Source organism: Micromonospora sp. NPDC049275 (assembly GCF_043197115.1).
Lineage (GTDB): Bacteria > Actinomycetota > Actinomycetes > Mycobacteriales > Micromonosporaceae > Micromonospora.
In genome coordinates this window covers 659461-713505 of the sequence record NZ_JBICSN010000001.1, presented here as the reverse complement: position 1 = coordinate 713505, position 54045 = coordinate 659461, and the positions used below count along the sequence as shown (strand labels likewise).

Sequence of the window (54045 nt, the reverse complement as noted above, 5' to 3'; positions counted from 1 at the left end):
ACCTGGCCGGCGAGGCGTCCGGCCGACGTGCGGTGACGCTCAACTCGACCGGCAGCTACGTCGAGTTCACCACCCGGGCCAGCACCAACACGCTCGTCACCCGCTTCTCCATCCCCGACGCGTCGGGCGGCGGCGGGATCAACTCGACGCTGAACATCTACGTCAACGGCACGTTCCACAAGGCCATCGACCTGACGTCCCGCTACGCCTGGCTGTACGGCAACGAGACGAGCCCGGGCAACACGCCGAGCGCTGGCGGCCCGCGGCACATCTACGACGAAGCCAACGTCATGCTCAACTCGACGGTGCCGGCCGGCAGCAAGATCCGCCTCCAGAAGGACGCGGCCAACACCACCAACTACGCGATCGACTTCATCAACACCGAGCAGGTCTCGCCGATCGCGAACCCGGACTCGGCCCGCTACGCGACGCCGGCCGGTTTCACTCACCAGGACGTGCAGAACGCCCTGGACCGGGTGCGGATGGACACCACAGGCAACCTGATCGGGGTGTACCTGCCCGCCGGCAACTACTCCACCTCGTCGAAGTTCCAGGTGTACGGCAAGGCGGTAAAGGTGACCGGCGCCGGGCCCTGGTACACCCGGTTCAACGCCCCCTCCGGCCAGGAGAACACCGACATCGGCTTCCGGGCCGAGAACTCGGCGGCCGGATCGTCGTTCGCGAACTTCGCCTACTTCGGCAACTACACCTCGCGCATCGACGGGCCGGGCAAGGTGTTCGACTTCGCCAACGTGTCGAACATCGTGATCGACAACATCTGGGCCGAGCACCAGGTCTGCCTCTACTGGGGCGCCAACACCGACTACATGACGATCAAGAACTCGCGGATCCGCAACCTGTTCGCCGACGGCGTCAACATGACCAACGGCAGCACCAACAACCTGGTCAGCAACAACGACGCCCGGGCCACCGGCGATGACAGCTTCGCGCTGTTCTCGGCGATCGACGCGGGCGGCGCGGACATGCGGGACAACATTTACGAGAACCTGTCCTCGACCCTGACCTGGCGGGCCGCCGGTGTGGCCGTCTACGGCGGCTACGGCAACACGTTCCGCAACATCTACATCGCGGACACGCTCGTCTACTCCGGCATCACCATCAGCTCGCTCGACTTCGGCTACCCGATGAACGGCTTCGGCGCGAGCCCGCCGACCCGTTTCGAGAACATCTCGATCGTGCGGGCCGGTGGGCACTTCTGGGGTGGGCAGACCTTCCCGGCGATCTGGGTCTTCTCCGCCTCGAAGGTGTTCCAGGGCATCCGGGTCAGCGACGTGGACATCGTCGACCCGACCTACAGCGGCATCATGTTCCAGACCAACTACGTCGGTGGGCAGCCGCAGTTCCCGGTCACCGACACGGTCTTCACCAACATTTCGATCAGCGGCGCCCGCAAGAGCGGTGACGCCTACGACGCCAAGTCCGGCTTCGGCATCTGGGTCAACGAGATGCCCGAGTCCGGGCAGGGGCCGGCCGTCGGGTCGGTGACCTTCAACAACCTCCAGTTGAGCAACAACGCGGTGGACATCAGGAACACCACCTCGACCTTCACCATCAACCGCAACTGACCCAGGCCGTACCGGATGCCGCCGGGAGGTTCACCCTCCCGGCGGCATCGCGCCGTGCCGGCCCTCGCCGGCGGCGAACCGGGCCGCCCCGGCAGCCGCGTCGGTGGCCAGCGAATCCATCCCGTACGCCAACTCGGTCACCAGTGCCTCCGCCTCGGGTCGCCCGGCGCCGGCCAGCACGGCCGCCCGGTCGTTGCGCAGGCAGGTCTGCGGATGCCGGGCGATCTCCGCCGCCAGTTCCTCGGCCGCCGCCCGCGCCTGGCCCGGCGGCACCACCCGGTTGACCAACCCCATGGCGTACGCCTCGTCGGCGTGCACCGCCCGCCCGGTGAGGATCAGGTCCAGGGCGCGGCTCTCACCGATCAGCCGGGGCAGCCGGACCGTGCCCCCGTCGACGAGCGGCACTCCCCAGCGTCGGCAGAACACCCCGAGCGTGGCGTCGGACTCGGCGACCCGCAGGTCGCACCAGAGTGCCAGCTCGAGGCCGCCGGCCACCGCGTACCCGGAGATCGCCGCGATCACCGGCTTGCTCAGCGCCATCCGGGTCGGACCCATCGGGCCGTCGCCCTCCGGCTCGACGCGGTTGCCGCTCGGCGTGCCGATCGCCTTGAGGTCGGCACCTGCGCAGAACGTGCCACCGGCTCCCCAGAGCACGGCCACCGCCGCCTCTGGATCGGCGTCGAACGAGCGGAAGGCGTCCGCCAGCGCCCGCGCGGTCGGCCCATCCACGGCGTTGCGCGCGGCCGCCCGGTCGAGCACCACTGTGGCGACCGCACCGACCCGCTCCACCCGCACACCCATCGAACCAGCATGCCCGTCCGACCCCACCCCCACAATCCCCGCCGATCTTGCACTTCCGGTTGCCGGTTCGCGGCTTGTGTCACGGATTCTCGGAGCAGAACGGGCGCGATCGGCGGCGTGGGCGGCGCGGCAGATTTGTCGCCGCCGACCGGTTTGCGACGGCGATCGCCGGGAAGTCGGTACTCGTGCGAGCACTTTTGACGAAAGTCGAGCAGGACTCCCGGCTGGACCGCGCGGGTGACCGGTTGCAGAAGGTGGTCCTCGGCACGCTGCGTCCGCGGCGGCTGCGGGACCTGCTGCACGGGGTGACCCTCGGGCATCCGCTGCATCCGGCGATGGTGCAGGTGCCGGTCGGCGCCTGGATCAGCGCCGCCGTGCTGGACCTGATGCCTGGTCAGCGCCGGCCGGCCACCGTGCTTGTCGGCCTGGGCACCGTCAGCGCGCTGCCGGCGGCGGTCGCCGGCCTGAACGACTGGGCGGCGCTCTCCCGGGACCAGCGCCGGGTCGGCCTGGTGCACGCCGCCGCGAACACCGTCGGCGTCGGCCTCTACGCCGGCTCGCTGGCGGCGCGGCTCTCCGGGCGGCAGGGCGTCGGGCGGGCGCTCGGCTTCCTCGGCCTCTCCGCAGTCAGCCTCGGCGCGTACATCGGTGGACACCTGGCGTACAAGCAGGGCGCCCAGGTCAACCAGAGCGTGTCCGAGCTGCACCGGATGTCCGACGGCTGGCACTCGCTGGCCGACATGGCCACCCTGCCGCAGCGCACACTGATCACCCGGGAGGTCGACGACGACATCTCGGTGATCCTCTACCGCCACGGTGACGAGGTCACCGTGATGCTGGAGCGCTGCCCGCACCAGAGCGGGCCGCTCGGCGAGGGCGAGGTCCAGGAGATCGACGGCCACGCCTGTGTGGTCTGCCCGTGGCACGGCAGCGCGTTCCGACTCAACGGCGGCGAGGTCATGCAGGGGCCGTCCGGCAACGACCAGCAGATCCTGCCCACCCGCATTCAGAACGGCGTCCTCCAGACCCGCCTGCCCTGACACGCTCTGCCGAGCACGACCGGGCGGCGCGGGTGTGCCCGGCCGTCGGTCTGGTGCCGCCCTGATCGCGGTGTCGGTGTTCCGGACAGATCAGCCGCGTCGGTGCCGACCGGTCGACGGCTCGTCCGGCGCGGCATCCCAGCCGGGCCCGCCGGCGGCCAGTCCGCGCTTGTCACCGCCGGTCCAGCCATCCTCGCCGGTCCAGCCCTCGTCGCGGGCCCAGCCTTCGTCGCCGGTCGAGGCCGGCACGCCGCGGAGGTTTGGGCCGCCGGTCGGCGGCGCCGTGCTCGCGGTGGCGGCTGCCGCACGGCTGGCGGCCCACGCGGCGCCGCTGCTCCGACGACCGGTGCGGGCGCTGCCGCTGCTTCGACCCACGCCGCCTCGGGGCGCGCGGGTGGTCGTCGTCAACCGAGGTGCCGCACCGGCGGTGGCCGGGCGGCGGCGCAGCCCGAGAACCGCGCCGATCTGCGCGCCGACGATGCTGGCCACGGCCAGCACGGCGGACACCGCCAGTGGCCGGTTCACCCGGTCGGTGGTTCCGGCACGTGCCGCGCCGACGGTCATCGTGGGTGCCTGACCCGTCGACTCCGTACCGCCGGGGGGTGCCTGCTCGGCCCGTTCCGGGGCGGCCGGCTGCGGTGACGGTCGTGGGGCCGGCGGCTTGGGCGCGGCGGGCCGGCCCACGAGTTTGCCTGTGGCGTGCGGGCGAGCGCCCTGGTCGGTGGCCTCCGCCGGCAGCCGGAGCAGTTGGCCGGGACGAATCCGATCCGGGTCGTCCAGCCGGTTCAGCTTGGCGAGCTGTCGATAGTCGCCGAACTCGTCGAGGTACCGCTCGGCCACCTCGCCGAGGTAGTCGCCCCGCGCCACCCGATACACCGGAGCGGCCTTGTCACCGGCGCTCGGCCCAGGTGGCGCGACCAGTCCGAGCGGGCCGCTGCCGGTCGTCGCGATCGGCCTGCTCCCGGCCACCCCGAGCGGCCCACTTCCGGGCAGTCGGGCGGCGCTTGTCGACGTGCTCGGCTGGGCGTACGCCGGACCGCTGTAGACCGCGGCGGCGCTGGCGGCGGCCGGACTGGCCGCGAGGATCAGCGCGACCGAACCGACAAGCGCGGCGGCGGCCTTCTGCTGGCGGCTCATCCCCGGCAGCTTCGGCGCCGGTCGGCGCAGGGTCTGCGCACCCAACTCGACCACGACGGAGAAGGCGAACGTGGCCCAGCCGAACCAGCCGGCCAGCGCCAGGGCCCGCAGGAAGAGCTGCCCGTCGTCGCGGCTGGTCAGAGCGGTGCCCACCTCGGCGAGGGTGGGCAGATGGTCGGGCAGGGGATTGCCCGCGAAGGCGAGCAGCGCGACCGGCGCGCCAAGCACCAGAGCGCAGAGCACGACGAGCGCGCCGACGCCGGTGAGGACGCGTCCGGTCCGCCGTACGACGGACCGACCCGATGCGGACATGGCGGCCTTCCTTCCTACGGTCCTGCGGTGATGGCCCGCGCGGTCGCCTCGCCGGTGACGGTGACCTGGTCGGCCAAGCCGAACAGCCCGAGCATCGAGCGGCGGTAGGTGATCGTGACGCGTACCTGGACGACGGTCTCCCCGGCGATCTGCGGGAAGGTGACGGTGTGGCCTGTGGTGGCGCCGGCGGCGGTGAGGTAGTCGGCGACGGCGACGCGGGCCTGTGGCTGGTTGATCCGCGTCGGCCCACCCTCGATCGCGGTGGCCCGGTCGATTGCCTGCCCGCCCGCGCGGGCCGCCTCGGCGGCCAGGTTGTCGGCGCGTTGCAGCGTGCGCAGCTGCCCGGCCCCGTCGAAGGAGAGCCCGACGATGGCGAGTACGCCTACCATCGCCACCGCCAGGAAGATGCTGATCCGCCCGTGGTCGCCGGACAGCGGACGGGCGTTCATCCCCGGCTCCGGTAGCGGTCCAGTGGCGAGGTGAACCGCGCCACGATCCGGTTCTCGCTGGGCATTCCGGGCACGGCGGCGAGCCGCAGGTCGCGGAGGGACACCCGACAGGCGATCTCGACGGTGACCGTCGCGTTCTGCCCGACCGCGCTGCGGTAGGCGTTGTCGAAGCTGGTATTCCTGCCGCCAACCGAGCCGGTGAACCGCAGCGTCGGAGCGTCGGTGCAGGCCAGACCCCGCCAGTCCAACTGTTGACGCGCCGCGTCCCGGGCCGCCTTCCGGGCATCGCCCGCCGTCCGGGAGATCGAGGCGGCGCGGGCCGCGTCGTGCGCGGCGGTGTCGAGCGCCTCGGCCGCCACCGCGCTGCGTCCGGCCACCCCGGCCAGCACCATCAGCGCGATGAACGCGGGTGCGAGCACCGCCACCTCGATGGAGACCGAGCCCCGCTCGGCGGCCCGGGTCACGGGGGCGTCACCGGGGTCACCCGCTCCACCGGCCCGTGCGCGGTCTGCCGGATCGCGAAGTCCACACCGGGCACCACCGACAGGGACCGGCCGGTCACCGTGCAGGTCACGTCGACGTCGGTGGTCACGCAGGTCGGGCCCGTCGTCTCCCAGCCCACCAGCCAGCCGCCGGTGGCCTTCAGGAACCGGGTGGCGCTGGCCTTCCCGGAACCGTCGGACGCGTCGTACAGCCGCTGGGCGTTGACCCCGTTCTGCGCGGCGTGCAACGCGGTGGAACGGGCGAGGAAGACGGCCGCAATCTGGATCGAGGCGAAGAGCAGCACCAGGATCAGCGGCATCACCACGGCCAACTCCACCGGGTTGGCACCCCGCTGCGGGTCGACGGCCGCGAGGCGGCGCCGGGCGGCGTTGACCGCCCGGCGCAACCTCGACAGCACGACTCGACACATCCCGGCTACGGGCCGGGCTTCGTGTAGCTCGGGATGCCGTTCATCCAGTTGTTGGCCTTGGTCAGGGCCAGAGCGGTGACGGCCATGGCGACGACGACCAGGCCGGCGATGATCACCGCGGTGGGCACCGGGCTGTCGCCGCGCTCACCGTCCCGGCGCAGGTCGGCCAGGCGCGTCGTCAGCACGACGTGCAGGTAGCTGAGTATGGACATGAGGTACTCCTCCGGGGGACGGGGTCAGACGCGGGAGATGAACGGATAGAGAACGAAGCCGAGCAGCACGAAGACGAGTAGCGCGCCCGGGATGTCGAGCTTGCTGGTTACCCCCTCCGCCCGGGCGAGGTTGTCGGTGCGGATCTGGTCGCGCAGCGAGTCGGCCCGGCTGCGCAGCGTCTCGTGCACCTGCGCGCCCTCGCTGCCGGAGGAGCGCATGATCGCGCCGACGTCGCCAAGCTCCGGGATACCGATCTTGTCGGCGAGGTCACGCAGTTCCTCCCACGGCGCGTGCATCTGCATCTGGGCGATCCGCAGCGACTCCTGAAGCCTGTCGAACACCCAGCCGTCGCAGACCGCGGCGGCCCGCTCCAAGGACTGCACCGGCCCGTGCGCCGCCGAGAGCTGCAACGCCACCAGGTCGAGATAGGTGCAGACCGCCTGGCGGAACTCGTCGCGGGCGGTGGCGGCCTTGGTCAGCACGGCGCGGTGCGCCAGCAGGCCGCCCAGCAGCGCCAGGCCGAGGCTGCCGAGCACCGGCACGACAAGCGGAAACGGGACGCCGAGCAGCCACAGCGCCGCCCCGAGCAGAGTCGGCGTGGCCAACCCGATCAGGGCGGAGAGCAGCACCGACAGCGCGTACTGCTCGGAGGTCTGACCGATCAGGGCGAGCTGCATCTGCGGCGGCCGCAACCAGCGGGACATCCCGGTCAGCCAGTCGAGTCGCCGGGACGCGGGCGTGGCCACCCGGCCGGTGCCCGGCGGCTGATGCAGTCGGCGCAGCGCCGGCCCGAGCGCCGGTGTCGCCGGCACCAGCTCTCGTATCACCAGGAACAGGCCCAACCCGATCGTCGCCCCGCCACAGACCGCGACGGCGAGGTGCCAGTTGAGGATCAGCACGACCGCCTCCTCGGGCCGCGCCGCGCCACGCTGTCCGCGCTCACGCGATCACCTCGCGGGGGTCGGGCGCCGGCAGGAACCGGGCCGGCCGCTGCGGCTGGCTCATCGAGCGCACCCAGGCCAGCAGGCCGATGAAGGCGGCGCCGAGCGCGGCCATCACCACCTGACCCGTCGGTGTGCCGTACGGCTTGATGTATTCGGTGTTGACCAGCCCGTACGCAAGCGTCGCCAGCGTCATGCCGGTCAGGAAGCGGACCGCGAACCGGGGCTGCGTGCGCTTGGCCTCGATCTCCCGGCGGGTCGCCACCTCCGCGGCCGCCGCGCCGGCGATCGAGCCCAGCACGTCGCCCAGCCGTTCGCCCCGGTCGGCGAGGTGCAGGATCAGCGCCGCCACCACCTGGTCGCAGACCGGGTCGCCGATCTCGTCGGCGAACGCCAGCAGCGCGGAACGGGCCAGCCAGCCGGCCTGCAAGCGGGCGGCGAGCAGCCGTACCTCGTCCTCGATGCCGGGTGGCACGCTGCCGATCGTGCTGATGATCGCCTGTTGGAGGCCCTGACCCGTGCCGGAGACGTCCTTGAGTCGGCGGGTCCAATCGCCAACCGCTTCGATCCGGGCGATCGCCCGCTGCTCGGCCTTACCCACCGCGAACAGCCACGGAGCGCCGGGCACCGCCACCGCCACCAGCAGGCCCACCACCGGCAGCCCGGTCAGCAGGAAGGCCAACGCCCCGGCGACCACCGCGGTGAGCAGCAGCATCTGGTAGGCCCGCCGCTCGGCGGGAGTGGCGCCGGAGCCGCGCCAGAGGCGGCTCAGGCCGGGCCCCGCTCCCGGGCCGGACTTGGCAGGGCGGCGGGTGCCCACCAGCGCGACGACCGCCAGCAGCAACCCGGCCACACAGGCGGCCCCGGAGATCACCGCGATCAACTCAAGGCTGTTTCCCATCAGGTCACCGCCGAGCCAGTCGGGTTTGTCGGGGTCGCCGCCAGGCACCCGTGCCGGCCTCGATCCAGCGGGTCAGCAGTCGGACGTCGTACCCCACCCGCAGCAACTGGTCGCGGACCCGTTCGGGCAGGTGCCGGGGGACCGCGCGACCGTCCGGGCCGGGACCGAAGACGGTGGTGGTGGTGATCCGTCCGGCCTCACCGGCCCCGATCACCTCCTCCACGTGCGAGACGAACCGGTGCTTACGGCCGCCGATCGCGCTCTCGTCCTCGACTGTGACGTAGACGATCAGGTCGAGGGCGTTGCCGGCCATCCGGCGGGCCTGGTCGACTGTCATCTCCCGGCCGTGCGCCAGCGCCAGCTCGACGATCCGCTCACCCACCCCGGCCGCCGTACGGGCGTGGATGGTGCACATCGAGCCCCGGCTGGTGGTCATCGCCTGGAGCATCGGCACGATCTCCCGGGACCGCACCTCACCCACGATGATCCGCAGCACGCCCATGCGCAGCGAGAGCGGAATCAGGTCCGCAATCGTCACCTCGCCCGCCGGCCGGCCGTCGAAGCCGCGCTCGCCGTGCCCCTCCCGCGACTCGAAGCTCATCACCGCCCGGTGCCGATCGCGGCGGCGCGCCGGCAACAGTTCCCGGCTCTCCTCCAGCAGCACGTACGGCTCGTCGGGCGGGATCTCGTTCATCAACGCCCGGATGATCGTGGTCTTTCCGGCCCCGGCCAGCCCGGCGACCATGATGTTCAACCCGGCGCGCATCGCCGCACGCAGGAAGTCGCGCAGCAGCGGGTCGATCATCTCGTCCAGGTCGGCCCGGGCACCGGCCACGTCGTCGAGGCTCACGTCCAGGGTGTTGTGCTTGCGGATCACCGCGTACGGACGGTGGCTGACCAGGAACACCGCGGCCAGTCGGCTGCCGTCGGGCAGTTGCAGGTCCAGGGTGGGCTTCACGGTGGACAGGGACCGCTCGGTCGCGCCGGCCCGACGCGCCGCCGCCTGGAGGATCTCCACCAGCTCGGCGTCGCTGTCGGCGATCGGCTCGGCCCAGTCCACCCCGCCGCCGTGCCGGGTGATCCGCACCACGTCGCAGCCGAGAATGTGCACTTCCTCGATGGTGTCGTCGACAAGCAGGGTCTGCAGCCGGCCCAGACCGACCAGCTCGGCTGTCACCTGGTCGAGCAGCAGGCGCTCCTCGCCGGCGGCCATCGGTGTCCCGGCGCGACGGACCGCGTCCGCGTACTCGGCGACCACCGTGACGGCCAGTCGGGCCCGCTCGGTGTCCTCCTCGTCGACTGTGAACTCCCGCCCGCGCTGCCACAGGGTGAGCCGTTCGGTGAGTTCCCGGCGCAGCTCCCGGACCAGCTGGAAATCGATCCGGGGTCGCGGCGCCACCTCCGGCGGAGGCGGGGCCGTGGGCGCCGGCTGCGGTGTCGCCGCCGACTGGTGGTGCCGGCCGTTCGGCGGGGTCAGCGGGGGCGCGGTGGACGTCGCGTTCGGCGGCTGCCGACGCGGGTCGGTGGAGACGGGCTCAAACCGCATCCGGCACCCCCTGCTGCACCGGCCAGGCCAGCCGTGCCCGCCGGCGTTCCAGCAGCGCACCGACCGGTACCTCCAACGCGGCGGCCGCGCGCAGCAGCGGCCGTCCGGACCGGACGGTTCCACCGAGGGCGAGCACCCCTGCGGTACGCGGGTCGTGCGGCAGCCGGGCGATCACCGGCAGTTTCAGCCCTCGACTGATCTCCGCGCGCCCGTGCCCGTCGCCGACCAGCAGCAGCCGCAGGGTGCCCGGCGGCACCCGGTGTTCGGCGAAGTCCCGCTCGATCGTGGTGACCACCGCCCGCGTGCCGGACAGGTCGGGCAGGTGGGCCCGGGTCACCAGCAGCACCACCGAGGCGGCCCGCAGCAGTGGCCACGGTGGGCCTGTGACGTGCAGCCGGCCACAGTCGACGAGCACGTCGTAGCCGGGGCTGCCCCGGTCCAGCGCGTTGAAGTAGTCGGCGAAGCGCTGCCAGAGCGGGGTGACGCTGCCGGCCTGGGCCGGGTCGACCAACCCGGGTAGCAGCAGCCGTTCCCGGCGCGGCGCGTCCAGGTCGACCAGCTGGGACCAGAAGGCGCTCTCCAGGTTGCCGTCGCGCAGCTCCCCGACGGCCAGCTCCCCGATGCCGCGCGGCCCGTCCAGCTGACCGCCCAGGTAGCCGGCGAGGATCGACCCGCCGGCCGGGTCGCACTCCGCGAGGACCAGTCGGCGGTGCCAGGTCAACGCGCAGGCCAGCGCCGAGGTGGTCACACCGGGTGAACCCTTTGCCGACACCAACGCGATGATCGCCATGCTCAGGCCGCCTCGGTCAGTACGACGGCGATCCGCTCCTGGGCGGACAGTGCCACCACGGCGGGTACGTCCCGGACGAGCAGCGCCAGGTACAGCACCCTCTCGTCGTCCGTCGGGCTGACCATGTCGATGACGGTGGCCGTGAACCGGGTGCCCGCACCGGCGGCCCCCCCGGTGGCGTTGTCGTCGGGGGTGCTGACCAGCAGCACCTTGTCTCCGGGGTGCAGCGCACGGGCCGGTACCTGGGCGGTCTTCAGGCCGAGCGCGATCTGCTGCTGACCCGGGCCGAGCAGCGGGTCGTCGGTGACCTGCCCGAGGGTGAGCAGGGTGCCGGGCACCAGCGCGACCGCTGCCCGCTTGCCGACCACCTCGTCCAGCCGACCCGCGGGCACCGGGCGCAACCCCCGGCCCCCGGCGACCTGCACGGTGATCAGATCGGAGGCGCTGACCTCCCGACCCACCTCCACCGGCCGGGCCACCGCGAGGTAGCTGCCGGTGGCGCGGACCGAGGTGACCGCGAACGCGGCCCCCAGCCCACCAAGGGCGATCAGGAGTACGGCGAGACCCAGCAGCCCGGGGCGGACGCGGCGTTGCCGGACCACCTTGGGCGGACTGACCGGCGCGTCCACCGGCCCGGTCGCGTTGCGCGTAGCCAGACTCACCGTTCGATCTCCATTCCCGACTGTGGGGCTCGCAGAACCGGCTCGCTCACCTGGTCACCACCTGGAGTTCCTTGATCACGACCGGCACGGTGCCGCTGGTCCGGGTCTGCGCGATCGGGTCACCCTCGTCGCCGTCGCCGGTCCACCAGCGCACCGTCCAGTACGTGGTGGCGCCCACCCGGTAGGTGCCGGCCTTCGGGTAGCCGCTGTCGTAGCCGCAGTCCGGGGAGGTCCTGCCGGCACGCTTGCCCTTCGCGTCGTACGGGGTGCCGGCCTTGGTGCAGGTGACCGTGTCGCCGTTGCCCATGCTCCAGACGATCCGGTCGACAGTCGCCTCGATGGAGACGGTCAGCCCACGGTCGCTCGCGGAGGCGCGCAGTGGCCCGAAGTAGCTGGCGCTCGGGGTGGCCCACATCCAGACCGGCAGGCCGACCAGGCCGGGGCCGATGTCCTTGCGGGGCGCCACCTTGAGCCGGGCCGGCAGCAGCTTGATCGACGCGAGGGCCCGGCGGGCCAGCTCCTCCGGGTCCGGCGGAGCGCCGAAGCCGGCCGGCGGCCCGTCGAGCAGCACCGTGTTCTGGGCGCCGAGGTCGCCGCCGTTGCAGGTCTGCACGTACCACTGCTGGCCCTCGGCTGCCGGCGGCTGCGGCACGGCGAGCTTGTAGTAGCACCCGTCACCGTTGTTGAACCAGCCCAGCACGTCGTCGTAGCAGGGGATCGTCCGCCCGCCCCACTGGCAGACACCGCCGCCGCCTCCACCGCCGCCGGAGTCGCCACCGCCGTTGTCGCCGCCGCCGCCGGGCGTGCCCGGCTCGTCGTCCCAGACGTTGCAGTCCGGTTGGCCGGGCGGGCATTCGACCCCCGGGTCGGCCCGTCGGGCGGCGGCGGCCGGCAGGGTCGCGCCGACCACCAGCAGCAACGCCAGACCGACTCCGCCGAGCATCCGTCGGGCCACGCCGGTACGGGCTCTCCGCCCCCGGGTCAGCACGGCTGGTCCGGGTGCGCCGAGCCGGAGCTGATCAGCCAGCGACCGTCGGGATAGCGGGTGGCGGTGGCGGTGGCCAGGTGTTTGCCGCCACCGCTGCCCGCGACGACCCGTTGGTCCTTGGCGTAGACCAGCCGGTAGCCGGTCGCGTCCAGGCAGTCCTGGATCTCCACGCTGGCCGGGTCCGTGTCCAGGCTGACGGCGGTCACGCTGGGATCGGACGCCAGTGTCCCGGTACGCACAGCACCGTGCTCCTTTGCGTCGCGAATGGACAATTGCACGCGAGTCAGCAGCGGATCAGCGAGAAAACGGGACAGTTCCGGCGCGTGTGGATCACTGCGTCGACTCGCCGTTCGCGAGGCCGCGAGATAACCGGAGTACGCCTCGAGCGCCGCCTTTTCGGCCGCTTCCCGTGCGGCGCTGGAATCCGCCCGCACTCCTTCGTCCCGCGTCGTCGCCGGCCGATCCACCGCCTCCTGCCCGCTGCCGCAGGCGGTGACCGGCGCCGCCGCCGCGATCACCAGCAGGCAGATCGCCGCTCGCCTGAGCTGCCGTCCGCGCACCGTCGAGCCCTCCTTGTGATCGCCCGACGTGGCGACGAAGCGCCGCCGCCGGGCATGCGGAAGCGCGCCCGGATCAGTGTCTCCGGAGCTGTTCATTGCGCTTCTGCATTCACCGTTACGGATCTTCTACAAATGCAGGTCCCGTATCTTCCGGTTGTTGCTGTGAGGCTTGCGTCACACCCAAGGGGCGAGCATAGGCTGACGGTCGCCGATGCAACAGAGGCAAGTCAAGTGAACACTCTCAGTGATGATGGGTGGTGGTGGCGGGTGCCCGTGCCGCACTCCGGACGGCGACTGGTCGAGGGGTCGTCGACGGCCTGGCCTCGTTGGCGCGGGTTGATCCGCCGTGACCCCTGGGCCCCTTGCGGAAGCGGGACATCCCGCCCGCATCCCGGCATCCAACCCGCAACTCGGGCCACGCCGCGACGCGTGTCGACTGGTCCGATCCGAGGGGTGAGCCACCGGTGGCGGACGTCCCTTTCCGCGCTATCCGCTACACCCGAGCGAACGTTCAGTCACGATCCGTGTTCACCATTCGAGTCGGTCGCCCGACGTTCGGCGGGCTCGACGTGGCGCTGACGGCCAAACCAACCAACCAACCGTCCGAGTCGGCCGGCTCCCCGGCCACCGCCGCAGGTGCTGGCCGTCTCCGGCTCGCCGCCGTGTGGCCAGGTCTGCTCGTCACCCCCCTGCTGCGACTGGCCGTCGTGCGTCACGCCGTACCCCCGGGTGCTCCCAGTCGGACCGGCTGCGACGCCTGCGGGGGCGTGATCAGCCTGACCAGGCCGTGGCCCGCGCTCGGCCCGGCGGGCCGGTGCGGCGGGTGCCGCGCCCGGATCGGGCCGCCGCCTGGCACGATCGAGGTGGCCGCGCTCGCGGCCGTGGCGCTGCTCGTGCTCGTCGGCCCGCCACTCGGAGCGCTGCCGGCGCTGGCCTGGTGGCTGGGCTGGACGCTGCCGGCGGTCGTCGTCGACCTTGCCGTGCACCGGCTGCCCGACCGACTCACCCTGCCCGCCGCGGGCGGGACCTGGCTGCTGCTGGGGGCGGCGGCGCTCGCCGGTGCCGGGGCAGGTCCGTGGCTGCGAGCCGTCGCCGCCGGTACGGGACTGGCGCTGTTCTTCGCGGCCAGCACGCTACTGCTCGGCCGCCGGGGCTTCGGGCTGGGCGATGCCAAGCTGGCGTTGGGCGTGGGCGGGCTGCTCGGCTGGTACGGCTGGCCCGTCCTCGTGCTCGGGCTACTGCTCACGTTCGGCTTGTCCGCGCTGGTGAGCCTGGGACTGCTGGCCGCCCGACGGGTCCGGTGGAGCACCCACCTGCCGTTCGGCCCGTTCCTGCTCCTCGGCACGGTGGGCGCTCTGTTGGTCACCTGACCACCTGCGCCTGAGGGGTGCTCAATGTAAGGGGCGGGCTGCCATCGTGAAGGCCGTATCCGACCTGTTCCGCTGGTGGCGTCGGTAGCTTGGCCGGGCAGGTCGCGGCCTGCTGCCCGGTCAGCCCGGCGTGTCGTCCTCGGTTGGACGCGGCTGGCGGTACTTCTTGATCCACGCCTCGACATCCTCGGCCAACCAGACCTTGGTACCCCGAAGCTCCTGGTACGGCTTCGGGAAGGTCGGGTACCGGGCGAGCTGCTGGAACCGCTGCCGCGAGACGCCCAGGCGCTCCGCGATCTCGTACGGCCCCATGAGCTGACCCGGCCCTCGGTCCATAGCCCGAACGTAAGGCGACTCACCCTTTCCTTTTGGCTATTGCCAGTTGACTAATACGATCGGGGCGGCGACCGTAGGTACGTGACTCGACGCGTCCCTTATGCGGAGTATCTGGCGGCGGTAGCCATGACTCTGGCCCGCAGGCATAGGCCGGTGTGGTCGTGGATCAAGTGGCGGAACGTCTGCAAGTGCGGGAACGAGCTGCCGTGTCGCACCAGGCACAAGATTCCCATCAACCGGGACCACTGGCCGGGTGAGAGCTGATGACCGCGCACGGCCCGGTTCTGCCGCTCTGGCTGTGCGACGCCTGCGAACGTCCCTGGCCCTGCGCGGCTCTCGCCGACGCCGTGTACCGCCGGTTCCTCGGGTGGCTGACGTGAAGCCGGGAGATGTCGTGCTCATTGGGGCGGCTTGCTCGGTGCAGTTCACGGGGGACCGGGCGCTGATGCTGCGCGTGGTGTCCGTTGGCGAGGTCGACCCCTACCACGACTGGATCTGGCTCACCGGGTACGTGCTGGACGCGAAGGGGTTGGCTACGTCCAAGCGCGAGTTGTACGTCATGAAGGCCGGGGTATGCATCCAACGGCGAACCGCCCCGGTGTGTGGTCAGCCGAGGCCGCCCGATTCGCGCAAGACCGTTGTTAGGTAACTCGTGGTTATGAGCGGGGTCGGCTGGCCAGGTCGGGTACCGGGCGCCGGGCTTCCGTGCGGCGGCGTAGCGCCTCGGTGGTCGGGCGGGCCAGGAGCGGGGTCGCCACCGCGGCGACCAGGGCGCCGAGCAGCAGGCCGGCGGCCACGTCGTGCGGGTAGTGCACGCCCACGAAGACCCTGGAGAAGGCGGCCAGCACGGCCAGCGGCAGCGCGACCAGCCCGAGTCGGCGGGAGAGCAGGAGAGTGGTGATCGCCAGCGCGCCGGCAAGCGTGGCGTGGTTGCTGGGGAACGACCAGTCGCCCGGTGGCGGGCAGGTGCCGGCGATGATCGCCCGGCCCGCCGAGCGGCACGGCCGGTCCTCGTCCACCACGGTCTTGAGCCACTCGCTGCTCGCGTACGCCAGGAGGGTCGGCAGCGGCGCGACCAGGGCGAGTGCCCGGTCGTGCGGGCCGCCGGCCAGGCGGCGCACCGCGGCCACCACCAGCAGCGCGCCGAGGAGCAGGATCACGCCCTCGGTGGCGTGCCCGACGAACCACCGCACCGGGTCGGGGCTGCCGGCGGCGGCGTCGACGATGTCGCGGTACCACTCGGCGCTGATCTCTGGAACGTCAGTGCTGCCGTTGTCGGCCATGAATCACCTCACTACATGTTCATACCTCGTTCATCTTGGAGACACCCTAGGAACGCGGCAGGGGGCAGCACAGGAGTCGAAGGTCGAGCCGGCCGCACGACTTTCGTCAGCGATCGCACAGGCGCCACCGACCAACCGCCGCTCAGGGCGCTCAGCGGCTCAGGTCGCCGTGGGCCCGCCGGCCATGCGTTCGCGGACGGCCTCCAGCGCCTCGAAGGCGTACGCCCAGTTGTGGCACTTGAAGCTGCGCAGGCCCTCGATGGCGGTGTGGCAGTCGGCGCAGCGCACCCCGGGGATGGCCTCTGGCACCTCGGTGTTGACGTACCTCTGTTCGCCGAGGATGACCGTGGCGATCATGTTCTTGTCGTGCAGGCCGGTGAGTGCCGACGAGACGATGTCGTACCAGGTGATCCGCCGGCCGCACTTCGGGCAGTCCGGCTCGTCGCCGCTTACCCACAGAGGGGCGCCGATGCTGCGCGCCGGCATGCCGAGCAGCTTCTCCAGACGCCTGACGTCCGCCTCCGGTGTGGTCCACCGGTGCTGGCCGGGCAGCGACGCGGGTGAGTCGTACACGGCGCGGAACAGGTCATCCTCGACCCGCACGGTTTCCCGCTGACCGGTCATCGGCGTCCCCCCTCGGTGATTCGGTGCCCCCACCGTGGTCGGCGTTGACCAGGGGCGCAGCCGGATCAACGACACGAGGGGTCAGCGGGTCGTCGCTCCGGGTGCTAGACATCGAGATCCGACCGCGCGTCGAAGGGACCCCTCGTGACCGACCAGCCGGCACCCGACACCACAGACGTCACCGCCCGACCCAACGTCGCCCGGATGTACGACTACTTCCTGGGCGGCAGCAACAACTTCGCCGCCGACCGGGCCGCCGCCGAGCGGGTGTTGGAGATCTTCCCGGGCACCGGGTTCGCCGCGCAGACAAACAGGCACTTCCTGCGGCGGGCCGTCCGGTACGCCGCCGCGCAGGGTGTCCACCAGTTCCTGGACATCGGCGCGGGTCTGCCCACCCAGGGGACCGTGCACGAGGTGGTGCGGGCCGTGGCGCCCGACGCCCGGGTGGTCTACGTCGACTACGACGAGGTGGCCGTCGCGTACGGCCGGCGGTTGTTGACGGACGTGCCCGGCACGGCCGTCGTCCAGGGTGACCTGCGGCGGCCGGACGACCTGCTGGCCCACCCGGAGGTGCGGGGCACGCTCGACCTGGACCGCCCGGTGGCCGTGCTGCTGCTCGCGGTGCTGCACTTCGTGCCGGACGACGACGACCCGTGGGCCGCCGTCGCCCGGCTGCGCGACGCCACAGTCCCCGGCAGTCACCTGATGCTGTCGCACCTGACGCTGGACGGCGTCCCGCCGGAGGTGGCCGAGCGCGGACAGGCCGTCTACCGCACCAGCAGCGCCCCGCTGGTTCCCCGCACCCACGCCGAGGCGCTGCGCTTCTTCGACGGCTACGACCTGGTGGAGCCCGGTCTGGTCGAGACCACCCGGTGGCGACCGGACGACGAGCAGGAGGCCGGGGACGCGCACGGCTACGCCGGGGTTGGCGTCCGCCGCTGACGCGCTTTCGCCTCCGGTGGCGGGCCTCGGGTGGTACGACGGACCCAGCGCCGGCCACCGGGAGGAGCGCCGATGGCGAGCAGACCCGAGCGGCTGTTGCGGGGAAGCGACGCGCCGCTGAGCGCCTCGTTCCTGGAACTCTTCTTCGACCTGGCGTTCGTGCTCGCCCTGAGCCAGTTGGCCGAACACCTGCTCCACGACCTCACGTGGGGTGGGACGCTGCGCACCGCGCTGCTGCTGGCGGGCGTCTGGTGGATCTGGGTGACCACCACCTGGACCGCCGACTGGTACGACCCGGAGACCCCGGCCATCCGCGGAGTACTGGTCGCCGCCACGATGGGCAGCCTGCTGGCCGGGGTGGCGATCCCGCAGGGGCTGCACGGACGGGCGGGCCTCTTCGCCGGCGCGTACGTCGGGGTCCATCTCGTCCGGGGCGTCGTCACCGTTGCGGCGCTGCGCGGTCATCCACGGCAGCGCCGGGCGCTGCGGATCCTCTGCTGGTACACGGTCACCGCCGTGCCGTGGCTGGCCGGCGTGTTCCTGCCGCAGTGGCGGGTGCCGCTCTGGGTGCTCGCCCTCGCGGTCGACCTGTCCGGACCACGGCTCGGCTGGCCGACGCCGATGCTGGGTCGCGCCCGTCAGCAGGAGCTGCGCCTCGCTGGCGCGCACTTCGCCGAGCGCTACCAACAGATCATGATCATCACGCTCGGTGAACTCGTGCTGGTCGCCGGCCTGTCGTACGCCGGCACCGACCTGGATCCCGCCGAGACCGCCGCCTTCCTGCTGGTCTTCGCCACCGCCGTGCTGATCGGCCTGCTCTACGTGACGCCCGCCGGCCGGCACCTGGGCTCGGCCATCGAGCACGCCGACCCGTCCCGGCTCGGTGTCGTCACCGGTTACCTGCACCTGGTGATGGTCGCCGGCATCGTGGTCACGGCCGTCGGGGCCGAACTGAGCATCGCCCACCCAACCGAGGCCGGCGACATGAGGGCGATCATGGCCATCCTGGGCGGGCCGACGCTGTTCCTCGTCGGGCGGATCCTGTTCTCACTGGCGATCCACCGGCGGCTGTCCTGGCCCCGGGTGGCTGCCCTGTTCGTGCTGGCCGGCGCGGCCGCCGCTCTGCGGTTGCCGCTGGTGGCGGTGAGCGCGGTCGCCACCTTCGTGGTGCTCGTGGTGGCCGTCCTGGACCACGCCGCCCTCTTCACCTACCACCGGCCCGGAACTGCTGACTGACCGGAGCGCGGTCCGGCTCGACACCAACCGCAACCTCATCGAGGCGATCGCGGTGTCCTACGACACCGAGCGCTATTCGCACCTCGGCCACGCAAACCCTCCCTGATCAGAGACGGCGGATGACGAGCCCCGGCTTGACGTCCGAAGACGCCGAGAGGTGCGCGATGTGCTGGGGATCGCTGGTGAAGACGATCGCACCGCGGGCAAGAGCGACGGTGACCACGGTGGCGTCGACGACATCACGGGTGCCCGCCTTGCCGCACAGGAGGCCGGCAGCCTTGGCCAACTCCACGCCGATCGGGACAATCTCGCAGCTGTGCAGAAACCGGCCGAGCTGGACCTGGCGGCGAGGATCACGCCACGCCTGGCTTACGACAACGGAGGGGATGAGCAGGCGACGCCCCTCTTCCACGGCCAGGTGATGAATCGCCCACATGCGCCGGTCGTTGGCGTCCATGGCGAGCAGCACCCCGGCGTCGTAGACGTAAGGGACGCTCACGCTGCTGCCTGACCGGGCCCGCTGAGCGACTGAGCGTCGGCAGCGGCCATTTCAGCTCGCGCCGCAGCTATCTCTTCCACCGTGAACGCCCCATGTTCGGCCTGCCAGTCCGCGACCAACCGCCGCCCGATGCGGCGCCGGAGCTCGCTCTCCGCAGCACTCGCGACCAACCGCGACAACGGGACGCCGTCTTCCCTGGCCGCGGCACCAAGCGCCGCTACCAACTCCTCAGGGAGCGTAACCGTTACCTTCTTAACCGCCATACGCACACCATACAGCGATATGGCATTCTCTGGATCGAGGCATGGCGCTCGAACCCGCGCACAACTCGCCGCTGGGAACGCCGCACGACCGGATCCACCGGCGCGCGCCTGCCACCGTCGCGAACGCCGGTAGGCCGGTCGGTCGGTAGCTTTTCCGGATCCATGGGTACGCCTGTCTCGCCTCGGATCGGCTGGGACGGCAGGATCCTCGTCTGTGACACTCGTCCTGCCACCGCGTCTGACCGGATCGGCCGAGAGATTGCGCGATGCCGCCCGTCGACGCGGGCTGCACACCGTGCAGTTACCCACATTCACTGTGCCCGTCGGTCTGCAAGCCGACCACCTGCATGCAGGGCCGACCTTCGCCGACGCCGTCGCTGCACGGCTCGGGATCGCCCCGCTGGAGGCTCCGCACGACTGGCTGGCTGGACTACCCCGGCAGTTCACGCACCGAGAGGTCACTCTGGTCACGATCGGCGATGCCTACGAACTCCGTCGGCCGGCATTCATCAAGTCGCCGAACGACAAGAACATCCAAGCCATGATCTATACGGACGGTTCCCGCCTGCCCGGCCCGGACGCGGTCGACCGACGGACCCCGGTACTCGTCAGCGACATCGTCGGCTTCACCGCCGAGTACCGGCTACACCTGCTCGACGGCACGGTCCATGCCGCCAGTCAGTACGCCGAGCAGGGAAGGTTGCGCCTCGGACCTCCGTCCGCCGACGCGCTCGCCTTCGGAGCTGACCTGCGAGCTGTTCAGCAGCCCCGAGAGGCATCTGGCCGTGATCTACGGCGGCATCACCGAGGCCCCGATCTACCTCGACAGTCCTCGTCCGGCACTTCCCCGGGGTACGCCTTCCGCAGGATCTCCAGCTCACGTGCGAGATGGGGCGGCAGCACGTGAGCCAGTGTCGCACGCAGCCAGATCCTGCTCACCGACCCCGCCGGCAATCTCGTCGAGCTGTTCCAACCCGCCCAACGGCCGGGCCCACGCACGCCGACCACGCCCTGACCGGGCCCAGGCCGTGACGACGCCGGGGCGGCCACGATCAGGGGACTCGCTGCCGGTCACCCGGCAGGGCGAAGATGATTCGTCCTAACGTCGACACGTTCCGCCCTGCAAGTCCGAATTCCTGCCACTGGTGTCCGGGCTGGAGAGCGGCAGGGGCCTTGGACCGGAGTGGCGGAGGGTGACCGTGAGCGGTAACAAACGGGCCGATCCGATGTATCGACGCCAGTTCGTCAAGCTGTCGGGGGTAACCGGTGCCGCCGGACTTCTGGCGCTGGCCGGGGCGGACGGCGGGATGGCCGACGGTGGGCAGGGCCCCGAGCCCTCCCCGCCTGACCCGGGCGGAGCCACCTGCCCGACGCCGTCGGCCCTGTGCGGCTTTCCGAGCCAGTCCGGCGGCAGGTACGAACTCTGGGACAAAGTGCAGGTCTGCCTGGGCACGAGGACCACGCCACCGACCAACTGCCTGCGGACGACGTCCGACTATGTGGTGCTGAACGGCATGCCGCAGAACAGTCACAACTTCCTGCTGCTGCCGACCTGCCGGGTGAGTGGCATCGAGTGCCCGTTCATCGCGACCGCCGCCGCACCCAACTACTGGCTGGACGCATGGATCAACGCCCAACCCGGCCAACCCTCGCATGTCGTCTACCCGAACATCGGTCTGGGGGTCAATTCGGCCAACACCCGAGACCAGGACCAACTACACATCCACCTGGCGGGCATCCACAGTGGCATCCAGACCCAGCTCAACGCCTACGACAACTCGATCACCAACAACCCGGCAAACTGGCGAAACCAGATCGTTCCCATCTGGGGCCTGACGAGTACGGGGATGCCGGCGCCCCGCTCATACCGGGTACTCCACGTCTCGAACCTGAACAACCCCAACCTGTTCATGCGGCTGCGCGACAGCGTAGTGCTACCGACCGGGGCGAACATGGCCGACCAGGCGCTGACAGTCACCCCTCGCCTGGTCGGTAACGGCGGGTTCTATGTCCTGAACAGCGAACCCGCTCTTCAGACGCCGCCCGGCCAGCCGGGCGGTACGGGCACCGTGGACTTCCTGCTCGCGTACACCTGATGCCCGTCCGCGCCTACGCTCGTGACCGGACGTACCCGGTCAGCCCTTCACCGCGCCGGCAGTGAGCCCTTCGGTGAGGAAGCGCTGCCCGAGCGCGTACATGATGACCACGGGGATGCTGACGAGCAGCGACGCCGCGGCGAGTTGTCCCTGCGGAACGACGTCCCCGGCGATCATCGACTGCATCCCCACCGGCAGCGTCTTGTACTCGTCCTTCGTGATGAACACGAACGCGAAGAGGAACTCGTTCCAGGCGTTGGTCAGGGTGAAGAGCGCCACCGCCAGCAGCCCGGGCTTGGCCAGCGGCAGCACCACCCGGCCGAACGCCTGGAGGCGGCTGCAGCCGTCGACGAGCGCGGCCTCCTCCAGTTCGACGGGGATCGACGAGAAGTACCCCACCAGCAGCCAGGTGGCGAACGGCAGCGTGAAGGTCGGGTAGGTCACCACCAGGGACCACAACGAGTCGGTGAGGCGCGCGCCGATGAGCATCTGGTAAAGCGGGATGAACAGCAGCGCGCCCGGCATCACGTAGGTGAGCAGCACCGTGACGGTGAAGCCCTGCGCCCCCCGGAACCGCAGTCGGGCCAGCGCGTAGCCCGCCAGGGCGGCGCAGACAAGGGCCACCGCCGTGGACGCCGCGGACACCAGCAGCGTGTTGAGGTACCAGCGGCCGAACGGCTGGTTGTCGAACAGGGCGCCGAACTGCTCCAGGGTCCACGGCGTCGGCCACAGATCGTCGGTACGCATGACGACCTGGCCCTCGGACTTGAAGGCCGTGACGGCTATCCAGTACAGCGGGCCCAGCACGAAGAAGAGCAACCCGGCCAGCGCGACACCGGATCCCAGGCCCGACACCACCGACGACGACCGGCGACCGCCCCGCGACGAGAGGGCCGAGACCACCCGGCCGACCCCCGCCGCGATCAGCAGGATCACCCCGAGGACCACCGCCGCCTTCCAGAAGATCTGCGGAGATGCCCAGGCCAGCAGACCGGTCACCACCGCGGTGACGACCCACGGCAGCGCCCTGCGCGCCGGTGCGGCCCAGCTCCGCGTGCCGATCCACCGCGTTGCCCGACGTCGTCCGGGCAGCCTGACGCCGCTGTCCTGACGCAGCAACCGCACCAGGACGAACACCAGGCCGCCGATGACCGGCAGCATGACGAGCGTGACGGCCGCGCCGGCGCCGTACTGCAACTGCAGGATCGCCTTCGAGTACGCGACGAGCACGTACGGCGCTGTCACGTCACCCGGGCCGCCCTGGGTCAGCAACCAGACGAGGTCGAAGTTGTTGAACGTCCAGATCGACGACAGGGTCACCGTCACGGTGATCACGTGGCGCAGTCCGGGCAGCGTCACGTGGGCGAACCGCCGCCAGGACGAGGCGCCGTCGATCGTCGCCGCCTCGTACAGGTCCGCCGGGATGGCCTTCAACCCCGCGAGGAAACACACGGTGAAGAACGGCACGCCCTTCCAGACGTTCACGAGGATCACCGAGGGCATGGCCAGCGACGGATCGGACAGCCAGCCCGCGGGCCAACTGTCGACCAGGTGCGCGTCGGCGAGCAGCGGCCCGATCCCGGTGGCGGTGAGCAGCGTGTTGACGCTGCCGAAGATGGGGTCGAGCAGCGCGCGCCAGCTGAACGCCGTCACCACCGTCGGCACCACCCACGGCACCAGGAGCAGCCCGGCCAGCACCGCACGCCCGCGGCGTCGCTGGTGCAGCAGCAGGGCCGCGGCCAACCCCAACACGACCTTGAAGACCTCGGCGTACGCGGTGAAGACGAACGAGTTCACCACGCCGGTGTGGAACTGGTCGTCGCCGACGAGCGCGAGGTAGTTGTCCAGGCCGACGAACACGGTGTCCGGCCCGTGCCGTTCGGTGGTGCTGGTGATGATCGACCGGGCGATCGGCACGAGGACGAGCCCGCCGACAAGCACGGCCATCGGTGCCAGGAACAGCGCGGCCAGCCGCCAGTCCCGCCCCAGCCGCCGCTGGACCGCCGTGAGAGAGCCGGGTCCCGACGGCGGGGACTTCCGCGCCGCCGGGACCCGTGCGTGACGGACCGAGCTCACTGCCGCAGCCCCTGCTGGTTGAAGATCTGCACCATCTTCGCGTGGGCGTCCGCCACGGCCTGCGCCGGCGCGGTGCCCTGGACGACCCGCTGCATCATGTCGGTGAGCACGTAGGCCGACCCCACCGCCTGCTGGCCCGCGCTGGCCTTCTGCGGGAAGGTCAGGCCGTTCTTCGTGTTCAGCGGCAGCTTCAGTTCGGTGATCCTGCGCAGCATGGGGAACGCCGGGTCGCCGCTCGTGAAGAACGGGTCGGCGTCCCAGACCTTCTCCCAGGCGGGCATCACCAGACCGGGTGCCTCCTTCGCCACCCCGAGCAGCGCGGGCGCGCTGACCAGGTACTGCGCCAGGAGCTTGGCGAGTGCCGGGTTCTTGGCGCCCTTGAAGACGACGAAGCCCTGCGACTGGCCGAGCAGCAGGGGATTGTTCGTCGCCGGCCCGATGCAGTCGGAGAACACGTGGGTGTTCGCGTGCACCGGGTTCTTCTTGGTCCGCGAGTCCGCGTAGACGCTGAACTGGTTGCGGGTGTAACCGAGAATGCCCGCGAGCCAGTTCTCGTTGTTGCTGGTGTCGGTCCAGCTCGCGATCCCCGGTGGCAGCATCGGCTTGTACTTGGAGTTGGTGTAGATGTCGCCCAGGAAGGTCACCGCCTGCACGGTCTCGGGGGAGTTGAACGTGACCTTCCGGCCGTCGTTGGAGGCGATCGAGCCGCCGTAGGCGTTGATGAGCGCCTCGATCATGCCGTTGCCGTCACCGGACCGGTTCACAGTCATGCCCCAGCCGAACCGGCGCTTGGTCGGATCGGAGATCTCCAGGCACAGGTCCCGCAGCTCCTCCCAGCTGTAGATGTCCTTGGGGGAGATGCCCTTGTCCTGCATCCAGTCCTTGCGCAGGAACGACCCGATCCCGATGAAGTGGTACGGGATGGCGAACCACTTGCCGTCGAAGACGCAGTAGTTCGTCGCCTCGGCGGAGGGTTGGCCGTACTTGGCGGTCAGGGCCTGGACGACGTCCGTCACGTCCTCCAGGTCGCCGAGCGCCTGGAACTGCGCGACGAACCGCGAGTCGGTCATGAACGCCAGGTCGCGCGCCACGCTGCCCTTGACCTCGGCGTCGATCTTGGCCACCACGTCACCGGCGTCGGCCTGGACCAGACTGTTCTCGATCTTCGTTCCGGTGGTGTCCGCGAACTTCTTGATCGAGCTGTCGAGGGCCTCGTTCGCCGCAGTCGAGTACAGCTTCTGCGACAGCATCCCCATCGAGGAGCCCTTCATCGACGACGCGGCGTCGATGAGCTCCTGTGGAACTTCGGGCTGCACCTTGCTGGGCGAGTCGGAGCTGCCCCCGCACGCGGCCAGACCGGCCGCGCCGAGCACCCCCGCTCCCATCCCCAGAAAGCCGCGTCGAGACCAGGCTGGATTCTTCTCCATGGACATTCGCCTCCTCAGAGTCCCGCACCACTGCACGCCGAAGGCGTGCCTGACGAACACCGCGATCCTTGTGTTCCAGGTGTGTCTCGTGCGGCGACCACGAACGGGCCGCCCGCACAGATCAGTGCGTTCGCAAACCCGTCGGGGGAGTTGGCGGGGTTGCGACGGCGCGCGGGAGAATCCGCGTGCCGCTCGCCGGGTAGCGCGACGAGGTCGAGGCGATCGGCGACCGGGCCGAGGGGGTGCCTCTGGCGTTCCAGTTCGGTCGGGTCACGGGACCACCGCCGTTCGAGATTTCGAACTGAGTTCGAGATACCGGATCGAGTGGTCGCGACGCTAGAGCAGCATCGTGAGAAATGTCAATGTTTCGATGGCGTTTCGAGCCGAAAACAGGAGGCCGGCTATCGAGGCTGGGCCCGGTAGCCCATGCGGGCGGACAGCGCGGCCGCGCCCTCGCGAACCAGTCCGGTCCACTCCATCTGCACCTGAGACGTCCAGCGAATGATCGGCGCGGACAGGCTCATCGCTGCGATGACGGCACCCGAATGGTCCCGGATCGCCGCCGCGACGCAGCGCATCGCGCTGTCCGACTCGCCGACATCGACAGCGACGCCCTCCACCCGGACGCGTTCGAGATGCGCGCGGAGAAGGTCCGGGTCGGTGATGCTGTCCGGCGTCATCCCCGGCAGAGCGTCCTTCGACAGGACGGCATCCAGGTCCGCCTGATCGAGGGCCGACAGCAGCACCTTGCCGACCGCCGTGCAGTGGGCCGGCAGCCGCAGCCCGACACCGGAGACCATCCGGACGGGGTGCGTGCTGTCGAACTTGACGAGGTAGATGACATCGGCACGGTCCAGCACGGCCACGTGCACCGCCTCGTCACACTTCGATGCCACGTCCCGGGCGACCCCCTGCGCCTCGCGTACCAGGTCAAGCCGGCCGGCGAACGCCGCGCCCAGCTGGAAGAGCGGCATACCGAGCCGATACTGCACCGGCTGGCCCGGTACGGAGATCAGGTACGAGCGAGCCTCGAGCGTGACGAGCAGCTCGTGGACCGTGGTGCGGGGCAGGTCGAGTCGCTCCATCACCTGACGGGCCGACAGTTGGGGGCAGTCCAGGAACAGTTCGAGGACGTCGAGTGCGCGGATGACTGCCGGTACGACACGGGGCATGTCGAAAGTCCCTTCGCAGTGCCGGACGCGTGCTAACGATCTCCACACGGACCAGCACCTGAAGAGGATAGCCACGTCGGCTTCGGCTCAGGTCGTTGCTGGCATCTCGGGGTCGCGGCCCGCAGCTGGCTGAAGGCGACGTCGAAGTCGACATGCCTGAGCCGCACCTGACAAGCTACAGGGATTGATCTTGTAGTCCGGACGTCTCCGCGCAGGCCGCGGGTGCCATCCGGGTGACTCGAGCAGGGAGATGGTCGTGCGCAAGCTCGTGTATTACATCGCCTCCACCCTGGACGGCTTCATCGCCGGTCCCGACGGTGCCGACCCCACCGGCCCGGGTGGGTTCTGGCCGATTCCGGACGACTACCTGCGCCACCTCGTCGCCGAATATCCGGAAACCCTGCCCGGAGCGGCGAGGCAGGCGTTCGGCATCACCGACGAGGGCAGCCGGTTCGACACCGTTCTGGAAGGGCGCCACTCCTACGAGGTGGGGTTGCAGGCCGGTGTGTCCGACGCCTACCCGCACCTGCGCCACCTGGTCTTCTCGCGCACGATGGACGGGAGCCCCGACCCGGCCGTCGAGGTCGTGTCCGAGGACCCGATCGCCACCGTACGGGAACTGAAGCGGCACGACGGCAAGGACATCTGGGTGATCGGCGGCGGCACCCTGGCCGGCGCCCTCTATCCCGAGATCGACCAGCTGATCGTGAAGCTCGCTCCGTTGACCGTCGGCACCGGCATTCCGCTGTTCGGCCGCGACGCCATCTTCGCTCCACGTACCTGGCACCTGACCGAGCACACGGTCCTCGACAGCGGCGCGCTGTTCCTGACCTACGCCCGCACGTCGACCGGAACCGACTCCGCATGACCGGTGGCACATCCCGTCCACGCCGTCCCGGTCCACCCTGACCTGGCCGACGTGCAGGCCCGGCCATTCGGCTCTCGACCGGAGTGGACGGGCTCGACTGACACGGGCTCGCCGAGTCACAACCGTTCGGGAGTCCGAATGCCGAGCAGGTAGAGCCCCTGCTCGAGCATTCGTGCGGTCAGGTCGCAGAGCACCAGTCGGCTCTCCCGGACCGGTCCCTCGGCCCGCAGCACCGGGCACCTCTCGTAGAACGTGCTGAACGCGGCGGCCAGTCGGTACAGGTGGCCGGCGAGGTGATGAAACTCCAGATTGTCAGCCACCTCGCCGACCACCCGGCCGAAGCCGACCAGTTCGAAGGCCAGCGCCCGCTCCGCCGGCTCGGCGAGCGAGACGGCCGCGTCGAGCCGGGCCGCCAACCCGGCCCGCCGGAAGATGGACCGGATCCGGGAGTACGCGTACTGGAGGTAGGGCGCGGTGTTGCCGTCCAACGCCAGCATCCGCTCCCAGTCGAGCACGTAGTCCCGGTGCCGGTCGTTGGACAGGTCGGCGTACTTGATCGCGCCGATGCCGACCGCCCGGCCCACCTCGGCCGCCTCCGCCGCACCCAGCTCCGGATTCCGCTCCCGGGCCAGCGCGGTCGCCCGGGAGATGGCCTCCTCCAGCAGCCCGACCAGTTTCACCGACCCGCCGGCCCGGCTGCGCAACATTCGCCCGTCCGACCCGAGGATCGAGCCGAACCCGACGTGCTCGGCGCGGGTCGGCGGCGCCAGCCACCCGGCCTGCGCGGCGACGGCGTACACCATCTCGAAGTGCCGCCGTTGCGGCAGCCCCACCACGTAGAGCAGGCGGGTCGCGCCGAGCGCGCCGGTCCGCTGCCGGATCGCCGCCAGGTCGGTCGCCGCGTAGCCGTACCCGCGGTCGGACTTGCGCACGATCAGCGGCAGCGGCTCGCCGTCCCGTCCGATCACGCCGGGCGGGAACACGCAGGCCGCGCCCCCGCTCTCCCGCACCAGCCCGAGCCGGTCCAGCTCCTCGACCACCGGCCCGAGCAGGTCGTTGTAGCTGCTCTCGCCATGGAAGTCCCGCTCGGTCAGGGTCACGTCGAGCATGTCGTACACGGTCATGAAGTACCGCTCGGACTGCTCCACCAGCAGCCGCCACAGCCGCCGCGTCACCGGGTCGCCGCCCTGCAGAGCCACCACCCGCCGCCGGGACCGCTCGGCGAACGCCTCGTCGGCGTCGAACTTCGCCCGAGCCGTCTTGTAGAACGAGTCCAGGTCCCCCATGGACAGCTCCTGCGCGGCCTCGGCCTCGCCCAGATCGGCCAGATGCTCGATCAGCATGCCGAAGGGCGTGCCCCAGTCGCCCAGGTGATTGGCCCGCACCACCCGGTGCCCCAGCCATTCCAGAAGCCGGGCCGCCGCGTCGCCGATCACCGTCGAGCGCAGGTGCCCGACGTGCATCTCCTTCGCCACGTTCGGCGCCGAGTAGTCGACCACCACCGTCTCCGGCTCGGCCGTCACCGGCACGCCCAACCGCCTGTCGGCGGCGAGCGCGGTGATCAGACCCGCCAGCGTCCGATCGGCGACGGTCAGGTTGAGAAAGCCCGGCCCGGAGACCTCTGCCCTGCTGCACAGGTCGGCCAACTCGGCGTGCTCCAACACCTGCGCGGCGATGTCGCGCGGCGGCCGGCCGAGCCGCCGGGCCAACGCCAGCGCCGCGTCGGACTGGAAGTCCGCGCGCTGAGACCGCCGCACGACCGGGTCGACAGGCACGCCGGCCACCGTCGCGAACGCCGGCGCCAGCCGGTCGGTAAGCAGATTCTCCAGATCCATGGGTACGCCGATCTCGCTCGGATCCGTCGCTCGCGGATCACCGAAAGGGGATGCGGGCGGACCGGGACGATCGGCGGTGACCGGCGGCTCGATCCGCCGGTCGCAGGTGAGGAGCGCTCAGCGCGGGCGGTCGCAGGACCGCCGGCGTCGCAGCGCGCCGAGCAGGACGTCAGGGGACGCCGTCGGGAACGCGTACGAGCTGGGCATGCCGCTAACCTAACCAGCCGATCCGGGGACCGGGCAACGGAATTGCCGCCCGACCGGGCGACGGGAGTGACGGCTGTCACACCGATGTGGGACCCGATCGCGAGGGAGTCGTCGTCTTACCCCGTGTGAGACGAAGTCTGGACGCGGCCGACGAGCAGGAACTCGTGCGCCGCGTGGGCCGCGGTGACCGGCGGGCCTTCGACGAGCTCTACCGGCGTACCGCACCCTGGCTGGAGGTGCGGCTCCGGCGTCGTTGCGCCGACCCGGACGTGGTCGCCGACGTCCTCCAGGAGACCTACCTGACCCTCTGGCGGGCGGCTGGCAGCTTCGCCGGCGACCAGGTCAGTGGCAGCGCCGTCGGCTGGTTGTGGACCATCGCCGCGCACCGCCTGGTCGACGCGTTCCGCCGTCGCGCCCGGCAGGCCCGGATGCCGCAGGTGCACCCGGTCGAGACGGTCGTGCCCGCCGCCGAGGACGAGGTGCTTGCCGGCCGGGTCGGGCAGGAACTCGAACAGGCCCTCGCCGTGCTGCCGCCCGAGGTCCGCGCGGTGCTGCGGGCAACAGTCCTCGACGGGTTCACCGTCCGCGAGACGTCAGTGCTGCTGGGCGTACCCGAGAACACCGTCAAGTCCCGGATCCGCCGCGCCCGGATCGTCCTGCGGGAGGCCCTGTCATGACAGTCCATCCCACCCTGAACGAGATCGACCGCTACGCCGACGGCGACGCCGGCCTCGACGAGGCGACCGTCTGGTCCATCGAGGTGCACCTGGAGAGCTGCGCCGACTGCCGCGCCCGCCTGGCCGGCAGCACCACTGCCGAGTCGCGCGCCCTGATCGCCGAGGTCGCGGCAGCCGTCGACAGCGCGATCGCCGCCGGCCCCACCCCACGATCCAGGACCCTCTTCCGTACGCCGGTGCGGCAGCGCTGGTTCGTGGCCGCGCTGCTGCCGTGGGTCGCCATGACCGCCGGCGTGCTCGGCACCGCGACCCTGCTCTCGTACTCCCTGTCCGAGTTGCCGTCGATCGTGTTGCTGCTCGCGCCCCTGGCGCCGCTGCCCGGAGTCGCGGCCGCCTGGAGCAGACGCGGCGACCCGGCCTGGGAGCTTGTCATCGGCACCCCCTCGGCCGGTCTGACGATGCTGCTACGACGTACCGCGGCGGTGCTCGTTCTTGTGATCCCGGTGCTCGCCGCGTTCGCCGCCCTCGGGCCCGGCCGGGCGAACCCCGCGCTGCTGCTGCTGCCCTGCCTGGCCTTCACCGCCGCGACGCTGCTGCTCGGCTCCCTCGTCGGTGTCCGCCGCGCCGCGATCGGTCTGATGGCGGCCTGGGCCGCCGCCGTGGTCGCGCCCAGCCTCGCCACCGCCGAACTGCCGGTGCTCCTGCGGCCCACGGCCACCGGCGGGTGGGCCATCGTCACTGCCGTGCTGGCCGCCCTGACCGTCCTGCGCGCCAACAGCTTCCGGCGCCTCACCTCGTTCTGAAGGGAACCACCATGCGAGCGGTGAGCACTGCCGAAACGGCCCCCACCATCCACCCCTGGGCCGTCCACGCCGAAGCCCTGAAGGTGCGGGCCGGCCGCCACCTGGCCGTCGACGGGCTCGACCTGAGCCTGGGCGCCGGCGTCCACGGCCTGCTGGGGCGCAACGGGGCGGGCAAGACGACGCTGATGCGTGCCCTCGCCACGGTCCTCAAGCCGGCCGGAGGTCGACTCACAGTGCTCGGCAGTTCGGTCGACGGTCGCGCGGATCTGCGCCAGGCCCGCCGATCCCTGGGCTACCTCCCGCAGCACTTCGGCTACTACCCGCGGTTCACCGTGCGTGAGTTCGTGTCGTACCTGGCCTGGTTGAAGGAGATGCCGAAGCCCGACATCCCGGCGGCCACGCAGCGCGCGATCGACCGCGTCGGGCTCAGCGCCAAGGCCGACGCCCGCCTCAGGACACTCTCCGGCGGGATGCTGCGCCGGGCCGGCGTCGCCCAGGCCATCGTCAACGACCCGCAGGTGCTGCTGCTGGACGAGCCGACCGTCGGCCTCGACCCCGAACAGCGCCTCGACCTGCGCGAGCTGTTGCGTGACCTGGGCACGGACGCCTGCGTGCTGGTCTCCACCCACCTCGTCGAGGACGTGGTCGCCGCCTGCACCGAGGTCGTGCTGATCAACGAGGGCCGGCTGGTGTGGCAGGGCACACCCACCGCCCTGGCCGCCCAGGGCGACGAACGCCACCCGGGTGACAGCCCCGCCGAACGCGGCTACTCGGCGCTGCTCCGCGGCCACGACGCGGAGGTCGTCCGATGAGCGTCCTCGGGATCGAACTGCGGCGCTCCGCCGCGGCCGGCGCGGCCCTGATCGCGTTGGCTGTCGGCGTCGCCGCCCTCTACCTCGCACCGGGACGCTGGTCGGCGGGCTGGATGGACCTCACGCTGACCACGAAGGAGTACATGATCCTGCTCTGGCCGATCGCGCTGGCCGCCGGAGCGTGGCAGGGCCGCCGCGAGCACCGGGCCAAGGTCGGCGAACTGTTCGCCACCACACCCCGGTCCCGCGCCCGTCGGATGCTGCCGGTCCTCGTCGCGATGGGGGCCTCGGTCGGGCTCGCCTTCCTGCTCGTGCTCGGCGCGGGCGGCATGCGGATCGCCTCGACCGCCGCGTACTTCCCGCCGGACGTGGTCGCCATCGCGCTTGTCGGCGCGCTCTCCCTGGCCGCGGCGGCCTGGCTCGGACTGGGTATCGGGCGACTGCTGCCCGCCCTGGTGACCGCCCCCGTGCTCGCCGTGGCAGGTGTGCTGCTTGTCTTCTTCACCGCGATCATGCGGCCGGACTGGATGGGCGCGATCATGTCCCCCGCCTACGGCAGCACCCCGTTCTACCCGTTCCAGACCATCGACCCACGTGTCACCGCCGTACTCGCCATCTTCATGGGCGGGCTCGCGCTGACCGGCGTACTGCTGCTGGTCGCCAAAGGCCCCCGGGCCTTCGCGGCCGCCGCGCTGCCGGTGCTGCTCGGCTTCGGCGCCGCGGCGGCGATCGTCCCCCGCGACGAGGCAGCCCTCGTCGCACCGATCGACCCGGTCGCCCGCGAACTCGTCTGCACCGACGACGCGCCGAAGGTCTGCGTCACCCGGGTCAACGCGAACGTGCTGGACGCGCTGACCCCACTCGCCCGCCAGGGCCTGGCCGTCCTTGCCAAGATGCCGGACGCCCCCACGCAGGCGCACGAGGACAGGCGTGCCTACCTCATTGGGGACGTGCCCGGCCGCGACGCCGACATCGTCACGATCGACGTCCGGATCGACGACCACGGCGGCCTGGCCCACCCCGACGCGGTGGTCCCCCAGATGGTGTTCGGCCTGGGCGCCGGATACGGCGGCCCGGACTGCGAGCGCGACGCGGCTGTCGAACGGGCCGCCGCCTACCACCTGCTCGGCCGCGAGCCGGTCTCCGACGTCGGTGTCATCCCCGGGATGATCGAGGAGGATCCGCAGCTCAACGCCGAGGCGGTCACGCTGTGGCAGGGCCTGCAGAAGCTGCCCGCACCGGAGGCGCTGTCCCGCGTGACGGCGGTACGCGACGCGATCCTGGCCTGCCGGGACACCACCGGGCTGCTGTCCCGATGACCCTCCACCTCCGCGCACGACGCGTACCCCTGGCACTTGCCGCGTCCGTCGGCTGCGCAGCCCTGATCTGGGCGCTGTGGCTGACTCTCTCCATCGAGCGCGACGCCATCCTCCTGCTCGTCGTACTGACGGTCATGCTGATGGTGGCGGTCCTGTCGACCACGCTGGCCGGCCCGGACGAAGACTTGGAACGCACCGCCGCACTGCGCTGGCCGTGGCGCCGAGCCGTGCATCTGCTGGCCGCGCTGGCGCTCGTACTCGTCGTGCTGCTCGCCACCCAGCCCACCGGCGCCCGTTTCGGCCCCGCCGCGCTTGTGGTCCGCGATTCCGCCGGCCTGCTGGGCCTCACCGCACTCTGCGCGACGGTCGCCGGCGTGGCCCGCGCCTGGTTCCTCCCCCTGGGCTGGGCGGTCGTCGCCGCCATGTTCCCGCAGCCGAGCACGTGGGGCGCCCTCGCCACCTGGCCGGGACAGCCGGCCACCAGCCGTCCCGCGGCGATGGTCGCGGCCGTCCTGGCGGTCACGGGCCTTGTGACGTACGCCTTCCGAGGCCCCGCCCGACGCGAGTGACGGCGGAGCCCAGTCGCTGCTGCCTGGAATTCGGCTCTGCCGCCTCGCTCGCAGCCGCCGCCGGCGCTCAGGATTCGGTCGACTGGTATCTGTGCAGCGCTGCTTCGGCGACCTGGGTGAGAAGCTCGTCGTTGCCGGGTTTGTTGCTCTCCTCCTGGACAACCACCAGAGTGGTTCCGATCCGGACGAGCAGAACGTCGCACTTCAGTGCGTCAGCGCCCGACGTCGCGGTGCAGCTGACGTGGACACTCTCATCGCCCAACCGAGGCCCTGGCGCCGATGCGTAGCGGTAGCTACCGCCGCCGACCTGGGCGGACGGCGAAGCGGTGGGACAACGGTCGATGAAGGCCCGCAGGTCGGCCATCGCTCGTCGGGCACCGTCATCGGCGTAGGTCCTGAGGACTTCGGTGCCCACCCAGAAGTCATCGGGGCCCGCGTCATAGCTCAGGGTGGCTGCGGCGATCGCTGACGGAGTGCCGGTCAGCCGACGGGCAGACAGCAGCGGGATCATCTCGGGCGTACAGGATGAGTCCCCACCGGAATGGTTGTCTCCAGCATCCCGCGCCATGACAGTCGCGATGTCCACAGTGAATCCCGGCGGCAGCGACTCCGTGGCCACCAAGCGTGCGGACAGTGCCGCGGAGTACCCGGGTCCGCCCGTCGCCGGAACAGCTGGGGGCGGTGGCTTCGTAGCCGAGCCCATCGTCGGCTTCGCTTCGCCCGTTGATCCACCCGCCGGATGAGCCGTTGAAGAAGCGCACGCCGCCACCATGGAGACGGCCACCACCGCGACCAACCTACGCAGCACCATCCTGGGCACGGACAGACTCCACTTCTCGCAGGACGCGTCAAGCTACCAGCGCGTGACTTCCGCCGTCGCGCGCCCTAACTCGCCCCGCCGAATTGCAGGGAAGCCCATGAGATCAACGTGAGGCCGCCCCGGCAGTTCCCGTGCTGAGAGTAGGTTTCGTCAATGGCATGCCGTATCGGCGAGATCGTGCTCAAGTGCCGCGACCCCGAGGTGCTGGCGCGGTTCTGGTGCGAGGTCCTGGACTTCGTAGAGCTCGATCGCGAAGAGGCGGTCTACATCAAGATAGGTCCGCGCGAAGGGTTCGGCGGCCCGCAGCCGACGATCTTCCTTATCCGCGACGACGGTCCGAAAAACGGTTATGCCCGGCTGCACATCGACGTCAACCCACCGACCGCGATCAGGACGCCGAGCTCGAGGGCCTCCTGGCGGTCCGGACTGTCTGTGCGTCGTCCGGTCGTGTTCGCGTTGGTCCACGCCCGGCCCTCGCCTCAGCCACGGAATGCGGATTGAGCCGGCGCGGCTTGCGATGCGGCTTGCCCGGCACGAATCGGCAGGAGGAACGTCGCAGTGGTCAGTGCCGGGGCGCCGAAGCGGAAGTACGCGAAGAAGACCGCGTGCAGCCAGGCGGCCGGCCCGCTCAGGCGCAGCGGCTCGCTGTCGGCGAACAGCAGCACCACGCCGTGCGCGTCGAGGTGGTATTCGATGACACCGGTGTGGTCGAACGACAGCCACCGTCCGAATGAGTAGCACCAGGTCCTGGAAGGGGTCAGCACGACCCGGGTGAGTTCGTGGTCGCGCCACTGTGGGCGGGCCAGGCGTTCCGCCCGGGAGCGGGCGTTGCTGTTGCCGATGGCGTTGGCGAGCAGGGCGCCGGTGACAAAGGCCGTTGACCCGAACGCCAACGCGGAGGTCTGCTGGTAGGTGACCGCTGCGCCGTAGTGCCGCGCGTAGTGCAGCCGGGCATCCAGGTAGACCGGCTCCTCGGCGAAGAATCCAGGCGTGGGCACAGCGCCCGGCTGCCCGCCCTGGGCAAGGAATTCGAGGGTACGACGCGCGGCGTCACGACCGTCCGCCCACGAGGTGTCGACGGCCGGGGGCCGGAGCAGCCGGCCGATGCCGTAGCCGACGGCATAGGTGGCCAGCGCCCACGGAGCGGCGACACCGACGACGGTGACGGTGAGCCAGCGCCGGTGGCCGAAGCCGCGCCGGCGACGCCCCTCCGCTATCCCCACACACAACCCGGTGATCGCCGTCGCCGCCAGGTAGACGCCGGCGATCAGCACCAGCAGGGTCAGGAGCGCGCTGGTCCCCGAGCACGCGTCCGGAATATCGCCCTCCGGATCGCCCATCGACGATCCGTGCGCCCGCAGGCACCGGTCTGTGGACCGGTACAACCGGTCGACGCCCCACACGAAAGCCGGCGTGCCGAGCGCGGTGGCGATGGCGGTGAAGGTCCAGTGGCGGCTCGTCGGCGGTGGGGGCACGAAGGACATGACGGTTCGTTGCTCCCTCTGTCACCGCACCACTGCGCTCCGACGCGCGATGCTACCGCTCGATCGATACGCTGTGGGGCCCGAAAGCGAGTCGTCGATCCCTGGTCTCCAACAGTGCACCCGATGCGCCGCGACTCCGAGTCGGTGGGCGAGCGGCTGCCGCTCAGAACGGCTCGGGAGTCGCAGCGGGCGTAGATCAGCATCGCTCGTCTGGGCGGGGGCGGACATCAACCCGGGCACAGGAGGTCGGGTAACCTGAAGCGCAGCGGGCCGTTAGCTCAATGGCAGAGCTGAGGACTTTTAATCCTTAGGTTCTGGGTTCGAGTCCCAGGCGGCCCACCAACCGCATGTGAACTGGGAGAACGCAGACTTCTCCGGTGGCACTGCGTGCTCCGACCATGGCGGTCGAGTGTGCCCCGGCTGTTCACAGGAACTCGCTGCGGTAGGTCGAGGCCAGCTCGGCACCGCGGCGACGGCGTTCGGCGAGCTCGTCCGGAGTGAGCTGCGGCGCCGGTGCGTCCTTGCCCGCGACGACGTCGCCGATGCGGGTGAAGTACTCGTCCTGCCCGGCCGGGGTGCACATACAGAGCATGTGGGCGGGCGCACCGGAGGTGTTGCGGAAGTTGTGCGGTGCGTTGGCGGGGATGTTGATCGTGGAGCCGGCCCGCACGACGTGCTTCTCGCCGCGGAAGGTGAACTCGATCTCGCCCTCAAGGATCGTGAACATCTCCTCGAAGTCGTGCCGGTGCGGCGGCGGTCCGCCGCCGTCGGGGACGCGCATGTCGATGAGGCAGTACGCGCCGTTGGTCTGCTCGCCCGTGATCAACATGCCGTAGGTGTTGCCCACCAGGGAGATGTAGGTCGTGTCGGGATCGTCGGGGTTCGCCACGGTCAGCGAGCGAGTGGGATCGTCGTCGGGAATCATCGTGATCGTCTCCTGGGGTGTGCGGTCGGTTGGTTCGATCGGCCGGGCGGCGGCGCCACTCGTCTGATCCTCGTGGAGAGCACCGCCATCTCGCGCGCTTTCCCGTTGCTGGCCGAGACTGCTACGGCCGTGGTGATCTCGGGATCAGAACCCGGAACATGACTGATCCGCCGGTGAGCGGGTCAGGCAGTGGGCGGAAGGACGATGGCCTTGCCCGGCAGCTCACCCGCGGCGGCCCGGGTGTGGAGTGCGGGCAGGTCGGCCAGCGCCACCCGCTGGGCAACCTCGACGCGCAACTCGCCGGTGCTGATCCGAGCGGCCAGGTCGGCGAGTTGGTCGGCGTCGCTGCGGACGAACAGGTCGATCCCGCGCACATTGCGCGCCTCGTCGGAGGGAGCCGGCATCCAGACCGTGGTGTTGACCAGGGTGCCGCCGTCCCGGATCAGCGCGACCAGCGCGGCCAGCTGTTCCGGGGCGACGGGCGCGAGGTTGAGTACGAGGTCGACCGGCTCGGTCACCGCCGCGGTCACGTCGGTGGTGGTGTGGTCGATCACCTCGTCGGCGCCGGCAGCCTTGACTCGCTCGGCGCTGCGTGGGCTGGCCGTGGCGATCACGTGGGCGCGGACCTCCTTGGCCAGCTGCACCGCGTAACCGCCGACCGCTCCGCCGGCACCGTTGATCAGCACCCGCTGACCGGCGGTCAGCTTGCCGTGGTCGAACAGCGCCTGCCACGCGGTCAGGCCCACCAGCGGGAACGCCGCCGCGTCGGCCAACGGGATGTTCCTTGGTGCCCCCGTCAGGATCTCCGCCGGCGCGATCACATACTCCGCGGCCGCCCCGGTCCCCGTCATCGGCAGGAAGCCGACGACCGGGTCGCCGACCGCGATGTCGTCCACCCCGTCACCGAGCGCGTCGACCGTGCCGGCGACATCGAGACCTGGAGTGTGCGGCAGCTCCACCGGGATCGGGCCCTGCATGTAGCCCGCCCGGATGTTGCCGTCGACGCCGTTGAACGACGTCGCGGCGACGCGGATCCGGACCTGCCCGGCGCCGGGGGTGGGCTGCTCGACGTCCTCGTAGCGGAGAACCTCAGGACCGCCGAACTCGTGGAAACGCACTGCCTTCATTGCTGAACCTGCCTCTGTGAGCGCCGTTGATGTGCTTCGAACGTCACTCACCTTCACAGGATCCGGCGCGGTTAGCCTGGGCCGGGCTGGCCCACCTTGATGATGGTCGGTTCCCCGGCGACGTCGACGATCTCCGTGAGACGCGCCGCATCGGCCGAGCCGGGCGCCGCGGTGAGCAGCAGAGCCGTCAGATCGTCGCCCGGAATGGCGAGCAGGCTGCCGACGAGCGTGACGGCGCCGACGTCCGGATGAATGAACGCGGCACTGCTCTCGTAGGCCGCCACCGGTCGCGGCGCACGCCACAGGGTGTCGAACAGGCGGCTTCGGCTGCGCATCTCGTCCACCAGCGCGGCGAGCGACGCGTCGGCGGGGTAGCGCAACAGCGCGCTCTGCAGGCGGGCGGCGAGGATCGCTTCATGATCGGTCGCGTCATCGGTGGATTGCTTGAAGTCATCGAACGGGTCGCAGAACGTACGCCACGCGATGTTCCACTCCCAGGGTTGCCCGGTGAGGTCCCAGTGCCCCAGCGCCAGGAACGCGCTGTTCACGGCGACGAGATTCATCGCCGCGTCGGAGACGAACATCGGAGTGTCAGTGAACCGCTCCAGCAGCCGCATCGCACCCGGACCGACCTCGTTCGGCACCCGCCCGTCCGCGGCGGCGTACCCGGCCAGCGCGCAGAGCCGCTCGTACTCCGCCCGCCCGACCCGTAAGGCACGGGCGATGGCGTTCACCACCCCGGCCGACGGATGGCTGCGCCCCTGCTCCAACCGGCGCACGTAATCCGCAGACATCCCCGCCAGCTCGCCGAGCTCCTCCCGCCGCAACCCCTGCACCCGCCGGCGACCGATCGGCAGCCCGACAGCCGCAGGCGCCGTACTCTCCCGCAACTGGCGCACGGCGGCACCGAACTCGTGACGTTCCACAGCCCAATTGTGCCCGGACCGCCCGGACAGCCCGGGTGACGGCTCCTCGCCCGGTCAGTACCCGCTCGGCCCTCGGCCTTGATCGACTCCGATTCCAGGAAGTCGGGCCGTCCCGCGCACGTGGATGCCCCGACTTCCAGTAAGCCGAGTGGATCAAGAGCGTCCCGCGGCGCAGGGCGGTTGACCGGCTGCTGGGCGGGTACGGGGTCGGGCATGCGGATCGTGGTGGTGGGGGCGAGTGGCAACGTCGGTACGGCGGTGCTGCGGCGGCTGCGCCGGGAGCGGGGTGTCGAGCTGGCCGGGGTGGTCCGGCGGTTGCCCGGCCCGGATGCCGGTACGCCGTACGACCAGGTGGAGTGGCACTCCTGCGACATCGGGGCGCCAGGAGCTTCGGGGCAGCTCGCCGAGGTGTTCGCGGGAGCGGACGCGGTGGTGCACCTGGCCTGGCAGATCCAGCCCAGTCACGACCAGCGGGTGCTGCGCCGGACGAACGTCGACGGCAGCCGGGCGGTGTTCGAGGCGGTGGTGCGGGCCGGGGTGCCGGCACTTGTGTACGCCTCGTCGGTCGGCACGTACGCGCCCGGCCCGAAGGACCACCCGATCAGCGAGCGGTGGCCGGCCACCGGGGTCTCCGGCTCGTCGTACAGCGAGCACAAGGCGGAGGTCGAGGCGCTGCTGGACGGGCTGGAGCGGGACCATCCCACGCTGCGGGTGGTGCGACTGCGGCCCGGTCTGATCTTCCAGCGGGACGCCGGTACGGAGATCACCCGCTATTTTCTCGGCCCGTTGGCGCCGGTGCGGTTGCTGCGCTTCGGCCGGATACCGCTGGTGCCGACGAACCCGAGGCTGCGGATGCAGGCGGTGCACGCCGACGATGTGGCTGACGCGTACGCCCGGGCGGTTCTGGGTGATGCGCGCGGCGCGTTCAATCTCGCCGCGGACCCGGTGCTGAGTCCGGAGCTGGTGGCTCGGCACTTCCACGGCTGGACGGTGCCGGTCGCGGCGCCGGTGCTGCGGGTGGCGGCGGCGCTGACCTGGCGGGCGCGGCTGCAACCGGTGGACGCGGGCTGGGTCGAGTTGGGCCTGAACGCGCCGCTGATGTCCAGCGAGCGGGCAGAGACCGAGCTGGGTTGGGTACCCAAGATCGACGCGTTGACCGCGCTCAAGGAGTTGTTCGCCGGTATGGCCGGTGGCGATCACACGGCCAGCCCGCCGCTCTCCGCGGCGCGCACCCTGCCCGGCCGCCCCGGCGGCCTCCTGCACGCCCACCCGCCGGGCGAGAAGAACCCTTACTGACGCGGGTGATCAAGAGGTTCGGGTCAGGAAACCCGGCCTCGGTGACCCGAACCTCGTGCTCACCGACGGCACGCGGCACCGGCGGCAGGCGGTTCAGGCGGGCTTGGGGCCGATCACCTCGGGGTTGCGGGCGCCCAGGAAGAAGATGCCGCGGTAGCCGGGGGTCTCGAACTTGCCGCTCGGGTTGCGGCGCAGCGTCGAGTTCTCGATCTTCATCGTGCCGGTGCGGTTGTTGCTGACGAAGAAGATCGCGCCACCGCCCTCGTTGGCCTTGTTGTTCTCGATGACGGTGCCGGCGATCCGTACGGTGAACTCGTTGCCGTCGCAGTAGATCGCTCCGCCGCTGCCGCCACCGGGCGTGCCGGACTTGGCCGGGTTGGCGCCGCTGCCGATCGCCTCGTTGTTCTTCAGCAGGCTGTTGAGCACCACCCACGACACGCCGATGCTGCTCAGCGCCCCGCCGTTGGAGCAGGAACCACCGTCGAAGGTGCTGCTCACGACGTACACCGGCTTGTTCTCGTACTGGCTCAGCACCCGGACGGCCGCGCCCCCCAGGTCGGGGCCGGTACGGTCGCAGCGGTTGCGGACGAAGCGCGAGTTGACCACCTTGAGCCGGCCGCCACGGACGAAGATCGCGCCTCCGCCGCCGCCCTCGGCCTTCTCGCCTGTGGAGTTGCCGTCGGCGAAGGTCAGGTTCTGCACGGTGAGCTGCGGGTGGTCCTGGTTCTGGCAGTGCGAGGTGGTGAAGCCCTGGGCCTCGTCGCAGGTGTTCATGTAGAGGATGCGGCGCTGCCCCTGGCCGCTCAGCGTCACCCTGCCGCCGCCGTCGAGCACCACCTTCGGACCGTTGGCGTTGCGCACCTTCGCGGTGGCGGTCATCTTGATCGTCACCGGGGCCGGTCCACAGTTGAACGTGATGACGCCGCCGGCGGCAACGGCCTTCACCACCGCCCCGGAGGTGCAGCTCGCCGGGGTGCCGGTGCCGATGGTCCGGGTCGGCTTCGACGTGTCCACCGCGCGCGCCTCGGCCGGCACGCTGGCGTGGCCGTTCGGGTTGCCGGCCGCGAGCGCCTTGGCGGCCGGGGCGGTCGGCTTCGGGCTCGCGCTCGCTCCGGGACCACCGAGACCGTCCCGGCCCGCCGGTGCGACGCCCTGGTCGCCGGTCGCCGGGGCCCCGGGCGTGGCGGACGAACCGGGTTGGAAGGCGGGGGCCGGGTCGCCGGACGCGCAGGCGGGCAGGGACGCGGTGGCGACACCGAGGACGAGCAGGGCGGCAAGCGACGTCATGCGCACCCGGCTGATGTTAGGAGCCCCGACGGCGTCACGACGAATCCGCCGTGCCGGCTTAATGCGCCGCTAAGCAACGCCGCGCGCAGGGACGCCTCGCGGCTGCGGCTGGCGCGTTCAGGCGTGGGACAGCGCGAAGGCCGTCAGGAAACCGGCGACAGTGATGAGGCCGACCAGCAGGTGGGCGTTCTCGAACGCCTCCGGCACCATCGTGTCGGTGATCATGGCGAGGATCGCGCCGGCGGCCAGCGCCGTGATGGTGGCCAGCACCTCCGGCGGCGCGCCGCCCAGCAGGGTGTTGCCGACCAGCGCGGCCACACCGCTGATCAGCGCGATGCCGGTCCACAGCAGGAAGACGTACCGCCGGCTGCGGCCGGCCTGGCGCATGCCGGCCGCGCTGGACAGCCCCTCCGGAACGTTGCTGAGGAACACCGCCGCCACGGTGACCAGGCTGACCGCGCCGCCGCTGAGCAGGCTGGCGCCGATCACCACCGATTCCGGTACGCCGTCGAGCAGCGCGCCGACGGCGAGCGCCGACCCGGAGCCGGGCTGCTCGTCCTCGGAGGGCTGCTGGTCACCGGACCGCTTGCGGTGCCGTGCACCGTGGCGGGCGAGGGCCACGTTGGCCAGGGTGTAGACGACCGCACCCCCGGTTGCGCCCAGCACGGTGGGCAGCATCCCGCCCTGCTCGTGCGCCTCGGCGATCAGCTCGAACGACACGGCGGAGAGCAGCACCCCCGCCCCGAACGCCATGATCGACGCGATGATCCGCTGGGGCACCCGGGCGTAGAAGCCGACCGCCGCCCCGACCAGCAGGGCCGACCCGGCCAGCAGTCCCCATCCACCCGCCTGCAACCACTCCGGCATTCCGCGGACCGTACCCACGCCGGCCGGGCTGACAAACCCGCATGTGAGGCTGGCTCAGAAGTCGGCGAAGAGGTACGGCACCTGGCGCGGGAAGAGGCCGCGCAACTCGGTGGCGGCGTCCGCCGGCACGTCGCCGAGCCCGCGCAACGGCAGCTCGACCGGGTCCAGCACCCCGTACGCCAGGGCGGACAACCCGGCCGCGCTCAACGTGGCCGTCGGCGCCGGGCCGCTGTCGCCGGCGACCAGCTCCAACGCCCCTGTCGTACCGTCGAGCAGGTGCGTGCCGGCCAGCCACCGGTCCCCGGTCAGCTCGACCCGGACCCGACCCGGTCCGGCGGGCAGGCCGCGCAGCGCGTCCAGCGACAGCAGCCGGGCCATCGGGGCGGACGAGCCCGGTCGGCCCGCCCGCGCCTCGACGTGCACGTCCAGGTCGGTCAGCCACAGCTCCGGCAACTCGTCCGGCGGGACCTGGACGGTGACGCGCTCGACCTGGTCGACGTGCCGGGCGAGGAACTGGAGCAGCAGCGTACGGGCGAGGGGGTCGGCGACCAGCAGTTCGTTGCCGATCAGGGTGCCGCCGTGCTCGTCGATCCGGTACGTGAGAGCGCCGGTGACCTCGCCGGCCACCCGAGCGGTGACCAGCCAGTGCTCGTCCCGGTCCCGCAGGCCGGCTGCCCGGTAGTCCGGGAACACCGAGAAGCCGTGCCGGGTCTGGAGGCACCGTTCGGTGAACGCCCGCCAGGTGGGATAACCGGCGGCGATCCGCTCCCAGCCCACCTCGCCGGGCAGCTCGGCGCGCACCAGCGACCCGAGGTCGGCCGGGGAGAACGCGACCGTACGCGGCTTGGGTAGCCCGACGTAGCCGAACCGGGCGTAGAAGCTGGGCCGGAACGGGTAGAGCGCGCTGAGCAGGTGCCCCTCGTCGCGCATCTCGTCGAGGAGTTGGTGCAGCAGCGTGCGGACGTGCCCCTGCCGGCGGGCCAGCGGATGGGTGGCCACCCCGGCGACACCTGCCATCGGCAGCACCGCGCCGCGCAGGTTCTGCCGCATGCCGATGGCCGAGGCGGACGCCAGCGTGGTGCCGTTCTCCTCCACGATCAGCGTCCGGTTGCCCTGGTTGTAGGGCAGGTAGTCGCGGAACTCCTCGACCCGGGCGGCACCGAGCGGCGATGCCTCGAAGGCGTACGCGGCAAGCGGGAAGCTCGTGGTGAGACGTTCGTCGGCGGTCACCCGTCGGATGCTCATCCGCCCATCTCAACCTGCCAGGCAGGTCCCAGCAACCGGATTGCTCCGATCCGTGGTGTCACGCGCCGACTCCGTAAACCGCCGAGCAGGGCCTCGGGGTCAGCGGGTCGTGACGTCGGAGACGACTACCGTCACGTTGTCCGGTGCGCCGGCGTGGTGGGCGAGCTTCACCAACTGCTCGCCACACTGCTGACGGTCGGCGTACATGCCCAGGGTCGTCGCGATGGCCTCGTCCTCGACGTAGTCGGAGAGCCCGTCGCTGCACAGCAGCAGCCGGTCGCCGGGGACCACGGTGAGGACGCCGACGGCCGGCGGGGTGTCGGCGCCCTGCACGGCCCGGGTCACCAGGGACCGCTGCGGGTGGTACCGGGCCTGCTCCGGGGAGAGCGTGCCCTGGTCGACAAGCGCCTGGACGAACGTGTCGTCCCGGGTGAGCTGGGTCAGCTCCCGGTCGCGCAGCAGGTAGCAGCGAGAGTCGCCGACCTGCGCCAGCACCAGCGTCTCACCGGCCAGCAGCGCGGCGGTGAGCGTGGTGCCCATCCCCTCGCGGGCCGGGTCGACGGTGATCGCGGCGTGGATGCGCTGGTTGGCGGTGCTGACCACGGCACGGAGCGCGTCGGCGGCGCCGTCCGGGTCGGTGGGCGGAGCCAGCTCGTCCAGGATCCGGATCACGATCTCGCTCGCCACCTCGCCCGCGGGCAGCCCGCCCATGCCGTCGGCGACGGCGATCAGGCGGTCACCGGCGAGGGCGGAGTCCTCGTTGTTGGTGCGGACCAGGCCGATGTCGTTGAGGATGACCGAGCGGAGGATCAGCGTCATGGTGCCAGCTTGCCAAGAACACCCTGCCTCCGTCTCTACGCACTACTGCGTAGGGTTGAGAAATGATGCCGGTGTCCATGGTCGGACGCGCCGGCGAGCTCGCCGAGCTCGACCGGGCGTGGTCCGCCGTGGGGGCCGCCCGCCGCTCGGCACCCGCCGTCGCGGTGGTCACCGGGGCGGCGGGAGTGGGCAAGAGTCTGCTGGTCGCGGCCGCTGTGGACGCCTTCACGCCGCGTCCCGCGCTGGTCCTCTCCGGCGCGGCCCGGGTGCACGGCCCGGCCCCGTACGACTGGCTGGCGGCGGTGCTCACCGGCCGGGACACCAGCCGGCTCGGACTGCCGTCGGACGCGCTGGCCTGGTTGGCCCAGCAGCCCACCGCGCCCCGCGAGCGGTACGCCCCGGGCACCCTGCTCCGCCTCGCCGTGCGGACCGTCCAGTTGCTTGTCGGCGTCGGCCCGGCGGTGCTGGTCGTGGACGACCTGCACGCGCTCGACCCGGCCAGCGTCAACCTGATCGGCGAACTGGCCACCGTCGCCGACCTGCCAGCCCTGCTCGTGGTGGCCAGTCGACCGCCGACCGACGCGGTGGCGCCGGACCTCACCCGCCGCGCGCTGGCCCGCCTCAGCGGCGTCCGCGGCGCTGTCCGCCAACACCTTGGTCCGCTGCGTCCGGCCGAGGTCGCGGAGGTGCTGACCCAGGTGTACGGGGGCACCACCCCGTCCGGCCGGCTGGTCACCTCCCTCTGGCGGTGCACCGGCGGCAACCCGTACGCGTTGACCGAAATGCTTGCCGCACACGCCAACGAGGGGCCGGAGGCGTTGCTGCGACGGCTGCCAGGCCCGCGTCACCCGCGTCAACCGACCGCACCGACCGTTTCGGCGTCGGCGGCCGATCCGGTCGTCGACGTGCCGCTCGACCCCGAGCTGACCGCCCGCGAGGTCGAGGTGCTGGGCTGCCTGGTCGCCGGGATGTCAAACAAGCAGGTGGCGAAGGCCCTCGGCATCTCGGTGCGTACGGTCACCGTGCACGTGTCGAACCTGCTGCGCAAGACCGGCTCGGTGTCGCGTACCGAGGTGGCGCTCTGGGCGGTCCGGCACCGGCTGCCGGTGCCCGCCCCGGTGGACTGAGGGCGGCTCAGCGGCGCGGATAGCGCATCAGCAGGGTCGCGGCGACCTCGTCGTCGCCCACCGCCGCGTAGCTGTGCGGCACGTCGGAGACCCAGCGGAGGTGACCGCCGGCCGGGGCGGTCAGCGGCGCGTCGGCCGGGCCGGCCCGCAGCACGCCGGCGAAGACGGTGACGTGTTCGGTGACGCCCGGCTGATGGGCGGGGGAGACCTGCACGATGCCGGGCGCGACGCGCATCCGGTACAGCTCGTAGGTCGCGTCGGTGTCGTCGAACACCTCCAGCAGGGTGGCGGTGACCGCGGTGCCGTGCACGGTGGGCTCGGCCGCCGGTTCGGCAAGCAGGGCGGTGAACGGCACGCCGAGCTGCGCGGTGACCGCCCAGAGCGTCTCCAGGGTGGGGTTGCGGGTGCCGTTCTCCAGGCCGGAGAGGGTGGCCTTTCCGACGCCGGCGAGCCGCGCCAACGTGGATAGCGAGATGCCCCGCTCCTCGCGCAGGGCACGGACCCGCCGGCCGACGACGGCGGGATCCACGTCGAGGCCCGGACGACGGGCTGGTGGTGGGTGCGGCACCCGGCTATCGTGCTACACGCTGTCGTTCCGTAAACGGAACACTTGGGAGGTCGGGATGGCGGGACGGGCGCAACCGGTGCTGGCCGGCGTCGTGACCGCGCTTGTCGGCTTCGCCAGCTCGTTCACGGTCGTGCTGGCCGGGCTCCGCGCGGCGGGCGCGTCGGACGCGCAGGCGGCCTCCGGCCTGCTGGCCCTCTGTGTGGCGTGCGGGCTCGCCGCCGCCTGGCTGGGCTGGCGGCACCGGATCCCGATGAGCGTGGCCTGGTCGACGCCCGGCGCGGCGCTGCTGGTCGCGACCGGGCCGCCGGCGGGCGGTTGGCCTGTCGCGGTGGGCGCCTTCCTCGTCTCCGGGGCGCTGATCGTCGCGGCCGGGCTCTTCCCGCCGCTGGGCCGGGCGGTGGCCGCGATCCCCAAACCGGTGGCCGGCGCGATGCTCGCCGGTGTGCTGCTGCCCCTGTGCACCGCCCCGGTCCGCGCGCTCGTCGAACTGCCCAGGGTGGCCGGCCCGGTGGTGGTCGGCTGGCTGCTGCTGCACCGGTTCGCCCGCCGCTGGGCGGTGCCCGGCGCGCTGCTGGTGGCGGTGGTGGCGATCGCGCTGACCGCCCCGCCGGCCGGGCTGGACGGTGCCACGCTGACCCCGTCGGTCACCCTGACCACGCCTGCCTGGAACGCGTCCGCGCTGGTCGGGCTCGCCCTCCCGCTGTTCCTGGTCACGATGGCGGCGCAGAACGTACCCGGCATGGCGGTGCTGGTCGGCTACGGCTACCGGCCGCCGTTCGGGGCGGCGCTGCGGGCAACCGGCCTGGCCAGCCTGCTGGCCGCCCCGGCCGGCGGGCACGCCGTGAACCTCGCGGCGATCACCGCCGCGCTGGCCGCCGGCCCCGACGCACACCCGGACCCGGAGCGCCGATGGGTCGCCTCGGTCACCGCCGGCGTCGGACTGGCCCTGCTCGGGCTGGGCGCCGGCGTGGCCACCGCGCTGGTAGCGGTCGCGCCGCCGATCCTCATCGAGGCGGTCGCCGGTCTGGCCCTGCTGGGTGCGCTCGCCACCGCGCTCGCCGCGGCGGTGACCGACCCGGCGACCAGGGAGGCCGCCGTGGTCACCTTCGTGGTGACCGCCTCCGGGGTCACGCTGATCGGCGTGGGCGGCGCGTTCTGGGGGCTGGTGGCCGGCTGCGCGATGCTGCTGCTCTTCCACAAGCGCCGACCCGCGCCGCCCGCCGCGCCGGAAAGATCCACACCAGATCAAGGAAATCGCGGTGTCCCCGCCGACCGGACACCGCAACATCACTGATCCCGTGTCGATCTCCGCTGTACCCGCCGGGACGCCAGGTTGTGCGGCTCGACCCACGCCTCCACCCGGGCCAGGCCAGCGGTTTCCAGCGCCCACTCCGTGAGCAGCCGCGCTGCCCTGCTGGCCAAGCCGCGTCCCCGTCCGGTCGGGGTCAGCCAGTAGCCAAGACCGGCCACGCCCGGCTGGGGCCGCAGCGACGGTACGCGTCTCTCGTCTGGGCGCGTCTTCCCTCCTTGATCCACCCCGCGTTCAAGGAAGGCGGGGGGTCCGGTCCGTTGGGATACCGCGCCTTCCTTGAACCCGAGTGGATCAAGGCGCGGGGCTACTCCTCGGGCGGCAGATCGGCCACGCCCACGGCCAGGAGGACCCGGCCGTCGGCAACGGACCCGATCCGGTCGGCCGGTACGTAGACCGCGCCGGTGGAGGTCAGATCGGTGGACACCTTCAGGTAGCCGGTGTGCAGCAGTCGCGCCGCCAGGTCGGCCGGCACGTCCGGCTCCTCGACCGCCGTCGCCTCGATCAACTCGTCCAGGCTGCTGCCCGGGTCGGCGCTCGGCGTCTGCACGGTCACGGCGTTGGGGTCGCCCCGCTGGACGAGATCCACGGTCCCGACAGTGGTGCCGGCTGAGTCGATCACCGGCATCCCTGTGGTGATCCGCGAGATTGTCGCCTGCTGCTCGTCCTGCTGGTCCATCTCTCAGCGGTTCCCGGGGCGGCGCGTCACTAAACGCCGTCACCGCCCCGCCGGGCTCAGCCAGCACCGCCGGCCCGTTCGCCCTGCCGGCCCGCTCAGTTGTTCGGGAGGGTCCAGCTGCCCGGTGGGCGCGGGGACAGTTCCCGCCAGGTGTCCGTGCCGTCGAGAAGCGCCCGGACCGTCTCTTCAGCCTCGTCCGCACTGCCGTACTCGTAGAACCGGGAAATGCCCTCGGCGCCGCCGGCCCGCTGCTCGACGTGCCACCGATCGGCGTCGACCCGCAGGAAGACGTCCCGCCGGGCCAGCCGCCCCCACTTTCCGTTCCACCAGTGCTTGCGCTGCTCCATGGCGGGACTCTATCGAACACACGTACGAGAAGGTGCGGCCCCTGCGGGAATCCCGCAGGGGCCGATGTGCATCGTTCGGGTCAGCGCTGCGTCGGCGGGTCGGTGCGGCGACCCAGCACGTCGTCGAGCGCCCCACGCTGCTGCCCGGGGGTGGTGTGGCCGGCGGAGACGAGCGCGTCCCGGATCTCGGTGAGCAGCTTGACCTCCTCGCTCGGCGCCGAGGGCGGCGGCTCTTCGCCCCGCTTGCGCCGCTCGGCCAGCGCGTTCATCGGGTACACCACGAAGAAGTAGAGCACCGCCGCGGTGAGCAGGAAGGTGATCAGGGCGTTGATGAACCCTGCCCAGTCCACGTAGTTGCCCTCGCTGATCTCCCACTTTCCGGCGGTGAGTTCAGTGCCCCCGCCGACCGCCTTGATCAGTGGTTCGAGGAACGACTTGGTGAGCTGGGTGACCACGCCCGTGAACGCGGCGCCGATGACGATGCCGACCGCCAGGTCGACGACGTTGCCGCGCATGATGAAATCTTTGAAGCCCTTGAGCATCCGTACTCCCGAGGTGTCCGTTTTTCCGTCGCGGACAACCTATGCCCCTCAGGCGGCCTCCAGAAAAGCGCCGGCTTCGATCGCCGCCCGACTCGGATCGCCGGCCCGGATCGCCTCGACCAGTCGGGTGTGGTCGACGTAGCGCTCGGGCGTGAGCGCGCTGCCCATCGCCTGGGCGACGGTGCTGCGCAGGGCGGTGCCGACCGAGGCGTACAGCTCGGCGAGCATGGCGTTGTGCGCGGCGGCGACCACCGCGACGTGCAGCGCCGCGTCGGCCTCGACGAACGCGTCGACCCGGCCGCCGCGCCAGGCCGCCTCGCGGTCGGCGAGCGCGCCGTCGAGCGCCGCCAGGTCGGCAGGTGTACGCCTCAGCGCGGCGAGCCGGGCGGCCTCCACCTCGAAGGCGCGCCGCACCTCGATGACCTCGGCCATCCGGTCGTCACCCAGTCGGCGGGCCACCACCGGCGCCAGCTCGTCGGTGGACACCACGTACGTGCCGGAGCCCTGCCGGCACTCCAGCACCCCGGCGTGCACGAGGGCGCGGACGGCCTCGCGGACCGTGTTGCGACCGACGCCGAGCGCGGCGACCAGTTGTGGCTCGGTGGGGATGCGCCCGCCGACCGGCCACTCGCCGCCCAGGATCCGGGCCCGGAGCTGCTCGATCGTCTGCCGGACGCGATGCCCGCGGGGCGGCACGGTGGGGGAATCGACCGACGGTGGCACTGGTTACATCACCGGCCCGAAATTCATCCCATGATTGTAGGTTAGAGGTCATGACCCCGCCACCCGTCGCCGCTCCGGCCCCACCCGCTCCCGCCGCCGTCGACACCCGCCCGACGCGCGGCCCCGCGGCCCGGCGGACGCACCCGGCGACCGGTGGCGCACTGGTGCTTGTCGGAATGCTGCTGGTCGCGCTCAACCTGCGGACCGCCGTCACCAGCCTCGGCGCCCTGCTCGACGAGATCCGCGACGGACTGGGCCTCTCCGGCACCATGGCCGGTCTGGTCACCACCCTGCCGACAATCGCGTTCGCGGGTCTCGGCGCGCTCACCCCGTGGCTGGTCCGCCGGGTCGCGCCGGCCCGGGTGCTGGTGGTCGCCATGATCGTCCTGGCCGCCGGTCAGGTGCTCCGGGCGGCCACCGACTCGGCCTGGATCTTCGTGCTCACCAGCGCGCTGGCCCTGGCCGGCATCGCCGTCGCCAACATCCTGCTGCCGATGCTTGTCAAGCAGCACTTCGGCCACCGGACCGGGCTGGTCACCGGGGCGTACACCATGGCGTTGACCCTGGGCACGACGGTGGCCGCGGCCAGCGCGGTGCCGATCGCGCACGCCTTCGGCTCCTGGCGGGCCGGACTGGGCGTCTGGGCAGGGCTGGCGGCGGTGGCCGTACTCCCGTGGATTCCGCTGGCGCTGCGGACGCGGGCGTCGGCGCGGCGCGCGACCCCGACGGCGGCCGTCGCCGCGCCGACGCGGGTCCGGCCGGCGCGGACCCGGCTGGGCTGGGCCATGGCTGTCTACTTCGGGGCGCAGTCGCTCAGCGGGTACGCGATCATGGGCTGGTTGGCCCAGCTCTTCCGCGACGCCGGCTACCGGTCGGAGGCGGCCGGGCTGCTGCTCGCCGGAGTGACAGCGCTCGGCGTGCCGATCGCACTGCTGATGCCCACCCTCGCCGGCCGGCTCGCCACCCTGCGTCCGCTGGTGTTCGGCCTGACCGCCGCATCGGCGCTGGCCTACCTGGGGCTGGCGTTCGCTCCGCACGGCGCCGCGCTGCTCTGGGTGGCCCTGCTGGCGCTCGGACAGGGCGCGTTCCCGCTGATCCTGACCACTATCGGTCTGCGGGCGCGCACCCCCGAGGGAACCGTCGCGCTCTCCGCGTTCGCGCAGAGCACCGGATATGTGATCGCCGCGCTCGGCCCGCTGATGGTCGGCATCCTCTACGAGGTCACCGGAGGCTGGACGGCGCCGATCGGGTTCCTGCTGGCCGCACTGGCCGTGCAGACGACCGCGGGCATGGCGATCGCCCGTCCCCGCTACGTCGAGGACGAGTAGGGCCCGACAGTGGTCAGGAGGACGCCGGAGTCGTTTCGCCGGCGACTGCCTCATCCACGGTCGGATAGGTGTGCAGCACCTCGACGAGCCCGCTCACCTCGAGGATGCGCAGCACCCCGCGCTGCGGAGCGGCCAGCCGCACCACACCGCCGGCCTCGTCACAGCTGTTCTTGGCGCGAACGAACACCGACAGCCCGGTCGAGTCGCAGAACGAGACGTCCGCCAGGTCGAACACCAGCCGGTTACGGCCCTTGTCGAGCAGGTCGGTGATCTGGTCCTGCAACTGCGGTGCGGTTGCCATGTCGAGCTCGCCCGCGACCGACACGACGACCACGTCGCCGCGTTGTTCCGTGTGCACCGTCAGGGACATTCGCCAGACCTCCTGTTATCGGGGGAACGGTATCCCACGACCGTCCTCCCACGCAGAACGGGAGCCGGCATCCGGTGGCCATCGTCATTCCGTTGCTACTGAGCAAGTAGTTGCCTAGTTCCCGGTGATAGAGTCCGCCCGGTCCAGGTCGAGGGGGGTTTCACGATGGCGTTGAACGCCGAGGAAAGTGGTCGGCTCGCCGCGCTGCTGAGTGGGCGCGCCGAGCAGGTCACGCAGCGGTGGACCGACATCGTTGCCGGTTCGCTGCGGGGCCGACTGAGCCACGCCGAGCTGCGCCGGCAGGTCGAGGACCTGCACCGTGCCATCGTCGGCACCGGCGAGCAGGGCGCGATCGACCTGTCCGCGGAGAGCGCCGGTGAACTGCGCGCGGCTCTCGCCGACCTGTCCCGGGGCAGGGCCCGGCAGGGCTTCTCCGCCACCGAGACGACTGTCAGCATCTTCGCGCTCAAGGACGTGCTGGCCGAGTTGGTGCAGGAGTCCGGCGGCGCGAACGCGCTGCACGACTACGTCGCCTTCTCCAAGCTGGTCGACGAGTTGGGCCTGTTCACCTTCGAGAGCTTCGTCCGCACCCGCGAGAGCCTGATCGCCGACCAGGCCGAGCAGTTGCTCGAACTCTCCACCCCGGTGGTCAAGCTCTGGGAGGGCGTGGTCGCCGTCCCGCTGGTCGGCACCCTGGACTCGGCCCGCGCCCAGGTGGTCATGGAGCGGCTGCTGCAGACCCTGGTCGACACCGGCTCCCCGTACGCGATCATCGACATCACCGGCGTCCCCGCGGTGGACACGCAGGTCGCCCAGCACATCCTGAAGACCGTGGTGGCCGCCCGGCTGATGGGCGCCGACTGCATCATCTCCGGCATCCGTCCGCAGATCGCGCAGACCATCGTGGCGCTCGGCATCGAGTTCGGCGACATCGCCACCAAGGCGAGCCTCGCCGACGCGCTGCGCCACGTGCTGCGGCTCACCGGGGTGGAGACCGCTCGTCGCCAGCCGCGTCGGGACGTCTGATGGAGCGCGTGCCGATCCTCAAGATCGGCGACATCCTGCTCGTCTCCATCCAGCTCGACATGTCCGACCAGACGGCGGTCCAGCTCCAGGACGACCTCGCGGAGCGGATCGTGGCCACCGGCTGCCACGGCGTCATCATCGACATCACCGCGCTGGACATCGTCGACTCCTTCGTCGGGCGGATGCTCTCCACCATCGCGTCGATCTCCAAGGTCCTCGACGCGGAGACGGTGGTGGTCGGCATGCGACCCGCCGTCGCCATCACCCTTGTCGAACTGGGGCTGTCGCTGAACGGCATCCGTACCGCGCTGAACGTCGAGCGCGGCATGGAGCTGATCGCGGCGGCCCGCGCCGACGAGCTCGACTACCAGCTCGACGACGATCCGGACGCCGAGACGGCCACGCCGTGACCGCGGGCGTCGACCTGGGCCAGCCGCAGGCGCAGTCGGTCCGCAGCGACGAAGACGTGGTCCGCGTCCGGCAACTGGTCCGCACGGTGGCGGTCGCCGTCAAGCTGTCGCTCGTCGACCAGACCAAGGTGGTCACCGCCGCGAGCGAACTGGCCCGCAACACCCTGGTGTACGGCGGCGGCGGCACCGTGGAGGTGACGACCGTGGACAACGGTCGTCGCAAGGGCGTGCGGATCGTCTTCGCCGACTCGGGCCCCGGCATCGCCGACCTCGACATGGCCCTGACCGACGGCTACACCACAGGCGGCGGGCTCGGCCTCGGGCTCAGCGGGTCCCGCCGACTGGTCGACGAGTTCGAGATCGAGACCTCGGCGGAGACCGGCACGCGGATCACGGTCACCAAGTGGTCCAGGTGAACGGGGACGCGGTCACCGACAGCGGCATCTGGTTCCGCGTGGAGGCCAGCAGCGCGGCCAGCGCCGTACGACGGGCCGCGGAACGCCTCGGCGAGCAGATCGAGATGGGTGCGTCGCGCATCGCCGACCTGGCCATCGTCGCCGCCGAGCTGACCAGCAACCTCGTCAAGCACGCCGAGGACGGCGTCCTGCTGCTCCGGCCGGTCCGCCGCGCCGGGCAGGCCGGCGTGGAGCTGGTGGCCATCGACTCCGGGCCCGGCATGGCCGACCTCACCGTGTCGTCCCGGGACGGGCACTCCACCACCGGCACCCTCGGGATCGGCCTCGGCGCCATCGTCCGCCAGGCGAACTGGTTCGACGGATACTCCCTGCCCGGTCGGGGCACGGTCCTCGCCGTACAGGTCTGGCCGGCCGAACCGGCCCAGCCGTCCTGGGCCGGCGCGCTCACCCGGCCGATCACCGGCGAGACGGTAAGCGGCGACGGGTACGCCGTCCGGCTCGCCGACGGCCGGCACCAGGTGCTTGTCAGTGACGGGCTGGGGCACGGCCCGCTTGCCGCCGCCGCCACCGAGGCCGCGCTCGCGGCCTTCCGTGACGCTCCGGCCAGCCCACCGGCTGCGGTGGTCAGTCACCTGCACCGGAGCATGTCGCACACCCGCGGTGCCGCGCTCGCGGTCGCCGAGCTGGCGGGCGGCGTGCTGCACTACGCCGGGCTGGGCAACATCGCCGGGGTGATCGTCGAGGGTGACGGTCAGCGTCGCGGGCTGGTGTCGCTGCCCGGCATCGCCGGGCACCAGCGGCCGACGGTCCGCGGCTACGACTACCCGTTCGGGCCGGGCGCCCGGCTGGTGATGCACAGCGACGGCGTGGTCGACCGCTGGCGGTTGACCGACTACCCGGGCCTCGCCGAACGGTCCCCGTTGGTGATGGCGGCGACCCTGTTGCGTGACGCCGGAGTGCGGCGCGACGACGCCTGCGTTCTGGTCGCGAGGTCCTGGGCATGAGCGCGGAGCCGGCCGCGCCGCCGCTGCTGCAGATGGCGCTGCGGGTCGAGCAGGACATCTTCGTCATCCGCCAGCGCGGCCGCGAGGTGGCTGGCGTGGTGGGCCTCGAACACCAGGACCAGGTCCGGATCGCCACCGCGCTCAGCG

General features: G+C 71.4%; 61 protein-coding genes and 1 tRNA gene (2 of these 62 cut by a window edge). 25 read left to right on the top strand and 37 right to left on the bottom strand.

The window, feature by feature from the left end; translation table 11 throughout:
- Window positions 1-1586, top strand: the 3' portion of a protein-coding gene (locus ACGFIE_RS03380; RefSeq protein WP_393290534.1) for a discoidin domain-containing protein. The gene continues 2140 nt to the left of window position 1, outside the view; 1586 of the gene's 3726 nt are visible here — the last part of the coding sequence; its start codon lies off the left edge, out of view; it ends in the stop codon at window positions 1584-1586.
- A 30-nt stretch (window positions 1587-1616) separates the two neighbouring features.
- Here the strand turns inward: ACGFIE_RS03380 and ACGFIE_RS03375 are convergent, their stop codons facing one another.
- Window positions 1617-2387, bottom strand: coding sequence for a crotonase/enoyl-CoA hydratase family protein (locus tag ACGFIE_RS03375; protein WP_393290532.1), 771 nt, complete (start codon window positions 2385-2387; stop codon window positions 1617-1619).
- A 185-nt stretch (window positions 2388-2572) separates the two neighbouring features.
- Between ACGFIE_RS03375 and ACGFIE_RS03370 the strand changes: the two genes are divergently transcribed.
- A complete protein-coding gene (locus ACGFIE_RS03370) occupies window positions 2573-3427 on the top strand; it encodes a DUF2231 domain-containing protein (protein WP_393290530.1) in 855 nt (284 codons plus the stop codon).
- A gap of 90 nt (window positions 3428-3517) precedes the next feature.
- Here the strand turns inward: ACGFIE_RS03370 and ACGFIE_RS03365 are convergent, their stop codons facing one another.
- Genes ACGFIE_RS03365 through ACGFIE_RS03310 form a run of 12 tightly spaced genes read right to left on the bottom strand, consistent with a single transcriptional unit; the run spans window position 3518 to window position 12839 of the window.
- The gene (locus tag ACGFIE_RS03365) at window positions 3518-4876 is read right to left on the bottom strand and encodes a LysM peptidoglycan-binding domain-containing protein (RefSeq protein WP_393290527.1); all 1359 of its coding nucleotides are present in this window, start codon (window positions 4874-4876) and stop codon (window positions 3518-3520) included.
- A gap of 14 nt (window positions 4877-4890) precedes the next feature.
- Window positions 4891-5325 (bottom strand): pilus assembly protein TadG-related protein, encoded by a 435-nt coding sequence (locus ACGFIE_RS03360; protein WP_363681191.1) that lies wholly within the window; start codon window positions 5323-5325, stop codon window positions 4891-4893.
- Window positions 5322-5789 (bottom strand): TadE/TadG family type IV pilus assembly protein, encoded by a 468-nt coding sequence (locus ACGFIE_RS03355; protein WP_393290524.1) that lies wholly within the window; start codon window positions 5787-5789, stop codon window positions 5322-5324. Before ACGFIE_RS03355 ends, ACGFIE_RS03360 begins: the two co-directional genes overlap by 4 nt.
- The gene (locus ACGFIE_RS03350) at window positions 5786-6238 is read right to left on the bottom strand and encodes a TadE/TadG family type IV pilus assembly protein (RefSeq protein ID WP_393290521.1); all 453 of its coding nucleotides are present in this window, start codon (window positions 6236-6238) and stop codon (window positions 5786-5788) included. The genes ACGFIE_RS03355 and ACGFIE_RS03350 overlap by 4 nt, the downstream gene beginning before the upstream one ends.
- A 5-nt stretch (window positions 6239-6243) precedes the next feature.
- Window positions 6244-6450, bottom strand: coding sequence for a hypothetical protein (locus ACGFIE_RS03345; protein ID WP_393290518.1), 207 nt, complete (start codon window positions 6448-6450; stop codon window positions 6244-6246).
- 24 nt (window positions 6451-6474) lie between these two features.
- Window positions 6475-7344 carry a type II secretion system F family protein gene (locus tag ACGFIE_RS03340; protein WP_393291270.1) on the bottom strand — a complete coding sequence of 290 codons (870 nt, stop codon included), beginning with the start codon at window positions 7342-7344 and terminating at the stop codon, window positions 6475-6477.
- Between the two features lie 46 nt (window positions 7345-7390).
- Window positions 7391-8293: a type II secretion system F family protein gene (locus tag ACGFIE_RS03335; protein WP_393290516.1), complete on the bottom strand. Its 903-nt coding sequence runs from the start codon at window positions 8291-8293 to the stop codon at window positions 7391-7393.
- Between the two features lie 4 nt (window positions 8294-8297).
- The gene (locus tag ACGFIE_RS03330) at window positions 8298-9839 is read right to left on the bottom strand and encodes a CpaF family protein (protein WP_393290513.1); all 1542 of its coding nucleotides are present in this window, start codon (window positions 9837-9839) and stop codon (window positions 8298-8300) included.
- Window positions 9829-10629, bottom strand: coding sequence for a ParA family protein (locus ACGFIE_RS03325; protein WP_393290512.1), 801 nt, complete (start codon window positions 10627-10629; stop codon window positions 9829-9831). Before ACGFIE_RS03325 ends, ACGFIE_RS03330 begins: the two co-directional genes overlap by 11 nt.
- 2 nt (window positions 10630-10631) lie before the next feature.
- The gene (locus tag ACGFIE_RS03320; RefSeq protein ID WP_393290510.1) at window positions 10632-11291 is read right to left on the bottom strand and encodes an SAF domain-containing protein; all 660 of its coding nucleotides are present in this window, start codon (window positions 11289-11291) and stop codon (window positions 10632-10634) included.
- A 46-nt stretch (window positions 11292-11337) separates the two neighbouring features.
- Complete coding sequence (locus ACGFIE_RS03315) at window positions 11338-12234, bottom strand: hypothetical protein (protein ID WP_393291268.1); 897 nt, start codon at window positions 12232-12234, stop codon at window positions 11338-11340.
- A gap of 38 nt (window positions 12235-12272) precedes the next feature.
- Window positions 12273-12839 (bottom strand): hypothetical protein, encoded by a 567-nt coding sequence (locus ACGFIE_RS03310; protein ID WP_393290507.1) that lies wholly within the window; start codon window positions 12837-12839, stop codon window positions 12273-12275.
- Between the two features lie 662 nt (window positions 12840-13501).
- Between ACGFIE_RS03310 and ACGFIE_RS03305 the strand changes: the two genes are divergently transcribed.
- Window positions 13502-14209 carry a prepilin peptidase gene (locus ACGFIE_RS03305; protein WP_393291266.1) on the top strand — a complete coding sequence of 236 codons (708 nt, stop codon included), beginning with the start codon at window positions 13502-13504 and terminating at the stop codon, window positions 14207-14209.
- Window positions 14210-14329: 120 nt separating this feature from the next.
- On the opposite strand, the gene ACGFIE_RS03300 is transcribed toward ACGFIE_RS03305, so the two are convergent.
- Entirely contained in the window at window positions 14330-14545 is a 216-nt protein-coding gene (locus tag ACGFIE_RS03300; RefSeq protein ID WP_354853544.1) for a hypothetical protein, read from the bottom strand.
- 394 nt (window positions 14546-14939) lie between these two features.
- Between ACGFIE_RS03300 and ACGFIE_RS03295 the strand changes: the two genes are divergently transcribed.
- The gene (locus ACGFIE_RS03295; protein WP_393290505.1) at window positions 14940-15194 is read left to right on the top strand and encodes a hypothetical protein; all 255 of its coding nucleotides are present in this window, start codon (window positions 14940-14942) and stop codon (window positions 15192-15194) included.
- A 7-nt stretch (window positions 15195-15201) separates the two neighbouring features.
- Here ACGFIE_RS03295 and ACGFIE_RS03290 read toward each other — a convergent pair whose 3' ends face one another.
- Together ACGFIE_RS03290 and ACGFIE_RS03285 are read right to left on the bottom strand one after the other, a co-directional pair.
- Window positions 15202-15828: a phosphatase PAP2 family protein gene (locus ACGFIE_RS03290; protein WP_393290503.1), complete on the bottom strand. Its 627-nt coding sequence runs from the start codon at window positions 15826-15828 to the stop codon at window positions 15202-15204.
- Between the two features lie 159 nt (window positions 15829-15987).
- A complete protein-coding gene (locus ACGFIE_RS03285) occupies window positions 15988-16452 on the bottom strand; it encodes a hypothetical protein (protein WP_393290500.1) in 465 nt (154 codons plus the stop codon).
- Window positions 16453-16596: 144 nt separating this feature from the next.
- Between ACGFIE_RS03285 and ACGFIE_RS03280 the strand changes: the two genes are divergently transcribed.
- Together ACGFIE_RS03280 and ACGFIE_RS03275 are read left to right on the top strand one after the other, a co-directional pair.
- Window positions 16597-17394 carry an SAM-dependent methyltransferase gene (locus tag ACGFIE_RS03280; protein ID WP_393290498.1) on the top strand — a complete coding sequence of 266 codons (798 nt, stop codon included), beginning with the start codon at window positions 16597-16599 and terminating at the stop codon, window positions 17392-17394.
- Between the two features lie 72 nt (window positions 17395-17466).
- Complete coding sequence (locus ACGFIE_RS03275) at window positions 17467-18630, top strand: low temperature requirement protein A (protein ID WP_393290496.1); 1164 nt, start codon at window positions 17467-17469, stop codon at window positions 18628-18630.
- Between the two features lie 106 nt (window positions 18631-18736).
- On the opposite strand, the gene ACGFIE_RS03270 is transcribed toward ACGFIE_RS03275, so the two are convergent.
- Complete coding sequence (locus ACGFIE_RS03270) at window positions 18737-19129, bottom strand: PIN domain-containing protein (protein WP_393290493.1); 393 nt, start codon at window positions 19127-19129, stop codon at window positions 18737-18739.
- A gap of 558 nt (window positions 19130-19687) precedes the next feature.
- On the opposite strand from ACGFIE_RS03270, the gene ACGFIE_RS03265 reads away from it, so the two are divergent.
- Together ACGFIE_RS03265 and ACGFIE_RS03260 are read left to right on the top strand one after the other, a co-directional pair.
- Window positions 19688-20299 (top strand): ATP-grasp domain-containing protein, encoded by a 612-nt coding sequence (locus ACGFIE_RS03265; RefSeq protein ID WP_393290491.1) that lies wholly within the window; start codon window positions 19688-19690, stop codon window positions 20297-20299.
- A 238-nt stretch (window positions 20300-20537) separates the two neighbouring features.
- A complete protein-coding gene (locus ACGFIE_RS03260; protein ID WP_393290489.1) occupies window positions 20538-21488 on the top strand; it encodes a CDP-diacylglycerol diphosphatase in 951 nt (316 codons plus the stop codon).
- 39 nt (window positions 21489-21527) lie between these two features.
- On the opposite strand, the gene ACGFIE_RS03255 is transcribed toward ACGFIE_RS03260, so the two are convergent.
- From ACGFIE_RS03255 to ACGFIE_RS03245, 3 genes are all read right to left on the bottom strand, one after another.
- Window positions 21528-23564 (bottom strand): ABC transporter permease subunit, encoded by a 2037-nt coding sequence (locus ACGFIE_RS03255; RefSeq protein ID WP_393290487.1) that lies wholly within the window; start codon window positions 23562-23564, stop codon window positions 21528-21530.
- Window positions 23561-24991, bottom strand: coding sequence for an extracellular solute-binding protein (locus tag ACGFIE_RS03250; RefSeq protein WP_393290486.1), 1431 nt, complete (start codon window positions 24989-24991; stop codon window positions 23561-23563). The genes ACGFIE_RS03255 and ACGFIE_RS03250 overlap by 4 nt, the downstream gene beginning before the upstream one ends.
- Window positions 24992-25392: 401 nt before the next feature.
- Window positions 25393-26163, bottom strand: coding sequence for an IclR family transcriptional regulator (locus tag ACGFIE_RS03245; protein WP_393290484.1), 771 nt, complete (start codon window positions 26161-26163; stop codon window positions 25393-25395).
- Window positions 26164-26419: 256 nt separating this feature from the next.
- Here ACGFIE_RS03245 and ACGFIE_RS03240 point away from each other — a divergent pair, with 256 nt between their 5' ends.
- Complete coding sequence (locus tag ACGFIE_RS03240) at window positions 26420-27031, top strand: dihydrofolate reductase family protein (protein ID WP_393290482.1); 612 nt, start codon at window positions 26420-26422, stop codon at window positions 27029-27031.
- 116 nt (window positions 27032-27147) lie between these two features.
- Here the strand turns inward: ACGFIE_RS03240 and argS are convergent, their stop codons facing one another.
- Window positions 27148-28866: an arginine--tRNA ligase gene (gene argS, locus ACGFIE_RS03235; protein WP_393290479.1), complete on the bottom strand. Its 1719-nt coding sequence runs from the start codon at window positions 28864-28866 to the stop codon at window positions 27148-27150.
- Window positions 28867-29198: 332 nt separating this feature from the next.
- Here argS and ACGFIE_RS03230 point away from each other — a divergent pair, with 332 nt between their 5' ends.
- The 5 genes from ACGFIE_RS03230 to ACGFIE_RS03210 are packed head-to-tail and all read left to right on the top strand — an operon-like array spanning window position 29199 to window position 33253.
- Window positions 29199-29750: an RNA polymerase sigma factor gene (locus ACGFIE_RS03230; RefSeq protein ID WP_393290477.1), complete on the top strand. Its 552-nt coding sequence runs from the start codon at window positions 29199-29201 to the stop codon at window positions 29748-29750.
- Window positions 29747-30553: a zf-HC2 domain-containing protein gene (locus tag ACGFIE_RS03225; protein WP_393290474.1), complete on the top strand. Its 807-nt coding sequence runs from the start codon at window positions 29747-29749 to the stop codon at window positions 30551-30553. Before ACGFIE_RS03230 ends, ACGFIE_RS03225 begins: the two co-directional genes overlap by 4 nt.
- An 11-nt stretch (window positions 30554-30564) precedes the next feature.
- A complete protein-coding gene (locus ACGFIE_RS03220; protein WP_393290472.1) occupies window positions 30565-31365 on the top strand; it encodes an ATP-binding cassette domain-containing protein in 801 nt (266 codons plus the stop codon).
- Window positions 31362-32684 carry a hypothetical protein gene (locus ACGFIE_RS03215; RefSeq protein ID WP_393290471.1) on the top strand — a complete coding sequence of 441 codons (1323 nt, stop codon included), beginning with the start codon at window positions 31362-31364 and terminating at the stop codon, window positions 32682-32684. Before ACGFIE_RS03220 ends, ACGFIE_RS03215 begins: the two co-directional genes overlap by 4 nt.
- On the top strand, window positions 32681-33253 hold the full coding sequence (locus ACGFIE_RS03210; protein ID WP_393290468.1) for a hypothetical protein: 573 nt from the start codon (window positions 32681-32683) through the stop codon (window positions 33251-33253). The genes ACGFIE_RS03215 and ACGFIE_RS03210 overlap by 4 nt, the downstream gene beginning before the upstream one ends.
- A 67-nt stretch (window positions 33254-33320) precedes the next feature.
- Here the strand turns inward: ACGFIE_RS03210 and ACGFIE_RS03205 are convergent, their stop codons facing one another.
- Entirely contained in the window at window positions 33321-33764 is a 444-nt protein-coding gene (locus tag ACGFIE_RS03205) for a hypothetical protein (protein WP_393290466.1), read from the bottom strand.
- A gap of 462 nt (window positions 33765-34226) precedes the next feature.
- On the opposite strand from ACGFIE_RS03205, the gene ACGFIE_RS03200 reads away from it, so the two are divergent.
- A complete protein-coding gene (locus ACGFIE_RS03200) occupies window positions 34227-34574 on the top strand; it encodes a VOC family protein (RefSeq protein WP_393290464.1) in 348 nt (115 codons plus the stop codon).
- On the opposite strand, the gene ACGFIE_RS03195 is transcribed toward ACGFIE_RS03200, so the two are convergent.
- Window positions 34553-35557: a hypothetical protein gene (locus tag ACGFIE_RS03195; RefSeq protein WP_393290462.1), complete on the bottom strand. Its 1005-nt coding sequence runs from the start codon at window positions 35555-35557 to the stop codon at window positions 34553-34555. The two genes, ACGFIE_RS03200 and ACGFIE_RS03195, sit on opposite strands and share 22 nt — an antisense overlap.
- Window positions 35558-35824: 267 nt before the next feature.
- On the opposite strand from ACGFIE_RS03195, the gene ACGFIE_RS03190 reads away from it, so the two are divergent.
- Window positions 35825-35899 (top strand) — tRNA-Lys (locus tag ACGFIE_RS03190).
- Window positions 35900-35981: 82 nt separating this feature from the next.
- Here ACGFIE_RS03190 and ACGFIE_RS03185 read toward each other — a convergent pair.
- The 3 genes from ACGFIE_RS03185 to ACGFIE_RS03175 all read right to left on the bottom strand — a co-directional run bounded on the left by ACGFIE_RS03185 (window position 35982) and on the right by ACGFIE_RS03175 (window position 38535).
- Window positions 35982-36482, bottom strand: coding sequence for a cupin domain-containing protein (locus ACGFIE_RS03185; RefSeq protein WP_393290460.1), 501 nt, complete (start codon window positions 36480-36482; stop codon window positions 35982-35984).
- A 182-nt stretch (window positions 36483-36664) separates the two neighbouring features.
- Window positions 36665-37609: an NADP-dependent oxidoreductase gene (locus ACGFIE_RS03180; RefSeq protein WP_393290458.1), complete on the bottom strand. Its 945-nt coding sequence runs from the start codon at window positions 37607-37609 to the stop codon at window positions 36665-36667.
- 71 nt (window positions 37610-37680) lie between these two features.
- Window positions 37681-38535, bottom strand: coding sequence for a helix-turn-helix domain-containing protein (locus ACGFIE_RS03175; RefSeq protein WP_393290456.1), 855 nt, complete (start codon window positions 38533-38535; stop codon window positions 37681-37683).
- Window positions 38536-38748: 213 nt separating this feature from the next.
- Between ACGFIE_RS03175 and ACGFIE_RS03170 the strand changes: the two genes are divergently transcribed.
- Window positions 38749-39831: an NAD-dependent epimerase/dehydratase family protein gene (locus ACGFIE_RS03170; RefSeq protein WP_393290454.1), complete on the top strand. Its 1083-nt coding sequence runs from the start codon at window positions 38749-38751 to the stop codon at window positions 39829-39831.
- A 93-nt stretch (window positions 39832-39924) separates the two neighbouring features.
- Here the strand turns inward: ACGFIE_RS03170 and ACGFIE_RS03165 are convergent, their stop codons facing one another.
- The 4 genes from ACGFIE_RS03165 to ACGFIE_RS03150 form a co-directional block, all read right to left on the bottom strand.
- Window positions 39925-41118, bottom strand: coding sequence for a hypothetical protein (locus ACGFIE_RS03165; protein WP_393291265.1), 1194 nt, complete (start codon window positions 41116-41118; stop codon window positions 39925-39927).
- A 117-nt stretch (window positions 41119-41235) separates the two neighbouring features.
- On the bottom strand, window positions 41236-41985 hold the full coding sequence (locus ACGFIE_RS03160) for a ZIP family zinc transporter (protein WP_363681245.1): 750 nt from the start codon (window positions 41983-41985) through the stop codon (window positions 41236-41238).
- Window positions 41986-42039: 54 nt separating this feature from the next.
- Entirely contained in the window at window positions 42040-43230 is a 1191-nt protein-coding gene (eis, locus tag ACGFIE_RS03155; protein ID WP_393290452.1) for an enhanced intracellular survival protein Eis, read from the bottom strand.
- Between the two features lie 99 nt (window positions 43231-43329).
- Window positions 43330-44049: a PP2C family protein-serine/threonine phosphatase gene (locus ACGFIE_RS03150; protein ID WP_393290449.1), complete on the bottom strand. Its 720-nt coding sequence runs from the start codon at window positions 44047-44049 to the stop codon at window positions 43330-43332.
- 62 nt (window positions 44050-44111) lie between these two features.
- Here ACGFIE_RS03150 and ACGFIE_RS03145 point away from each other — a divergent pair, with 62 nt between their 5' ends.
- Entirely contained in the window at window positions 44112-45176 is a 1065-nt protein-coding gene (locus tag ACGFIE_RS03145; protein ID WP_393290446.1) for a LuxR C-terminal-related transcriptional regulator, read from the top strand.
- A 7-nt stretch (window positions 45177-45183) separates the two neighbouring features.
- On the opposite strand, the gene ACGFIE_RS03140 is transcribed toward ACGFIE_RS03145, so the two are convergent.
- Window positions 45184-45744 (bottom strand): XRE family transcriptional regulator, encoded by a 561-nt coding sequence (locus ACGFIE_RS03140; protein ID WP_363681259.1) that lies wholly within the window; start codon window positions 45742-45744, stop codon window positions 45184-45186.
- Window positions 45745-45799: 55 nt separating this feature from the next.
- Here ACGFIE_RS03140 and ACGFIE_RS03135 point away from each other — a divergent pair, with 55 nt between their 5' ends.
- Window positions 45800-47038: a benzoate/H(+) symporter BenE family transporter gene (locus tag ACGFIE_RS03135; protein ID WP_393290443.1), complete on the top strand. Its 1239-nt coding sequence runs from the start codon at window positions 45800-45802 to the stop codon at window positions 47036-47038.
- Here ACGFIE_RS03135 and ACGFIE_RS03130 read toward each other — a convergent pair.
- The 5 genes from ACGFIE_RS03130 to ACGFIE_RS03110 all read right to left on the bottom strand — a co-directional run bounded on the left by ACGFIE_RS03130 (window position 47032) and on the right by ACGFIE_RS03110 (window position 49344).
- Window positions 47032-47214, bottom strand: coding sequence for a GNAT family N-acetyltransferase (locus ACGFIE_RS03130; protein ID WP_393290440.1), 183 nt, complete (start codon window positions 47212-47214; stop codon window positions 47032-47034). The genes ACGFIE_RS03135 and ACGFIE_RS03130 overlap by 7 nt on opposite strands.
- Window positions 47215-47360: 146 nt before the next feature.
- Window positions 47361-47732 (bottom strand): hypothetical protein, encoded by a 372-nt coding sequence (locus ACGFIE_RS03125; protein WP_363681265.1) that lies wholly within the window; start codon window positions 47730-47732, stop codon window positions 47361-47363.
- 95 nt (window positions 47733-47827) lie between these two features.
- Window positions 47828-48079 (bottom strand): hypothetical protein, encoded by a 252-nt coding sequence (locus ACGFIE_RS03120; protein WP_007454456.1) that lies wholly within the window; start codon window positions 48077-48079, stop codon window positions 47828-47830.
- Window positions 48080-48159: 80 nt separating this feature from the next.
- On the bottom strand, window positions 48160-48621 hold the full coding sequence (gene mscL / locus ACGFIE_RS03115) for a large conductance mechanosensitive channel protein MscL (RefSeq protein WP_393290437.1): 462 nt from the start codon (window positions 48619-48621) through the stop codon (window positions 48160-48162).
- Between the two features lie 48 nt (window positions 48622-48669).
- Window positions 48670-49344, bottom strand: coding sequence for a FadR/GntR family transcriptional regulator (locus ACGFIE_RS03110; RefSeq protein WP_393290435.1), 675 nt, complete (start codon window positions 49342-49344; stop codon window positions 48670-48672).
- A gap of 50 nt (window positions 49345-49394) precedes the next feature.
- On the opposite strand from ACGFIE_RS03110, the gene ACGFIE_RS03105 reads away from it, so the two are divergent.
- On the top strand, window positions 49395-50672 hold the full coding sequence (locus ACGFIE_RS03105; protein WP_393290433.1) for a CynX/NimT family MFS transporter: 1278 nt from the start codon (window positions 49395-49397) through the stop codon (window positions 50670-50672).
- Window positions 50673-50685: 13 nt separating this feature from the next.
- On the opposite strand, the gene ACGFIE_RS03100 is transcribed toward ACGFIE_RS03105, so the two are convergent.
- Window positions 50686-51042, bottom strand: a complete 357-nt coding sequence (locus ACGFIE_RS03100) for an STAS domain-containing protein (protein WP_393290431.1) — start codon at window positions 51040-51042, stop codon at window positions 50686-50688.
- 165 nt (window positions 51043-51207) lie between these two features.
- On the opposite strand from ACGFIE_RS03100, the gene ACGFIE_RS03095 reads away from it, so the two are divergent.
- The 5 genes in view from ACGFIE_RS03095 to ACGFIE_RS03075 are tightly spaced (each overlapping or abutting the next) and all read left to right on the top strand, a layout consistent with a single transcriptional unit that may run on beyond the window.
- Window positions 51208-52068, top strand: a complete 861-nt coding sequence (locus ACGFIE_RS03095) for an STAS domain-containing protein (protein WP_393290429.1) — start codon at window positions 51208-51210, stop codon at window positions 52066-52068.
- Entirely contained in the window at window positions 52068-52478 is a 411-nt protein-coding gene (locus ACGFIE_RS03090) for an STAS domain-containing protein (RefSeq protein ID WP_007454467.1), read from the top strand. Before ACGFIE_RS03095 ends, ACGFIE_RS03090 begins: the two co-directional genes overlap by 1 nt.
- A complete protein-coding gene (locus ACGFIE_RS03085; protein WP_007454469.1) occupies window positions 52475-52894 on the top strand; it encodes an ATP-binding protein in 420 nt (139 codons plus the stop codon). The genes ACGFIE_RS03090 and ACGFIE_RS03085 overlap by 4 nt, the downstream gene beginning before the upstream one ends.
- Complete coding sequence (locus ACGFIE_RS03080; RefSeq protein ID WP_393291263.1) at window positions 52891-53898, top strand: SpoIIE family protein phosphatase; 1008 nt, start codon at window positions 52891-52893, stop codon at window positions 53896-53898. The genes ACGFIE_RS03085 and ACGFIE_RS03080 overlap by 4 nt, the downstream gene beginning before the upstream one ends.
- On the top strand, window positions 53895-54045 hold the start of the coding sequence (locus tag ACGFIE_RS03075; RefSeq protein WP_393290427.1) for a sensor histidine kinase. The gene runs 1211 nt beyond the window's last position; 151 of the gene's 1362 nt are visible here — the first part of the coding sequence; it begins with the start codon at window positions 53895-53897; its stop codon lies off the right edge, out of view. The genes ACGFIE_RS03080 and ACGFIE_RS03075 overlap by 4 nt, the downstream gene beginning before the upstream one ends.

What these genes read in the sequence shown, in the direction of transcription:
- ACGFIE_RS03095 (WP_393290429.1), top strand. Translation starts at nt 51,208, where the DNA reads ATGGCGTTGAACGCCGAGGAAAGTGGTCGGCTCGCCGCGCTGCTGAGT.
- ACGFIE_RS03195 (WP_393290462.1), bottom strand. Translation starts at nt 35,557, where the DNA reads ATGTCCTTCGTGCCCCCACCGCCGACGAGCCGCCACTGGACCTTCACC.
- ACGFIE_RS03250 (WP_393290486.1), bottom strand. Translation starts at nt 24,991, where the DNA reads ATGGAGAAGAATCCAGCCTGGTCTCGACGCGGCTTTCTGGGGATGGGA.
- ACGFIE_RS03225 (WP_393290474.1), top strand. Translation starts at nt 29,747, where the DNA reads ATGACAGTCCATCCCACCCTGAACGAGATCGACCGCTACGCCGACGGC.
- ACGFIE_RS03165 (WP_393291265.1), bottom strand. Translation starts at nt 41,118, where the DNA reads ATGACGTCGCTTGCCGCCCTGCTCGTCCTCGGTGTCGCCACCGCGTCC.
- ACGFIE_RS03335 (WP_393290516.1), bottom strand. Translation starts at nt 8,293, where the DNA reads ATGGGAAACAGCCTTGAGTTGATCGCGGTGATCTCCGGGGCCGCCTGT.
- ACGFIE_RS03375 (WP_393290532.1), bottom strand. Translation starts at nt 2,387, where the DNA reads ATGGGTGTGCGGGTGGAGCGGGTCGGTGCGGTCGCCACAGTGGTGCTC.
- ACGFIE_RS03275 (WP_393290496.1), top strand. Translation starts at nt 17,467, where the DNA reads ATGGCGAGCAGACCCGAGCGGCTGTTGCGGGGAAGCGACGCGCCGCTG.
- ACGFIE_RS03210 (WP_393290468.1), top strand. Translation starts at nt 32,681, where the DNA reads ATGACCCTCCACCTCCGCGCACGACGCGTACCCCTGGCACTTGCCGCG.
- ACGFIE_RS03160 (WP_363681245.1), bottom strand. Translation starts at nt 41,985, where the DNA reads ATGCCGGAGTGGTTGCAGGCGGGTGGATGGGGACTGCTGGCCGGGTCG.
- ACGFIE_RS03215 (WP_393290471.1), top strand. Translation starts at nt 31,362, where the DNA reads ATGAGCGTCCTCGGGATCGAACTGCGGCGCTCCGCCGCGGCCGGCGCG.
- ACGFIE_RS03145 (WP_393290446.1), top strand. Translation starts at nt 44,112, where the DNA reads ATGATGCCGGTGTCCATGGTCGGACGCGCCGGCGAGCTCGCCGAGCTC.
- ACGFIE_RS03135 (WP_393290443.1), top strand. Translation starts at nt 45,800, where the DNA reads ATGGCGGGACGGGCGCAACCGGTGCTGGCCGGCGTCGTGACCGCGCTT.
- ACGFIE_RS03290 (WP_393290503.1), bottom strand. Translation starts at nt 15,828, where the DNA reads ATGGCCGACAACGGCAGCACTGACGTTCCAGAGATCAGCGCCGAGTGG.
- ACGFIE_RS03185 (WP_393290460.1), bottom strand. Translation starts at nt 36,482, where the DNA reads ATGATTCCCGACGACGATCCCACTCGCTCGCTGACCGTGGCGAACCCC.
- ACGFIE_RS03205 (WP_393290466.1), bottom strand. Translation starts at nt 33,764, where the DNA reads ATGATCCCGCTGCTGTCTGCCCGTCGGCTGACCGGCACTCCGTCAGCG.
- ACGFIE_RS03150 (WP_393290449.1), bottom strand. Translation starts at nt 44,049, where the DNA reads ATGACGCTGATCCTCCGCTCGGTCATCCTCAACGACATCGGCCTGGTC.
- ACGFIE_RS03090 (WP_007454467.1), top strand. Translation starts at nt 52,068, where the DNA reads ATGGAGCGCGTGCCGATCCTCAAGATCGGCGACATCCTGCTCGTCTCC.
- ACGFIE_RS03350 (WP_393290521.1), bottom strand. Translation starts at nt 6,238, where the DNA reads ATGTGTCGAGTCGTGCTGTCGAGGTTGCGCCGGGCGGTCAACGCCGCC.
- ACGFIE_RS03325 (WP_393290512.1), bottom strand. Translation starts at nt 10,629, where the DNA reads ATGGCGATCATCGCGTTGGTGTCGGCAAAGGGTTCACCCGGTGTGACC.
- ACGFIE_RS03170 (WP_393290454.1), top strand. Translation starts at nt 38,749, where the DNA reads ATGCGGATCGTGGTGGTGGGGGCGAGTGGCAACGTCGGTACGGCGGTG.
- ACGFIE_RS03315 (WP_393291268.1), bottom strand. Translation starts at nt 12,234, where the DNA reads ATGCTCGGCGGAGTCGGTCTGGCGTTGCTGCTGGTGGTCGGCGCGACC.
- eis (WP_393290452.1), bottom strand. Translation starts at nt 43,230, where the DNA reads ATGAGCATCCGACGGGTGACCGCCGACGAACGTCTCACCACGAGCTTC.
- ACGFIE_RS03220 (WP_393290472.1), top strand. Translation starts at nt 30,565, where the DNA reads ATGCGAGCGGTGAGCACTGCCGAAACGGCCCCCACCATCCACCCCTGG.
- ACGFIE_RS03100 (WP_393290431.1), bottom strand. Translation starts at nt 51,042, where the DNA reads ATGTCCCTGACGGTGCACACGGAACAACGCGGCGACGTGGTCGTCGTG.
- argS (WP_393290479.1), bottom strand. Translation starts at nt 28,866, where the DNA reads ATGGATCTGGAGAATCTGCTTACCGACCGGCTGGCGCCGGCGTTCGCG.
- ACGFIE_RS03345 (WP_393290518.1), bottom strand. Translation starts at nt 6,450, where the DNA reads ATGTCCATACTCAGCTACCTGCACGTCGTGCTGACGACGCGCCTGGCC.
- ACGFIE_RS03180 (WP_393290458.1), bottom strand. Translation starts at nt 37,609, where the DNA reads ATGAAGGCAGTGCGTTTCCACGAGTTCGGCGGTCCTGAGGTTCTCCGC.
- ACGFIE_RS03360 (WP_363681191.1), bottom strand. Translation starts at nt 5,325, where the DNA reads ATGAACGCCCGTCCGCTGTCCGGCGACCACGGGCGGATCAGCATCTTC.
- mscL (WP_393290437.1), bottom strand. Translation starts at nt 48,621, where the DNA reads ATGCTCAAGGGCTTCAAAGATTTCATCATGCGCGGCAACGTCGTCGAC.
- ACGFIE_RS03125 (WP_363681265.1), bottom strand. Translation starts at nt 47,732, where the DNA reads ATGGACCAGCAGGACGAGCAGCAGGCGACAATCTCGCGGATCACCACA.
- ACGFIE_RS03200 (WP_393290464.1), top strand. Translation starts at nt 34,227, where the DNA reads ATGGCATGCCGTATCGGCGAGATCGTGCTCAAGTGCCGCGACCCCGAG.
- ACGFIE_RS03285 (WP_393290500.1), bottom strand. Translation starts at nt 16,452, where the DNA reads ATGACCGGTCAGCGGGAAACCGTGCGGGTCGAGGATGACCTGTTCCGC.
- ACGFIE_RS03245 (WP_393290484.1), bottom strand. Translation starts at nt 26,163, where the DNA reads ATGCCCCGTGTCGTACCGGCAGTCATCCGCGCACTCGACGTCCTCGAA.
- ACGFIE_RS03330 (WP_393290513.1), bottom strand. Translation starts at nt 9,839, where the DNA reads ATGCGGTTTGAGCCCGTCTCCACCGACCCGCGTCGGCAGCCGCCGAAC.
- ACGFIE_RS03120 (WP_007454456.1), bottom strand. Translation starts at nt 48,079, where the DNA reads ATGGAGCAGCGCAAGCACTGGTGGAACGGAAAGTGGGGGCGGCTGGCC.
- ACGFIE_RS03300 (WP_354853544.1), bottom strand. Translation starts at nt 14,545, where the DNA reads ATGGACCGAGGGCCGGGTCAGCTCATGGGGCCGTACGAGATCGCGGAG.
- ACGFIE_RS03105 (WP_393290433.1), top strand. Translation starts at nt 49,395, where the DNA reads ATGACCCCGCCACCCGTCGCCGCTCCGGCCCCACCCGCTCCCGCCGCC.
- ACGFIE_RS03365 (WP_393290527.1), bottom strand. Translation starts at nt 4,876, where the DNA reads ATGTCCGCATCGGGTCGGTCCGTCGTACGGCGGACCGGACGCGTCCTC.